A 57,671-nucleotide genomic window follows, 5' to 3' on the forward strand; every position below is an offset into this window, starting at 1 on the left:
TATTTAATAACAGTTCTAAAATCTGGATCAATTTTTCGAATAAATTTCCATCCACCGTTTTTGTTGCTGCAATCACCATATTATAGATAAAAAATAATGCAACGCTTATCAGGAAATTAATTATCCAAAACTTAAATACAATTTTTTTCATTTTTTGTGAAGGTAGTTTTTAGTCCATTTTTTCGTCAAGATAAACAAAATCTCCTGTTTTCATTTTACCAAAAACTTCGGCTTTTAATAAAGGGTTGATGATGAACAAATAACCAACATAGTGTGGTTCTTTCTCTCCCGATGCAATCGTTTTATTCTCTTTATGAATTACTATTTTCATAGTTGTGCTTTCATCATCAAAAGCAGACACAAACCTTATAATTTTGTTTTTAGTGGTCCACTCATATATTGTAAAAGTTTCATTCCAATTATTCTTCAATTTTTTAGGCTTGCCATATTTTTTGACTAATTTGGTAATTAATCCATCACATTGTTTTGACGTAATTTCATCAGCAACAGCATTTATTACTTTTATTGTACCATTTATTGTTGTGGCTACATTAACCTTCTGGAACCGCTGATTTTCAAATACTGCCATTGTATCAATTGAGGTTGAACTTTTTTGACGATACTCTAAACCAATTGCTTTTTTATTTTCTGAATATTCATTTATATAAGTAGTGTCTTTTGCGACCAATTGAGAATGTACCGTTCCTTTTATTTCATAATAACCGTTATATTCTTTACTCTTGTTTTTCTCAGGATATAAGTCTAATATCTTGGTATCAAAATCAAAGCTTTCTAAGTTTAAAGGTTCTTCTCCAATGGGTTTGGTCTGTCCATAACAACTTGTAAACATTGCAGTGCTTAATAAAAGAAGTATTGTAATAATATTTTTCATTTCTGGTTTATGTTTATTTTATTACGGTCGTTCATAAAATTATTGTTAATTTATATGTATGCAAAACAAAGTCTCCCGTTTACACAAAGATTGATTTTTTCCTGTTATAAAAAAGCCACAAAAAGTTTTTCTTGTGGCTTTTTTTTACTGATGACAAATTGAATTATTTATACTTTAAAAACATCGATTCTTTCCATCCAGTCAATTCCTGATTCTAAAAACTGAAGTTTTGTTTTTACTATTTTGTCACTTTTGTCTCTTGGATTTTTGGTTATGAATCTTGCCATTGATTTATTAAAATCCAGCGTATATTTTTCATCAAAATCTTCATTTTTGTTAGAAGAAAAAGTAATCATATTATCTTTTGCACTCCATTTTCCCTTTCCGTATTTATTGACTTCCGGTGGAGTTCCGCCCTGCATTTTCGAATACGAATGAAATTCGAATGTTCCGTCCTGATTTAAGGTCAGTTTATATTCTATGATATGTTTTCCTTCTTCGTCTAGTGAACGCGTATAATTGCCAGCGAAATTGTTCGATTGTGCGAATATTGTTAGATTGAAAATTAAAAATAAGGTTGTTAGTAATAGTCTCATTAGTTTGGTTTTTTGTTGGTTAAAAAAAAGAATCAAAAGGTTTTATCAAAAGTAATTGGTTTGAATTTAAGTTCATTACGTGAAGCCGTAAAAAAATGTCTATTAATTACCCTAGTTTTGAAATTAGCAAAAATGCGAACTAATTAACCTCAAAACCTATGACAAAACATTACACAATTGAATTTTTTAAATTTGAAAAATTAAGCAAGATCCTGTTCTTATTTCTATCACTATTTGCTTTAACTACTTCATGCAGTAAAGATGACGCTCCAGATGTAATAAAACCATCTCCTGGTACAGTAAAAGGAAATATAACTACAGTAGAAAATGGTGATTATCTTGTAGGCGTAACTGTAATTTTAAAACAAACAGGTCAGGAAGATAAAAGTGCTACTGTTGGAGCTGATGGTAATTTTACATTTAGCAACATACCAGCAGGAACCATTAGTTTGGTAAGTTCCTTTCCTTTGTATATTAGTCAAACTACTCCAGCTGTTGTACTAGCCGGACAGACAATAAATGTATCGGTAATTATGGGAGGTGATCCTTCCCTAAAGACCCTAATACCAGATGCTAAATTTGAAGAAGTATTAATTAAATATGGGTATGATGTTGCCCCTGTTGACGGAAGTATACCAACTTATAAAATTAGTAAGGTTAAAGAGTTGAATATAAATGATTCAGGCATTGCAGATCTCACAGGGATTCAGGATTTTAAAGCTTTAGAAAGTTTCTTTTATTCAAACTTATACACTACTTCTAATATAAGATTAACATCATTAGACCTTTCTAAAAATCTTGCCTTAAAAGAAATAAATGTTTCATACAACAAAATAACGACAATAAATATTTCTAAAAATACCGCTTTAGAAATATTAAAAATTAGTGATAATTTAATCGCCAATTTAGATCTTTCAAATCTTACTGCTTTGACTACATTACAATGTAGCAAAAATCCGCTAACTACTTTAGATCTCTCTAAGAATACTTTATTAAAAGAATTAAGTTTCAGTGGTAATATTACTACTATAGATTTATCTAAAAATACAGCACTATTAAAGCTATTTAGCGAAGGTGGTAAATTGAATGCGTTAGATGTTTCTAAAAATACTGCTTTAGAAGTCTTATGGACAGAGAACAACAATCTAACTACGCTAGACCTTTCTAAAAATGCAGCTCTAAAAAATCTATCTTGTGATGGCAATAATCTAACAACCTTAGATTTGAGTGCGAACCCACTTTTATTTATGATTACATGTAGTGGAAACAAAATAACGACATTAAATGTTAGTAAAAATGTCAACCTTGTAACATTATATTGTCCAAACAATCTTATTTCTGGTTTGGATTTGAGCAACAATCCAAAACTAACCAATTTTCATTGTCCTTATAATAAATTGATTTCTTTAGATCTTTCTAAAAATCCGCTTGTTGCGGCGGTAGAGGGAAATTATTTTGCTTGTAATAACAATCTATTAACTATATTAAATTTAAAAAATGGTAATAACAAAAAAATTAATGGAATTAATTTATTAGATAACGCGCCTACTCTTAAAATAATAGTAGATGATGTAGAGTATTCAAATGCTAATTGGAAACCAAATAAAGATACAAGTGCTACTTATATAAGTTCTCTTTAATACAACGATTATATCTTATCGAAGAACGCAAAGTTGTAAAAGCGTGTTCAAAGATTTCATTATTTTATAAAAGCTACCGGAATTATTTTCTGGTAGCTTTTTTTATTTTGCCTAAAGTTTATTGCAATAATATGATTTTATTTCTTTGTGGTTTATTGAAGTGGGCATGAAGTCGGGAGACTTCGCCACGGCGATCGCAGAGCGGGGAGTTTTTTACCCAAGAATGACTATTGCACTGATTTAAAAGATTTAATAAAATTGTAGCTTAGAATATAACCTAAATCTTCGCTTTGATAGTTGATACCAGCCGTATACAAATGGTTGTTTATATAAGAACTGTAAAATTCCTGAGTTAAAATTAGTACGTCAGTTTTAGGATGATACAGATGAACTAAAATTTTATTAAAGTCATATTTACCTAGTTTTAAATCACTTTTTGCAATGTCATATTTTATTCCTTTACCAGAATAGGTTTCATCCAGTAATTTAAGCATAAAAGCTTTGTATTCATCAAACGTCATCTTTTTTTTACCGATTAAAGACTCGTAGTTGGCGCTGAAAATATTGAATTTGTCTTTTTCAAAACCGATTAAAGTTGTACTAGTTCGGGTAATATTTTTTCCTTCTGTGGCATGTTCCTTCATAGCTTCGTAACCTTTGTCTTCTAATTCTTTTGCTCTTTCTTTTGATGTTATTATAAAGCCTTCGGGAATTTCAATTTGCCAATCGAATAAGTTGCATTTGTACTTGCCGTCTTCAATTTTTCCGTCTTCGTGATCTATTATCTCTTCCTTAATCGAAGAAGAATTAACTAGGTTTTGTTGGCAAAAGGAATGCAACGGAAAAAGCGTTAGTAATAAAAGGTTAAAGTATAGTTTTTTCATGATGTTTTTAGTTCGTTTATTTTGGAATTTTGGTGATGTTAATTACAAATCCTGATTTTCTATTGATTTTTGTATTCCAAATATTCCTGCCAGAATCATTATTAGTCCGAAAAAGCCAAATATAACAAAGTTCCAATATTTACGATCTGATTGAATAGTATTTACATCCGATAATTTTAAGTAATCTTTTTTTGATGATTTTAAACTAACAATGTTAATGTTTTCATTAAAAAAATATTTGTCAGCAAATGATAAGGAGTCTACTTTAATTAATTTTCGTTTATATTCGGATTTATTAATTCCAATAAATATAGAATCTCCTACTTTTATCTTATCCATTAAATCGTTTCTAGAAGTAGCATTTATCTCGTTGCCATTTATTATGAAGTTTAAATTAGGGTAGTTTTCTACATTAATCTTGATATAGCTATTTTTATTTTTAATGTATTGAATATGTTCTGAAGTTTTATCACCAAAAACAATAATATCTTGGACGTTGATATCTTTAACTTGTGATGAATTGTAAGCACCGAAAAGGAATAAAAACCCTATTAGTAATAAGAACAAAGCTACTTTTAAACCGAATTTTTGTTCCGTTAATTCTTCGATCTTGAAATTTCGAACTTTGTTTCTTGTAAGTTCATTTTTTAGTTCGAAATAATTATCATAAATACTGCTTGAAATTTTTATTTTTTCACCAGTTTTAATATACAATGTTAAGGTTTCCCATTTTTCATATCTTCCTTTATGTTGTTTTTGGGTGCAACTTTCGACATCATTCAGATTATAATTTTTTATTACTTTTCCATATAACGTAACAGTTAAATTGTTGTTTGCAATACAAAAGGATTTTATTGAAATTAGATTATAACTACAAATTAAAGAGATAATTATAAATATGATGGATAAAATAAGGCAGATGTTTCTTGAATGATTTTCGGGCGTATATTTAGTAAAACAGAATATGGCTAGAGATAAAAAGGCTAAAATCCCTAAAACATAATATGTCCAATTATTCTTTTTCTTTATTGATGTCAAATATGTTTCTGCCAATGTATTTTTTTTTAGGTTGTCATAAGGCTTGCGCCAATTAGGAATGTCAGCTTTTTAGACTCTACAGGTGTGATTATGATTTTTAAGAAGAAACACTTCGTAGAGCAGGAGGTAATAGTTGCAGTAATAGTATGGTTTTGCCAATAATTTAGTTTTGTGTTTTTAACGATAAAATCAATTGCCAATTTTACTTTTTCAGGTTTAGTCAAAGTCAAAATCTTTTTTTTATTAGTTTTATTTTCGTCAGCCGTAAATATATTAAAACAACGTATCGAATAGTTTAAATCCGGCTCCCAATTACGTAATGCTTTTATGTTGTAAGTATACGCATAATTAGTTGAAAGCTTTCCTTGGGTCACAAAAAGTTGTTGAAAATCTGAGATCTCGATAAGGGTTTTTCGAAGCTTGAATCCAAATAAAAAAACTACATTATAAAGTTTATGGTTTTCTATAAATAAACCTTTCTTGGTAAATAAGATCGAAATGAAGATTATAGTCAAAAAAAATAAAACGATCTCAAAACTATAATAAGATTTAAAATCAACCGAGTTAACCATTCCCAAAAACATCATTCCCGTGATAAAAGTCAAAGCAATTAAATTTTGAAATTGTTTGAAATCTAAATTTCTTTCCAGAATAATTTTCATTTTATAAATCCTGATTTACATATATTACTTTCATGTTTTTGTAGTTTGGATATTTTTGTTTGTTGATTTCTAAACAAGCAAAAGTTGCAGCCGCTTCGCCTACAGCACCAGTAGTAAAATCTACTTTGTATTTTATAAGTAAGGTATCATTTTTAATTTTCGGTGTGCAATCACCTATATCTACGTAGATTCCGCCGCCGCCAACTATAAATAAAAACTGTGCAGTTTCTTTGTATAAACTATCCAGATTTCTTTTGTCGAGTGCTGAACCAAAATTAAGTTTTGTCTTCAGGGCATCTTCTTTGTTATCAATCCATTTGCTGTAGTTGAGGGAGTCGTTATATTGAAACTGATCAAATTCGCAGAAATACAATTTAAAATCCTGATTTTCGCTTTTGCAGCTAGTCATAATACCTATTAAAAAGACTATTATTCCCAATGTAAAATTGTTTTTCATAAACTGTTTCTAAATGCTGTTCGAACTTTAAATTTAAGACTTTTTGTATTTTGTGAAGTTATTCAAATTTAAAATAGCGACAATAGGAATCTAGCTTTTTCGAATTTACAGATATGATTACGATTTTAAGCAGCAATACTTCGTAATCGGGTGGAAACAGACTGCGGCTGGATTTCCTTAAAATTTTCATTAGTCAACGAGTCTATAAAATGAGTTTTCATTTTTTAAATATTATGCCTAACTGCGACAACAATCTCCAGATGATTGTCATAGTCTGGGTTAATAAATAATTGTGTACCATTTTCAAGAAGAACTGTACTTTCAAAATAACCTATAGTAATTTGTCCTAACTCACTATAAAATCCTTGAATGCGTTCTGTTTGAATACTTACAATTGACGAAAAAGGAATAAATTCTACCTTACCTGAAACTAAAGTTGTTTTTTGTAAACCATCTTCTACAACAATAATTTCATTAACCGTGCGAAGTTTAAGAATGTGGAGGAATATACTTAATGCTAAAAATAGAATTGATCCTAAAACTACTTTGTAATCTTCATTTCTAAAACCACTGAAAAGGATATAAAACCCCTAGCCCTGATAGAAGTGAAAATCCTTTTGTGCCGGGGTTCGGAACAAAAGATTGTAACGGATAGCAGGAAACAGGCTCCTAAAAACAATCACAATCCCACTAAATTTCCCCCTCAAAAAACACAATAAATCAATAATAGAATTTTAAACAAAAATTTCGTAAATTTGCACTCCAATAAAAGGAATTAGAAAATGTTAGATAGACTTCAAATAGTAAAACAACGTTTCGACGAGATTTCAGACTTAATTATCCAGCCGGATGTTATTTCTGATCAGAAACGTTATGTGCAATTGAATCAAGAGTACAAAAACCTGAAAGCATTGGCTGAAAAGCGTGATGAATATGTGCTTTTGATGGCTAATATAGATGAGGCAAACGAAATTATTGCGGATGGAAGTGATGCAGATATGACCGAAATGGCCAAAATGCAACTAGATGAAGCAAAACAAAGATTGCCAGAACTTGAGGAAGAAATCAAGTTTATGTTGATCCCTAAAGATCCAGAAGATGCTAAAAACGTGATGGTCGAGATTCGTGCCGGAACGGGTGGGGATGAAGCGAGTATCTTTGCAGGAGATTTATTTAGAATGTATACAAAGTATTGCGAGAACCAAGGATGGAGAACATCTGTGGTTGATATGAACGAAGGAACTTCTGGAGGTTTCAAAGAGGTTATTTTTGAGGTATCCGGAGAGGATGTTTACGGAACTTTGAAGTTTGAAGCCGGAGTACACCGTGTACAACGTGTTCCTCAGACAGAAACTCAGGGTCGTGTGCATACATCTGCAGCAACGGTAATGGTTTTGCCGGAAGCGGAAGAGTTTGATGTACAAATTGATATGAACGATGTTCGTGTTGATTTCTTCTGTTCATCAGGACCTGGCGGACAATCTGTAAATACTACGAAATCTGCGGTACGTTTAACGCACATTCCTACGGGATTAGTGGCGCAGTGTCAGGATCAGAAATCACAGCATAAAAACAAAGATAAAGCCTTAACGGTTTTACGTTCTCGTTTATACGAACAAGAATTGGCGAAGAAAGAGGCCGAAGATGCTACAAAACGTACATCTCAGGTAAGTTCTGGAGACAGATCTGCTAAGATTCGTACTTACAACTACGCACAAGGTCGTGTGACAGATCACAGAGTTGGTTTGACATTATACGATTTAGGAAATATTATGAATGGTGACATTCAGAAAATTGTTGCCGAGTTACAATTGGTAAACAATATGGAGAAATTGAAAGAAGCTTCGGAAGTTTTCTAAAGAAGGTTCAAAGGTTCAAAGGTTTTAGGGAGGCAAAGCAAATGTGTCTTTTAGGAGTTCTTTAAATTATAAAAACAGCCTGTTTCACTTGTGTGAAACAGGCTGTTTTTTTGTTCGAATGATTTGATTTTTGTTATCTTTTTTACTTAGATATTCATCAACGAAAAAACCATAGAGAAAAAGAAGTGAAGTCTTATTATACGATTACAAAGAAACCTTTGTCGCTTTGAACCTTAGTTCCTTTGCACTTCTAAAGAAAAAGAGACTATCTCAGATATGAAATAGTCTCTTTTTTGGTTCAGTAATAAGTCTTATTTTAGACTTGCAAAGAAACCTTTGCGCCTTTGTAACTTAGTACCTTTGAACCTTAATAAAAAAATATATAGTGAAGGATATTAACTGTTTAACCGTTTGTTTATAAAACGTATAAAGCAAGTTAGATACCTAGAAATACTCTCGTATATTCAAAACATTTATATAGATTTGAGTACATGTACACACCATTTTTTAATACTATTTCGCTAAGCTTTTCCATAATATATAATTTTTAGTTAGACAATTACTCTTTTGATTATTCTTTTTGTGATGATTCCTCGTTTGGGGATTCATGATGTGGTTTAGAAACTAAATTAGTAACGACAAGTTGCAATAGCGATCCAAAAATGCCTTTGAACATCGAAGTGCTTTTACCTACAACAAATCTTTTTGCGAGGTAACCTATCCCGATGCTTATGGCAGATTGTGCCAGATTGCTTTTGAAACCTACTGTTTCGTTGATTTCTTCAACGGTATTCCTGATGAGGTTAAGAGGTTTTAAGTTGTGCTTAATTTCATCGATTTCATCCTTAATGGCGCACCACTCGGCGTCCTGTCGATCTTCTAATAAACGTATCTTCTGATCTAATGAATCAAGTGTATAAATAGTTTCCATAACAGTCTTTTTTAGTTTTTCGATTAATTTGAATCAGATTTAATGTCTTTTTTAGTTTCTTTAAGAATACTGGAAACAATCATGTTTCCAATAGGAGTTTTAATAAGCTTATGCTGCGCCTTGTGCATGACAATGGCAACAATGAGGTAAAATAATGCCACGGCAAAAAAACCGTAATAATACTCTCCAAGTACTTTTCCAAGCCATAAACTAATCCCAATGTTCAGGAACAAGGTAAAAAATGCAACAACAGCGCCAACTGCTATTCTTGATGTTAATGTTGATAAGACATCTGCTGTGGCTGATACCGTTTTGAGTTTAATTAACTCTAAACTCGTTTTGGTATAGTTTTCTGCTTTTTCATAAAGATTTAAGTTCTCGTTTGTTGTTGCATCTGATTCCATGATAGAGGGTATTTATGATTTAAAAATTTCACTTCTTAGTAGTTCGTTTTTACATTTTTTGCTTCATCTTTGACAGCATTAAAATCTTCTTTTGCCTGGTTGAATTTTGCTTTTCCTTCTTCGATGATTTCTTTACCATTTGAAGAAAGAGTACTAACGATACCGTCAAGTTTTGATTTTAAATCATCTCCGTAATCTTTCGATTTATCTTTGATTTTTTTTCTAGTGTTTGATCCTTTGTCCGGTGCGAATAATACACCTAAAAACGCTCCTGCAGCTGCAGCTCCTAAAATTCCTAAAATTGTGTTACTTGCTTTCATAATATTTGATTTAGTGATTAATATAATTATTATTTATAATGTTGATTTTTTTTAAACTTCACGACCTTTGATAAGTCTGAATAGTATTGCGATAATGGCAATGACTAATAATATATGAATGATACTTCCTAAGCTATAAACAAAGAACCCAAGAGCCCAAAGAATAACCAGAATTACTGCGATTGTATATAATAAATTAGACATGGTTTTTATATTAAGGGGTTAATAATTGTTTTCTAGTTTAACTTGTATGATAAGTATACAGTCAGGTTGCTGTTTTTTGCATCCGGAAATGTATAAGTTGTTCCTGTTATTGCATCAGTTCTTTCTTTACCAACATTTGTTAATCCGTAGTTGTAACGTACACCAATACTGATTGGGTCAAAATCTACTCCAACACCTGCTGCAATACCAGCATCAAACTTGTTGAGGTCATCTCTGTCAATGTCTTGTTCAAAACTAACATCTCCGCTACCAGTTACTTTAGAACTTACTAAATATGAAGCATAACCACCGGCATGAATATTAAAGTTTTTAGTAATATTTACTCTTACTAATAAAGGAACTTCGATATAATTAAGTTTGAATTTTGCGTCTCCAGAAAGTAAAGCACTGTCATATTCTAATTTTGCACCCTTTGTAGTGAACAAAATCTCTGGTTGAATGGCGATATAATCAGAAATAGGTAATGTTGCATAAACCCCGGCGTTAAATCCGTATAATACATTATTGTCATCAGCATTGCTTTGATATAGGTTCGACATATTGAATCCTCCCTTTATACCAAATTCTGTGTTTACATTATTGTCCTGAGCGTGTAGCATTCCAAATGAAGCTGTTAAAAAAAGTGTTAAGGCGCATAAAAAATTTGATTGCATTTTCATAGTTAAAATAATTTAGTTAATAATAGATATATAGGCATTTAAATAATCTCGTTGTTGATCCTTTGCATTTCGCGTAAGATCTGATATTGTTCAGGTAAATAGTGCAATACAATTTTTAGTATTTCCTTGTCGTTCGTCTCTTTCGAAATTGATTCAAACAGATTAATTTGTTCTTTTAAAGATTCAGCCATAGAAGTCAAATAAATTTTGTTAAAACTTGTAATGTTAGAATCGATCAAATCGTATAAATCTCTTTTGTGTGTTGCATTTATTTCAGTAATAATAATGAGCTTTTTATTGGCTAATTTTGAAACTTCCTGTAACAATTCTGTTTGTTCGATCTCTGTTTTTCGACTTAAATCCTGTATCGCAAAATCTGAACTTTTTTGTTGTGCAATTTGGCTTTTTGAAATAATTGATTTAGTCACATTTGCTGTTGCAATAAAAAAGAAAGCTTCGATTTCTTCTTTTTCCGTTTTTACAAAAGCTTCACTTTTTAATGAATTTTCTATTGGATTGGTTTTCTTGCATGATGAAATACAAACTAAAATTATCAATAAAAAAAATCTAAAAAATATCGCTTTCAATTGGGGCGCTGCTTTCATTATTACTTCATAAAGTATTACATTACAAAGATGCTAACGAATCAAACGTTTTGCTTTACAGCATAAAAACGAATGTTTATATAATTCCCATAATGAGATTATTTGCGCTTTCAGTTCTTTGTTTTACAGGTAATTATTGAAGAAAAATTTGTCCATAAAAAAAGGAAACCATCAGTTCGACTGATGGCTTCCTTTTATATTTTTTTATAATAAAGTAAAATTCTTTTTCTTACAGATTTTTTTTTGGGGAGTTTTCAGTCTCAGTAATCAGCCTCAGTGATCAGTATTTAGTCTCAGTAATCAGTGTCAGTAATCAGTGTCAGTAATCAGTTTAAAATTGTGACTGTAAGCTGTGACTGCAATTTTTTTTTAAACTGTAAACTGCGACAGTAAACTGTAAACTAAAAAAAACTACTCCGGAAGAAACACTGTAAAAACCGAACCTTTATTAGGTGTACTATCGGCTATAATATGACCTTTGTGATTGTCTACGATTTTTTTGCAAATCGCCAGGCCAATTCCGGTTCCGGGATAATCTGTTTTAGAGTGCAAACGCTGAAACAAAACAAATATGGTTTCCTTGAACTGAGGATCAAACCCCATTCCGTTATCAGTAAAGGTAATTTTATGAAATTTCTTTACATTGGGCTCTAATAAATCCGGATAATCTGCCGAGTTTACTTTTTCACTTTCAATCTTAATTTCAGGTACCGTATCCGGTTGACTGTATTTTAAGGAATTTCCAATCAGGTTTATAAAAAGCTGTTCGATTTGGTACGGAATAACCGCCAGCTTAGGCAATTTAGAAACTGTAATAACAGCTTTCTTTTCTTCGATGATTTCAGCCAGTTCAGATTCGGCATTTTCAAGAAGTTCATTTAAGCTTAGTTTTATAAACTCTTTTTTGGTTGTATTCGTTCTCGAGAATAAAAGTAAGTCGTCTATTAAAACACGCATCCTTTTTGCCGAAACTTCTATTTTAGAAATATAAGCTTTGGCACTTTCAGATAAAACCGCTTTATCGGCTTCAGAAATTCGGGATACAAAAGTTTGTATTTTTCTAAGAGGTTCCTGCAAATCATGACTTGCAACATGATTAAATGACGCCAGTTCTTTATTGCTTTTTTCTAATTCTCTGTTACGTTCCTGAAGTTCGATGTTCAGTAAATGTTCATCGGTAATATCAAAATTAATTCCAAGTAAAATTTTGCTTCCTTGTTGATCCGTCAAAAGTTTTCCGGTAGATTTAAAATATCTTATTTCATAATCCGGACGTGTAATTTTATAGTAAACAAATGGTAGTTGTTTTTTCTCGACAATGTTTTCCATAGATTTCGCTACCTTTTCTTTGTCATCAGGATGTACAAACTCAAGAAAAGTTTCTTTTACAGGCACAAACGCATTTGGCTCATAACCCAGTAAACGATATTGATTGTCTGAATAATCGATTTTGTCAGAATCTAAATCCCATTGCCAGGTGCTGAATTTACCAATGCTTTCAGATTCAGCCATTAGTCCGCTCGAAATCAAAAGTTTTTTATTGTAGATTTTCAAACGTTCAAAATCACGGCTAATTTGTCTGTAAGCCAACAGAATAAAAAGTAACGCAACCAAAAACAGGGAAATAGAAAATAGGGGACTCAAGGAAATTTCTGCAGCATAAATCTTAAGTCTTTTTGCCAGATAATTTTTCTCGATATCGTTCATTTCGTCCACCTGAAAACGAATGTTTTCCATCAGGATTCGACCACCAAACATATGATTGTCGAGTTTTCGCTTATCATATGTTTTAGGATCGCTGTATTTTAGACAATTTTCAAAAGAAACAAAACGCTGAATAATTAGCTTAAATAATTTTTCAAGATTTTTTTGCTGTTTCGGATTGTCCGTAGTAAGTTTTTTTAAGGTAATAAATGAAGTGTTTACTTTATCACGCGAATAAATATAAGGCGTCAAAAATCGTGCATTTCGTGTAATTATATAACCACGCTGCCCTGTTTCAGCATCCTTAATCGCCGACATTAATCGCTCTAATTGAATGTTTATTTCGTACGTATGCATTACAACTTTGCTGGATTCGTCTAAATCCTTATTGTGTTTGTAAGCAATAGATGAAAGAAATAACAGAATGAAAACCGCGATTACAAAAATAACTCTCAATGAGTTTGAAGAATTAAAATTTGGTATCCATTTCATTGGTATGCTATTATTTTAATCGAAGCAGGAAATTATCACGGTTTAACCCAGAGGTATGGTAGTGCCAGTTTACTGTAACGACTTCATTAATTATTTTTTTAAGCGTGTTAAAATCGCTTGGTTTTTTGATATAAATATTGGCACCCTGAATAAAAGTATCCTCAATATCCTCTTCTGATGATGAAGTAGAATAAATGGCAATAATAATATTTTTAAGGTGTTCCGTTTTTTTAATTTCGATCAAACATTCTTTACCTGTTTTTTTAGGCATATTCAAATCCAGAAACAATATATCGGGTAATTTCGCATTTGGATCCATCAAATGCTCCATTAATTGCATTCCGTCATGAACAAAGTCTACTTTTGTCTGAATTTTTATTTCTTCAAAAGCATCCTTAAAAAAAAGACGATCATCTTCATCATCATCAGCCAATAAAATGTATAATGCGTTTTTTTGCATTTTAGTGTGGTATTTGGGTTTTATTTTAAATTTTCTCTACGTTTCTTAATTATCCTCTGAAAAGCCGATGGCGTAATTCCGGTTGTATTCTTAAACTGAGTACTCAAATGCGCAACACTCGAGTAGTTAAGTAAAAAAGCAATTTCGGTCAAACTCATTTCATTAATAATAATTAATTGTTTGGCTCTTTCAATTTTCTGTAAAATGATAAAATTTTCGATAGACGAGTAAGTCACTTCCGAAAAAACATTTGATAAATAGCCGTAACTGTGGTTTAATTTCTCTGCTAGAAACACAGAACTTTTATAATTATTGCTGTCTTCCATGAAAACAAGCTCGATTATAGCGTCTTTTATTTTTTGAACCAGAACACTTTTCTGATTTTCAACAACTTCAAAACCACAAGGCAATAAATTATTTTTTAAAGTCTCGAGTGCATCAGCATCTATATTGTCAGCAATTTCTATCTCGCCAAATCCCAGAGTTGTAAAATTAACATTTTGTTGTTCCAGGTTTTGTTTCAAAAAAAGTGAGCAAATAGTGTTGATGTCGAACTTTATAAATAGTTTCATTTTATAGAAATTTTGTTAAAGATAATTAATTTATTTTTGGTTACAGAGTTTAATGCTTGCAAGCAATGAAGCATATGAATGAATTTAAATAAAAGTCTCAAAAAAATACCGCCTAATATTGTTGTACTAGACGGTATTTGTAGTTGATTTATAAGGTCTTACAAATCTGCAATGATTTTGCGAACCTCATCTTTAGTTTTTCCGAGTTTTTGTTGAAGTTTTCCGTACATTTCGTCTTCTTTTCCTTCATCGTACAACAAATCATCATCAGTAAGATCTGCATATTGTTGTTTCAATTTTCCTTTTAACTCATTCCAGTTACCTTTTATTTCTGTAGTATTCATGATATAGTTTTTTGTATTTATAATATTGTAAAATTCCGAAATCTTCTTTGTTTGCTTGTTATATGAATTTTGAAAAGCGTTTCATAATTCACATTTGATGTTTTTTTTAGACCTGATAACGGCGCAAAACCCAAGCCATTTTTTCGTGTTGTTGAAGCAAACCAGTCACAAAATCAGCAGAACCAATATCATTGTTATTGTCACTCTCAAAAGCCGGAACATATTCTCTAAATTCGGTTACCAATTGTTCATGGTTTTCTAAAAGCTCTCCAAGCATGTGTTTTTGCGAAGCATATTCTTTTGGAGATTCTTTTAGAGTAGAATTTTCGATAAACTCATTCATTGTTCCAATCGTTTTTTCGCCAAGCTGGCTAATGCGTTCAGCAACTTCATCAATATTAGCTTCTAAAATTCGATACTGTTCTTCAAACAATTTATGCAACTCCATAAAACTATTTCCGGAAATATTCCAATGAAATTTTCTCGTTTTTACGTAAAGCGTCATTTCATTAGATAAAATCGTGGCTAATATAGAGGTACTCTTCTTTAAGTTTTCTGGCGTTATTCCGATATGTGGAGTCATAATTGTTTGATTTTATGTTCGTTATCAAAAATAGAATACAACCATTAAATTTTTCTTACATAATTAATACCAGATGTTACATGAATTCAATGTTACGGTAACCTTTGTGTAGATCTAAAAGTGTAGTTTTGCCCCCGAATTTATATAAAAACCAAAATTTTAATGAAAAAAAAATTACTTAGTTTAATACTTATTGCAATTTCATTTTCGGCCACAGCCCAGTCTTATATTGGGTATACGCATGATAATTATGCAGGTGTACAAAGTGTGCTTTTTAATCCGGCTTCTATTGCCGATTCTCGTTTTAAAACTGATGTTAATTTGTTTTCTATAAGCGGCTCAGTAGGAAATGACTTATATGGAGTAAACATTTTTGATACTTATAAGAAAGGATATGATTTTGACAGCCAGTCTAAAATAACGCCAAAAAGTGCCAATAATGGTATTGCTAATTTTGATATTATGGGACCTTCTTTCATGTTCAATATTGCTCCCAAGCATACTATTGCGTTATTTACGCGCGCAAGATCTGTGACTAATCTAAGAAATATAAACGGTAGCCTTGTAGATCAGGTAAAAGACGGTCTGGATAAAGCAAGCGATTTTAATTTTAATGCCGGTAATCCAAACGGAGCTTCAAACACCTGGGCAGAAGTTGGACTTTCGTATGCAACAGTTTTATACCAAAAAGACCAGCATTTTTTAAAAGGAGGTTTAACAGCCAAATATTTGCAGGGTGGTGTAAACGGATATGTAAAAGGCAAGGATGTTAGTGTTGTCTATAATGAAAATACAGTAAATCCTGAACAGGGAACTCTTGTCTCTAACGGACAAATTACTGTGGGAACAAGTCAGGATTTCGAAGCAAAAGAGGATTATGATTTTGACCCAAAGTCAATGGGATTTGGTTTTGATTTTGGATTGGTGTACGAATGGAGACCGGATTATGATCAATATGATTTGAGCAAGGCAAAATCGGCCGACAATAATTTTAGGGATTTAAACAAATACAAATTACGTTTTGGATTATCTGTTACCGATATCGGATCAATTAATTATAAAAATTCAAGAGAGGATGTTTACAATGTAAATGGTACCATCACTCAGGAAATGATTAATGATGCGGGCAATTTCTATGATTTCCTGAATGAGCATTATACTAAAATAGCTTCTATAAAAGGTACAAAAACTAACTTGCCTACAGCACTTCACGCTGATGTAGACTGGAATATGTACAAGAAATTCTACCTGAATCTTAACGGAGATATCAATATGGTTTCTGCCAATAAAATAAATGGTTACGGAATCGCTGATCGTATCACCCTGACACCTCGCTACGAAAGCAGATGGTTCAGTTTTTATGTGCCAATAACGTATATGGAGTATAGCGGAATGCAGGTTGGTTCAGGATTACGCGCTGGAGCTTTCTTTATTGGTTCTGGTTCTATTCTTACCAATTTAGCCTCGAAAGATTCAAAAGCAGCTGATTTTTATCTAGGGATGAAAATTCCGGTTTATGAAAAGAAATTCAAAGATACAGACGGAGACGGAATCATAGATAAAGAAGATGCTTGTAGAAAAGTAGCGGGTCCTGTAGAAAACAACGGATGCCCTTGGCCGGATACAGATAAAGATGGTGTTTTTGATAAAGACGATGCCTGTCCGGATGTTGCTGGTCCTGCAGAGAATAAAGGTTGTCCCTGGAAAGATTCTGACGGAGATACGCTGCTCGATAATGTAGATGCTTGCCCAACAATTGCCGGTCCGATAGAAAACAAAGGCTGTCCTTGGCCGGATACAGATGGAGATGGCGTTTTAGACAAAGATGATGCTTGCCCAACTATTGCAGGTCCTGCAGAAAATAAAGGTTGCCCGATTTTAGATGCAGATAAAGACGGAGTTCCGGATAATATCGACGAATGTCCGCTAATTGCTGGCCCTGCAGAAAATAAAGGTTGTCCTAAGGTTACAAAAGCTACTCTGGAGAAATTAAAAGTAGAAGCTAAATCGATCTTTTTCGTTACAGGAAAAGCAACGTTAAGCGATGCTAAAAAAGGTGTAACCTCAGGAAGGTTAGACGCGATCAAAGAGATTTTGAAAAATTATCCAAATGCTAAATTTGCGATCAACGGACATACTGATAATGTTGGAAATCCTAAAGCAAACCAGAAATTATCTGAAGCGCGAGCAAAAGTAGTTATGGATGCCTTGATTGCCAAAGGAGTAAATCCGGATAATCTGACTTCGCAAGGTTTTGGAGCAACAAAACCAGTTGCATCTAATAAAACTGCTGCCGGAAGAGCAGAGAACAGAAGAACAGAAATTGTTTATTTAGGTAATTTGTAAGCCTGAATTGAATATAAAACTAAAAAGCCATTCGTAATTGAACGGCTTTTTTTATTTTTGCGTACTTCTAAAATAGAATCCTTTCTAAAGTAGTAGAAGAACTAAAAAAACAAGAATGACAACACAACAACTACACGAACAAATCCTTTTAAAAAAATCATTTTTATGCGTTGGATTAGATCCCGATCTAAGTAAAATTCCATCTCATTTATTAGAAACCGAAGATCCTATTTTCGAATTCAATAAAGCCATAATCGATGCTACACATGATTTGGCTGTGGGATACAAACCCAACACTGCATTTTTTGAAGCTTATGGTATAAAAGGATGGATGTCTTTGCAAAAAACAATCAACTATATCAATGAGAATTTTCCTGAAATTTTCACGATTGCAGATGCAAAACGTGGCGATATAGGAAATACGTCCAGCATGTATGCGAAAGCTTTTTTTGAAGACCTGAATTTTGATAGTGTAACTGTTGCTCCTTATATGGGAAAAGATTCGGTAGAGCCATTTTTGGCTTTCGAAAACAAACATACTATCATGTTAGCACTAACTTCTAACGAAGGTGCTTTTGATTTTCAGACGTTGACAACAAACGGAAAAGAATTATACAAACAGGTTTTAGAAACTTCTAAAACATGGAAAAATAGCCACAATTTAATGTATGTGGTTGGTGCTACAAAAGCCGAATATTTTGCTGATATCAGAAAAATTGTTCCGGATAGCTTCTTATTAGTTCCCGGAATTGGCGCTCAGGGCGGAAGTTTATCTGAAGTTTGCAAATACGGAATGAACGATCAAGTTGGTTTATTAGTAAATTCAGCAAGAGCGATTATCTACGCCTCAAAAGGAACTGACTTTGCCGAAAAAGCAAGAGAAGAAGCATTGAAAGTACAAAAGGAAATGGAAGAAATTATTCGTTTAAACTTTCAGGTTTAAGGTTTTACTTTGAACACAATTTACCACAGAGTTACACAAAGTTTTTCGCAAAGCTTCACAAAGTTTTTTGCTTTATTTTTCTTCGAGTTTCTCTGTGAAAAACTTTGTGTAACTCTGTGGTAGAAAAACACAATCATAAAACTTGAAACAAAGAAAACCTGAAACAAAATTCAAATGAAACAATTATCTGATCAGCTTGGTACTTTACATTCTTTTGAGAAAACCCCTAAACGTATTATTTCTTTAGTGCCTTCTCAAACAGAATTACTGTATGATTTAGGTTTAGAAGAAAAAATCATAGGAATCACCAAGTTTTGTGTACATCCGTATCATTTAAAATCGACTAAGAAAATGGTGGGTGGAACCAAGAAAATCCATTTTGAGAAGATTAAATTGCTTCAGCCTGATATTATTATTTGCAATAAAGAAGAAAACACACAGGAAATCGTCGATCAATTAAGTGCGATTTGTCCGGTTTGGGTAACGAATATTATTACGATAGAAGATAATTTTCAAATGATTTCAGATTTTGGACAACTCTTTAATTGCAGGACAGAATCTCAAAAATGGAATGACAAACTGGCTTTCGCTTTAAGCGATTTCAAAAAATATGTTCAGGATATTCCGGTACAGAAAGCAGCTTATTTTATCTGGAAAAATCCGTTTATGGTAGCAGGAAAAGATACTTATATTAATGAATTATTAAAGTTAAATCACTTCTCGAATATCTACGAAGACAAAGGGCGTTATCCTGAAGTCGAAATAAAAAAAATGCGCATTGAAGGTGATCCTGATTTGGTTTTACTTTCATCAGAACCCTATCCTTTTAAAGAAGAAGACGCTTTTGAGATTGGAAGATTTACACATCACGCCAAAACTATTTTTGTAGATGGCGAAATGTTCTCCTGGCACGGGAGTAGATTACTCAAGGCTTTTCCGTATTTTAAAATTCTGCACGAAAGACTGAAAAATTAGTTTCAGGTTTATCTTGTTTCAAGTTTCAGGTTTGCATGACTTAGAACATAATTTTACTGCAAAGTCCGTAAAGTTTTTTACTATTAAGTTTTTATAAAAAAGAGAAGTTCGCAAAGTTTTGTGTTGATTTAGCTTTTCGAACTTTACCTACTTATATATTATCAAATAAACCTTTGCGAACTTTGCGTAAGTCTTTGCGAATCTTTGCGAATAAAATAGGTTTTTTAATTTAAAAATTAATTAAACGAACTTCTGAATTCTAAAGGCGAGACATTGGTTTTGCTTTTAAATAATTTATTGAAAGATTGCGGATATTCAAAACCCAGTTGATACGCCATTTCACTTACGCTTAAAGATGTGGTACTGAGCAATTCTTTTGCTTTTTCGATAATTTTATTATGAATGTGATGTTGTGTACTTTGACCAGTTTGAGAACGTAACATATCACTAAGGTAATTAGGGGAAACATTTAATTCATCAGAGATATAAGCGACAGTTGGCAATCCGAATTGCTGTACTTTATCACTTTCAAAATAGTCACAAAGCAAGGTTTCTAATTTAGTCAAAAGTGTGTTGTTGGCACTTTTTCGGGTGATGAATTGGCGGTTGTAAAAACGATTGCAATAATTAAGAAGCAATTCGATATGCGAAACCATGACGTCCTGACTAAAAGCATCAATAGAGGACGTGTATTCTTGTTCGATGTTTTGCATAATGTTTCTAACCATCGTTTCCTCCTTGTCAGAAAGATGCAAAGCTTCATTTACTGCATACGAGAAGTAGCCGTAATCTTTAATGTTTTTGGCCAAAGGATAGTTTTGGATAAAGTCAGGATGAATCACCAACATGGCTCCATACACAGAAGTGTCAACAGAAACTTCAGTAGAAATAACCTGTCCGGGTGACATAAAAGTCATTACGCCTTCATCAAAATCATAATAATTTTGTCCGTATCGCATTTTTCCGGTAAAACCTTTTTTAATGCAAACCGTATAGAAATCATAAACAACACTTTTTAGATTGTCATCAAAATGGCAGCTTATTTTACTTAAATCGACAAAACTTACTAAAGGATGTTCCGGCTTTGGAATCTTTAGCAGGGAATGCATTTCTGAAATCGAGTGAATAGTATACGGAATATGGGCTTCTTTTTTCATGATAAGAGAGATAGGATATTCAAATAAAATATACAAAGGAAAAGCTATCGTAAAGATAACTTTTCCTAAGAAATTAATGATTTGGTTTTATGATTACTTTCAAACTTTCGGCTTTGCCTGAAATACGCAAACAATAAAATTTACGATAAAAAAATCTTTATAAATCTGCGTTTTCGCTTTAGCGAATCAGTACCATCTGCGCGCCATCTCAAAGTATTATTGGTCAACAGAAGCCATATTAGCGGCATCATAACGCATTCCGGTTTCGGTTCCCAGTGGTATGATTTTTTCTAAACGATCCATTTCTTGCTTAGTTAGCGTTGTTTGGGCTGCGGCAATATTCTCTTCGACATATTTTACTCGTTTTGTTCCCGGAATAGGCAGGATATTTTTCGAAACAATCCATGAAATTGCCAATTGAGAAGCTGTTATTTCTTTTTCTTCAGCCATTTTTTTGATTTCATTTACCAATTGAATGTTTTTCTCGAATTGTTGTCCCTGAAAACGAGGTAACGCTTTTCTAAAATCATCATCCGGGAAATCATTAGGGCTTTTAATATCTCCCGAAATAAAACCTCTTCCAAGCGGAGAATAAGCAACAAAACCAATTCCTAATTCTTTAAGGGTTTCTAATATTCCATCATCTTCGGCACTTCTTTCAAATAAAGAATATTCGGTTTGAATAGCAGTTAGAGGATGAACTGCATGGGCTTTGCGAATGGTTTGGGATGAAACTTCAGATAAGCCAATATAACCTACTTTTCCTTCTTTAACCAATTCTGCCATAGCAGCAACAGTTTCTTCGATTGGTGTATTTGGATCAAGTCTGTGCAAATAATACAAATCGATATAATCTGTTCCTAAGTTTTTTAGAGAACGTTCTACCGCTTTCTTTACATAATCTTTTTTACCGTTAAATTTCCAGGTAAGCTGTTCGTTATCGTCAATTTCAAAACCAAATTTAGTAGCAATACTATAAGCGTTTCTATTGCCTTTTATGGCTTTTGCAATTAATCTTTCGTTGTGTAGAGGTCCATACAAATCTGCGGTGTCTAAAAAGTTTCCGCCCAATTCAAGCGAACGGTGAATAGTAGCAATCGCTTCTTTTTCATCGGCCTTACCATAAATGTCAGCACCGGCAATCTGAGTCATTCCCATACAGCCTAAACCAATATTGGGAACAACAAGCCCTTGATTTCCTAATTTTATTTTGTGGATAGTACTCATAATTTCTGTTTTAAGTTTTTAGTTTGAAAATTATAAGACAAAGATCCGTGAGTATTACTTTTATAAAGTATCTAAATCTCTTGTAGTTGTATCCAAAATGAGGAAAGGAAGTTTCAGGTTGTATTCAGACTCGGGTCAGGTTTCAAGTTGTTGGATAGTTTTTTTACCACATTTTTTTACGACAGAGTAACACGAAGATTTCACAGAGTTTCACAAAGCTTTATGTATACTATATTGTATAATAGAAAATACTTTGTGAAACTCTGTGGTAAAACTAAGTTCAAAGTCAAGCAACCTGACCCGAGGCTGAAAGCCGAACAGGCGAAGCAAACAAAGAAAACCTGAAACAAAGAAAACTTGGAGCAAAAAACAAAACTTGCTATAAAAAAAGAATGCCGGCATCTCGAAGACGCCGGCATCATTTAACTAACCAAAACCAAAATAATAAATAACCAGTTTATTACACTACAAAGATCAGATATATATGAACGTTTAGCTGTTAAGGTTTTGTTATTACTTTGTTGAACATAAGTTAAGATTTTAGAATACTTGTTTCTGAGCTTTCTGTAATGTTAAATAGTTTTTAATTATTAAAATATAATAACAATCAATTTTGGTTATGAATATCGTATATATAAGTTTGTATATTTGATAAAACATTAAATATCAGCAATATGGATTTAAACAAAAAATTAACAACTGCAACAGGAACTCCCGTTCCGGACAATCAAAATATTCAAACAGCAGGACCTCGTGGACCTGTTTTATTGCAAGATTTTTGGTTTTTAGAAAAAATGGCGCATTTTGACCGCGAAGTAATTCCGGAACGAAGAATGCATGCGAAAGGGTCCGGGGCTTATGGGACTTTTACTGTAACTCATGATATCTCAAAATACACAAGAGCTGATATATTTTCGGAAATTGGAAAGAAAACAGAGATGTTTGCCCGTTTTTCAACAGTTGCAGGTGAAAGAGGTGCCGCTGACGCCGAAAGAGACATTCGTGGTTTTGCTTTGAAATTTTATACAAACGAAGGAAATTGGGATTTGGTAGGTAATAATACACCCGTTTTCTTTTTTCGTGATCCAATGAAGTTTCCAGATTTAAATCACGCTGTAAAACGTGATCCAAGAACTAATTTAAGAAGTGCTGATAACAATTGGGATTTTTGGACTTTATTACCTGAATCTTTACATCAGGTTACAATTGTAATGAGTGATAGGGGAATTCCGAGATCGTACAGACAAATGCACGGATTTGGGAGTCATACTTTTAGTTTCCTGAATGCTCAAAACGAAAGAAATTATGTAAAATTTCACTTTGTATCGCAACAAGGAATTGATAATTTATCTGATGAAGAAGCTGCTGTGTTAGTAGGTGGCGACAGAGAAAGTCATCAAAGAGATTTGTTTGATGCGATAGAAGAAGGTAATTTTCCAAAATGGAAAATGTTCGTTCAAATCATGAGCGAAGAACAAGCATCTACATATCGTTTCCATCCTTTTGATTTGACTAAAGTTTGGTTAAAAGGAGATTTTCCTTTAATTCCTGTTGGAGAGTTCGAATTAAATAAAAATCCTGAAAACTATTTTGCTGAGGTAGAACAAGCTGCTTTTAATCCGGCGCACGTACCTCCCGGAATTAGTTTTTCGCCGGATAAAATGCTGCAGGCGCGTTTGTTTTCTTATGGAGATGCGCATCGTTACCGTTTAGGAGTTAACAATTATCAAATTCCCGTAAACTCATCCAGATGTCCGTATAATACATTTCACAGAGATGGTGCAATGCGTGTAGACGGAAATAATGGAGGACGTAAACATTACGAACCAAATAGTTTTGGAGAATGGCAGGAACAACCTGAATTCAAAGAACCACCATTGGCACTTCATGGCGATGCATATGCGCATAATTTCAGGGATGATGATAACGATTATTTTACTCAGCCAGGTTTATTATTCCGTTTACTAACCGATGAGAAAAAACAATTGTTGTTCAAAAATACCGCCGGACAAGTAGGAGGGGCGCAGAAATTCATTCAGGTACGTCACATCAGAAATTGCTATAAAGCTGATCCGGCATACGGAACTGGAGTTGCAAATGCGCTGGGAATGAACATGGAGGAAGTAAATAATTTTTCTGATCCAAGATTACTAATCGAAGTAAGATAGTTTTTTTTTGAAGGTTCAAAGTAAAAAACGTTCAAAGCTAATCTTTGATTTTATATAGTAGACCCGACAGGTTTTAAAAACCTGTCGGGTTTTGTTATTTGATATAAATACAAATATTTTGAATATCTAAAATTTTATATTCTTTTATGTAAACTGGACTAAAGTCCAGCCCTACAATATAATTTGTTCCTTCGGAACTATAAAAGCCTTTGACTTTATCTATATTGTAGGGGCGGATTCAGTTTGGTTTAATAGTTAGATTTACAGAAAAGAAACCAGTGAAAACCAGTCTAAATCTGCCTAATCCGTGGCCAATAATTTGAGACAAAGCTTTAGGATCTTCGTAAAATCATCAACATTAAACATAATAAACTTCGCGGCATTTGCGTAACTTTTTACGTATTTTGCGGTTAAAAAAAACTTAGAAACTTAGTTACTACGAAAAAACAACTGTCTTATTACTATAAACCATTGTCTTACGTTCTGCATGCAGCTTTATAGCGCGAGCCAGAACAATACGTTCCAAATCACGACCTTTCATGATAAAATCATCAACGGAATGTATGTGTGAAACTCTCGCAATATCCTGTTCGATAATCGGACCTTCATCTAATTCTGCCGTAACATAATGACTGGTTGCCCCAATAATTTTCACACCACGTTTAAAAGCGGAATGATAGGGTTTTGCGCCTGGAAAAGCAGGTAAAAACGAATGATGAATATTGATGATTTTATTTTCGTAAAGTGCAATCAGTTTAGGTGTAATAATCTGCATATAGCGGGCCAAAACGATAAAGTTAATTTGATATCGCTGCAATAATTCAATTTGTTTGGCTTCGCCTTCTTCCTTAGTTTCTTTTGTAAAAGGTACACAGTGAAACGGAATGTCAAAACGTTCTGCAATCGATCTTAAATCATTATGATTGCTTATAATTACCGGAATTTCAACATTTAGTTCCCCGGCACTGTAACGTCCTAAAATATCGAATAAACAGTGGTCGTATTTAGATACAAACAATGCCATTTTTGGTTTTTGTTCCTGATTGTACAAATCCCATGACATATTAAAATCAGACGCAATAGTTTTATCAAAATCAGCTTTCAGACCTTCAATTGTTATATTATGATTGGTCAGTTCACATTCTAATCGCATAAAAAATACATTTTGTTCTACATCAACATGTTGGTCGATATAGATTATGTTTCCTTCTACTTTAGCGATAAAAGTCGTCACTGCGGCGATAATTCCTTTTTGGTCTTTGCAGTGAATCAGAATGGTTATTTTTTGCATTTCAAGTTAATGGTTAATCGGTTAATTGTTAATTTGTTTAATCGCTTAAATGCACGACCGGTAATTACGGATGAAACGGTTTAAACGACAGAAAAATTATTTTTTGTCCTGCATTGCAAATACTTTTTGTAGTAAAGGCGTTGTTCTTGCATTAATATTGGTACGAATATCTTTTTCTTCGACGGCAATCATTTTAAAAACACCCGCCAATGCTTGATTCGTTGTATAATCAGTCAAATCAGGATTTACTTTTTTTACCAGAGGAATAGTATTGTATTTATTAATGATATTTTTCCAGACTACATCAGCTTCCACTTTTTCGAAGGAGCTTTTAATTACCGGATTAAATTTTCCGTACAAAGCAGTTGTAGTACCTTTTTGCAGATAACTGGTTGCAGCACTTTCATTTCCTAATAAGATGTTTTTAGCATCTGTAAACGACATGTTTTTTACAGCCGAAACAAAAATTGGCGTAGCTTCTTTTACAGCATCTTCCGCAGCACGATTTAATACTTTAATCCCTTCATCAGCAAGAGATGATAATCCGATTCTGCGCAATGTAGCATCGACTTTTTGCAATTCTTCAGGCATTAATATTTTTACAGCTTCATTTTTATAAAAACCATCCTCGGCAGTCAATTTACTCACTTGTTGTGTAATTCCTTTATTTAAAGCCTCTTTTAATCCAGAAGCAATATCAACTCCGCCAACTCCTGAAAGTTGAGTAGATAATTTTGATAGTTTTTGTGCTAAAGTTTCCTTTACCTGAGCATGGGAAATTAGAGAAAACAGAAGAGATAATATTAAAATCTTTTTCATTAGTAGTTTTTATTAAGTTTCAAAAATACTATTTATTCAAAAACAAAGCCACAATTTTCTTTAGGCAGAACAAACAATTTGTTTTAAAATTAACATTAGTGTTGGCGTCCGTTTTAAACGATGTTCACTGAACACCAATAAAATAAATATTAAGTGAAGTGCTCTTATACTTTTTAAAGGAAAAAGCAAAAGGATTTTCAGTTTTATTGGGCTGGATTAGAAGATTTATGTTTCTCATTATATTACGGTTTTTGTATTTTTAAAGTTCTTGTCGAATCATTAAAAAAGCAAATATCCCTACAAGTAGGAGTTGGATAACATAACCCGACCAAATGTTTCTTTTTTCGAATTGTAATATAAATTGGTCCTTTAATTTTCCTTTGAAACCTTTTATGATCCAAAAGAAAAAACCACCAATCCAAAGAGAAGTTAGTTGGGCAGCGATTAGCTCTTTTGCCATAATTTTGATCTAATTAATTTTGCAAGGTTTTGTGATCTTTTATCTCCGGGATGAGATAAATTACGTTTGAAACTTAGAATCTTAGCCACTCAGAACCTCAAAATTACGGCCAATACATCCTGACATTATAATTCCAATACATTTTGCTTGAGATATAAGTGGGTTGAAATTCTCGTATAGGCAAATTATTATGATCGAATAATTCTACTCTTATGATTTTTTCGCTGGTATCATCCTTTAAATCAATGTTTCCTTCTTCAGCATCAATGAGTTTCTTTTTCTTTAAGTATAAAGCTGGCTTTTCAATAATAAACGTTATTCCTGCTTCATTTTTTGATTCTCTTTCACCGGCAAGATTTCCGGCTTCATCAAATGTTTCAATTCGCTGTAAATAATCATTTTTATAATAAAAAAGCTGATAAGCAACACCGCCATGTTGTATTTGTAATTTTTGATTCATTACCCTAAAACGTAGTATTTGTTTTTTAGCATTTGTAAATTCAATCGGGCCATTACCTTCTTTATTAATATAATTAGATAAAATCCGGACAGGTTTTGAGAATTGTTTTATACTGTTTGTGTAGGCGTGATATTGAGCGTCAGATTGTGCAGTTGCGCAAATACATTGCAAAAAACTAAGATATAAAAAAAATAATTTCATTTGTTTTTGGTCAGTAAATACAGTTTTAGTTATACTCGCCATTAATGTTTTTACGGTTTATTTGTTTAATTCCGGTTTTTGTAAAAGAATAAGTAGATTCTTCTTGCCATCTCCATGTTTTTTGCTTTTCGAAATCTTCACCAATTGCACTGTAAAGAATTTTGATGGTATCCTTAGTAGTAATCATTTTAATTTCGGAAAAACGATCCTGAATTTTTGATGAGGATTCTGTTTTTTGACAATATTGCAGTCTTGCCAAAACTTTTTGATCTTCGCTAAACCATTTTTTCAAAAATGATACATGTTTCTCAGAGCATTGATAACCTAAATTTAGCGCCGAGAGAAATTTACATTTTAAATTACTTTCATCTGTTTTTTTTTCTCCATCCCAATAACATTCATTACTAACATCAGTTGCAATGTAGCCTAAGGCTGCGCGTTGCGGCTCTGTTAATGTTTTAATATAATTCGTATTAAGCTGGAGACTACCGTTTTGGTCTAACCACAATATTTTTATATAAATATCCTGATTGTCATTCTCTGCAGAGGATTGGTTTACTGCTTTATGAATTATGGTATTTGTTTGAGAAAATACTGAGGGATAAAAATTTAAAAAAAATAATAAAGCTATTAGGCGGATATTCATGATTGGAAATTTGTTGCCTATAAAGATACTATATCTGGTTTTATTTTATCAATAAAAAAGGCAGATACCTAATTTAAGAAATCTGCCTGAATTTTTATGTAATTATTTTTTGAGTAAATCAATTTCCTCTTTTGTATTTTGAATAACAACTGTCATTTCGCTATACTTCCAGGTACCTTTTTTTTCAGCAACAACAAATAAAGTCGCTTTTCCTTTAGGTCCTTTTATCGGAATTTGTAAATCACAATTTCCGCTGTTGCCGTTTGCTGTATTAATATTGCCCGAAGTCATTCCGTCATCTTCAATGGGACTTCCCAGTTTTTCAATTATCACTTTGTTCTTTTGTGCTTCGGTCATTGCTTCTTTATAAGCATCAGAATTTGTCATCATTGAGGTAACTCCAAAGAAAATACTGACTATAAACAGTACAAAAATCAACAATAGGCTTACGCATCCTGTTGGTACAAACCATTTCCAGTTTCTTTCCCACCAACTTTTTCTTACTTCAACATAATCGTCTTCCATAAATAGATTTTATTTTAGATTCAGGTTTAAAGATAGAAAGATACTGTTAATTAAGATTTAAATACAAATGATTTTTTAGATTGAAAAACAGGATAATTCTATTTGAACGAATTTTAATTACTTCACGGCGGCATAACTATTAGTAAACAAACGGCCTTACCCAATTTCTATCAAAGTGGTATGTGGATCGCCATAATCATCAGACATAATCGATGCCATTTGTACATCTTTGATTCCTTTAATCTGATTGTTTTGTATGTCAAGCTCTCCGGATAAAATAATCAGATTTTGGTATTTTGCGATATATGAGCCTCTGTCTAGTTCGCCATTGCTATGCAGCAGGATCGAGAATTTATTGCCTTCACCAGATATAAAAGAACCTTTTCCTTCCCATATTTCATTTGTAGAGTCATTACTGTAAATAGTAAGATTTTTGAAATCAACACTTAATTTGGCTGTATTTGGTTGGATAATGTAAGTGTTGATGTGCCAAGAGTGACACCTCACAATGCATCAGTAAAATTAGACATGGTACAGCGAAAGGGATCAATTTTATAAATACCTTCTACGTTAGGAGGAGTCGAACCTTTGTGAATGGTTATACCAAGTTGGTTGATTGATTTTTGCATTGCTGCATCAACATAATAATCGTACGAATTTTGTTTAGGAATAGTGGTTTCGTCATTGTCAGAATCATTAGAAGAACAAGCTGTTAAGCCTAAAATAATAAAGAATAAAAATGATTTAATGGTTGTGATTTTCATGGTTTAAAAGGTTTTGTTATTAATATTTTTGAGACAGAACTCGATGTTAAAGTGATTATTTTGAAAAGGAATCGCAATTTATATGCTGTTTCTTTTATTATGATAATATTTATAATAAATCGGAATGTTTGTTTCTTTTGTTCCCAATATGATAAATGGTATTTCCTGTAATGGCGTCAATCTCGAATTTTTCTTCAATTACTCCATGTGGAGTAAATTCGCATGGCATACTAATAGAATGCTCCATTGTTTGAGAGTTTCTGGATAAAAATGTCACCTGAGTATTGTTTTTAATTTGTTCTTTTTCATCCATCAAGTCTATTTGCTATTCGTTTTTCATTTTGTTTACTAAGTCTTGCCAGCTAAATTTATAAGGCTCATCATTATTGATTTCTTTTATAAGTTCCTGTCCATCATCGTATTCTCTTTGAAAAACCAATAATACAATCATAAAAGCTTTCTATTTCTTTTATTAGAGTCAACGTTTTTTTATGATACATAAATCTCTGTTTTATAGGTGTATTTAAGTAAATAATCGTTTGTTGATAAGAGTCTTTATGTTCTGTAAGGAAAATTTCAATACTATCGCCATTAGTATTTTTAGTAATATATCGGCAGTAGGTATTGTTGTCTTTTTTATGTTTTTCAAATGCTTCTAAATCGAATTTTCTCATTTTGGGTGTTTTTTTAACAATTGCAATTTTTCCTTTTTTTAATAATATTCCGGGTGCATGACTTGTTCTTTATTCGAAAAAAAATAAAAGTCTATTCAGCAAAATAATCGGCTCATCAGAACTATGTTATAAATCGCTACTAAAAAGAAAGCGATATTGAATACTAATGAAAGCCAATCCAATACTTGTTTTTTGTTTAGAAATAGTGCTATTAAGGTTAATAAAGATGAAACGGTAAGCGGAACGATAGAATTGATCAATATTGCTATTTTGCTAAAATATTCAAATCCGGTTGGTGCGATCAATACCAACAATACCAAAACAGCAATTATACTTATTGAAATTGTACTTATAATTTTTGCTTTTTTATGTTTGTCCTGCATTTTTGAATTATTGTTTTTAGTGTATAAAGTTTAGCGAGTTCCAGCTCCCAGCGGAAGATCTCCTAAGCCCGCGAATACATAAATTGACATTATAAATGGTATTAGAACTAATATTAATATTATCCATCCCAGAATTTGTTTTTGGTTTAGGCTAACCGCTATTATGGATAATAGCAATGCTGATAAAAGAAGAAGAGGATATATACAAGCTGCACTAATAGGATTTATATCTACATTATCAGATTCTATTACTATATAGCCAAATATCATCGTGCTAATTAATAATACTAGAGAGATTAGACTTAAGGTTATGGCAGTTTTTTTGTTGTTTTTCATATAAAAATTAGTTTGTTCCGGCTCCAAATGGTAATCCTAAAAAGACCGATAAAGAAATAATCGATATCGCAAGCAGTACAATCGTTATTATTAAAATAACCCACCAGGTTTTTTGTTTTTTATTGCGGTATATCGCTATAATCGAAAAAAGTAATATTGCTAAAAATATATAAGGAGCGATAAGAAGTATGCTCATTATGTTTAAGCACTGAGCGCTGGAAGGAACTACCATTGAAGATATGATCCATACCGAGAGGATAATAAGCAGTAAAGAAATTATAACTTTTATAATCTTTGATGTCTTCATTAAAAATCCATTTAATTAAAATTGACTGGTAATCGTAAGATATTTTTGTCTTGAAAAAACAATCTTAGTTTCATTAATCAATTTAAAGCGCAAAGGTCTTTTTAATTACCAAGTATTATTATCAATAAAAGTTTTTAAAATAATAATTTAGGGTATTTTTTATTTTTACAGATGACCCTCAGGGAAGTAAGTTTTTTTAATAGATATAATTTTAAGACTAAATTCGATTCTGATTTTATCTTAGAAAATACAAAGCTGAAATATAAATGACATAAAAAAAGTGACTTGCTTCAATAAAGAAACAAGCCACTTAATATTTTAAATTATGTTGTTAGTTAGCCACCACTTCTGACTGAAGAGTTTTACTTAAATCACTATCTCTTTCATAAACATCCTGATAGAAACCAATTTCTCCATTTTCATTTACCAATGAAGTAAAGTAAGTGATGTAAATAGGCACTTTTTTAGCTAATTTAAAACTGTTTTCTGTTTTACCTGCCATAGCTTTATCAATTTTTTCGGTAGTCCATTCCGGATAATCTTTAAGCATTGCAATCGCTAGTTCTTTTGCCATTTTTACATTGATACAACCATGGCTGAAAGTTCTTTTCTCGAAATCGAACAATGTTTTAGACGGTGTATCATGCATATAAATATCATCTGGATTTGGAAACATAAATTTTACCAATCCCAGAGAATTATCAGGTCCCGGTTTTTGTCTTACCTGACCATTTACTATTTCCATATTTTTATCTGCAAGATAATTTTTATCTGCAGCAATTTTTCCTTTCAATTCATTGTTTACAATACTTTGCGGAACAGTCCAGTAAGGGCTAAAAACGATTCTGTCAATTTCACCGTTAAAAATGGTTGTTTTAGTCAATGGTGCGCCAACAAATACACTGGAGGTCAATTGTACCTTTCCGTTTTTAACATAAATTAATTCATACGACGGAACATTTACCAAAACATACTCATCGCTGGCAGCAATCTGAGCCGAAATAGCGCGACATCTCTCCATATTAAGTTTTAGCGTCTCCATTTTATCAGAAAGCGGTACGTTCATTTCCTTGATATGTTCCTCTGCTAAAATATAGTTAGGTTTAAAACCATTACGAACTTTATATTTCATTACGGCATCCATCAATTCACGATCATAAACATCGCTTTTAGAATTAGTTTTCAAATCTCCTAATAAGTACAAACGGGTTCTAACCTGTGCAATTGTTTTCGAAACGGCATCCGGACGTAAATCTTTATAAGGTGTTTCTTCCGGAACAATAGGTTTCCATCTATTAGAACGCTCCATTTTTTTATATTTTTTTAGAACTTCCTGCAATTTATAATACTGATCATATTCTACTTTAGTATCTGCAGTTGTTGTTGAGGCAGTTGCTTCTTCGATCGTGCTGTAATTTAAAAAATCTTTCAACATAGCATCATAGGACACTTTTTTCTTAGAGTCTGAATTTGTTTTTTTTGCATAAGCAACATATAAAGAACTCAAAAGCATATCTGCATCCGTTTTTGATAGTTTTGATTCTGATGAAGAAAAAAGCGCGTCAATTTCATTTTGATAAGGAATAGCTAAATCATTCGTTTTTTTTGCTTTCTCATATAATACAGATCCAAATTCGTTAATGTCATCTTCATCGAACCATATAGTTCCCAAAGTTCTGTTTTTGTATAATGACATTACATCAGATTTATATTTTTTTAAATCCGAATATCTTTTAAAGAAATCATTCGAAAGTGCGTCTACATCAGAATCTGAGTTGTAAACGGTTGCAATAGTTGAAGTTTTTTTGTGTAAAAGGATTTCGTTTTCAGATGTCTTAAAAGAAGATACAAAAAAACTCAAGCTTAAAATTAGGGCGATTGGATATAATGTTTTCATTTTTTTAAATTTTTACGTTTACTATTTAATGTAAAAGTTTTAGGTAAAAATTTGGGGCTTTTCTACCCTGCTAAATTACTTTATGATGCTGGAAAACAAGTTGTTGTATTCTGCTTAAATTTTTCAAGATTACCATGTTATCAAAAAATCTATAATACTTGTATAGGATATATACGATAACGATTGAAATTGTTACACGTACAGATTAAAAAAACATTTATTTTTTTGTTAACATAAAGCTATAACAATAACCAAATATTAAAATATTTTGTAAATTGCTCCCTTAAAATTATCATATTCATAAAATGGAGCAACAAATACCATATATTCCTAAAAATAAAGTAAGAATTGTTACAGCAGCATCTCTTTTTGACGGACATGATGCAGCGATCAATATCATGCGTCGTATTATTCAGTCAACCGGAGTCGAAGTGATACATCTGGGTCACGATCGAAGTGTCGAAGAAGTGGTAAATACTGCCATTCAGGAAGATGCAAATGCCATTGCAATGACTTCATACCAAGGAGGTCACAATGAATACTTTAAATATATGTATGACTTGCTTCAGGAAAAAGGAGCGGGACATATTAAGATTTTTGGCGGTGGAGGCGGTGTAATCCTGCCAAGCGAAATTGCTGAATTACAGGATTATGGTATTACCAGAATTTATTCTCCTGATGATGGTCGTTCTTTAGGTTTACAAGGAATGATCAACGATTTGGTCGAACGTTCAGATGTCAGCCCCCCAACCCCCGAAGGGGGAGCTTCGAAAACCAGCCAGAATTTGCAGGATAAAGAAGTTAATACGATTGCAAGATTAATTTCATTAGCAGAAAACAATCCTGATGAATTTCATAAAGTATTTCCACAGTCATTATCAGCTCCCCCATTGGGGGCGGGGGGGGCACCTGTTCTTGGAATTACCGGAACTGGTGGAGCAGGAAAATCATCTTTGGTAGATGAATTGGTTCGTCGATTTTTGATTGATTTCCCGGAGAAAACTATCGGATTGATTTCTGTCGATCCTTCGAAACGTAAAACGGGCGGAGCACTTTTAGGAGACAGAATTAGAATGAATGCCATAAATAATCCTCGCGTTTATATGCGTTCTTTGGCAACACGCCAATCAAACCTGGCTTTGTCTAAATATGTAGCCGAAGCGATTCAGGTTCTAAAAGCAGCAAAATACGATTTGATTATTCTGGAAACTTCAGGGATCGGACAATCAGATACGGAGATTATGGATCATTCTGATGTATCCTTATATGTAATGACGCCAGAATTTGGAGCAGCAACACAATTGGAGAAAATCGACATGCTTGATTTTGCTGATTTAGTAGCTTTGAATAAGTTTGACAAAAGAGGCGCACTTGACGCAATTCGCGACGTTAAAAAACAATACCAAAGAAACCATAATTTATGGGATAAAAATCCGGATGAAATGCCAGTATTCGGTACTATAGCATCGCAGTTTAACGATCCGGGAATGAATACGCTTTATAAAGCGATCATGGATAAGATTGTCGCAAAAACCGATTCAGAATTGCATTCGACATTTGAAATCACACGCGAAATGAGCGAGAAAATCTTCGTGATTCCGCCTCACAGAACCCGTTATTTATCTGAAATTGCAGAGAGTAACAGATCGTATGACGAAAGTGCACTTTCGCAACAAAAAGTAGCGCAGAAACTATACGGAATCTTTAAAACCATAGAATCGGTTTCAGGAAAAGTTCCGCAAATCAATAAAGCAGGAATTGATGACGATAGTGTCATCCTGAACGGAGTCGAAGGACTTGACGAAAATAGAATCTTTCTTAACCTTTTACTGAATCAATTTGATAAAGTAAAAATGGACTTAGATCCCTACAATTGGGAAATTATCCTGAGTTGGGACGAGAAAGTAAACAAATACAAAAATCCGGTTTATACATTTAAAGTTCGTGATAAAGAAATAAAAATTGCGACACATACCGAGAGTTTATCACATTTGCAGATTCCTAAAATAGCTTTGCCTAAATACGAAGCATGGGGCGATATCCTGCGTTGGAATTTGCAGGAAAATGTTCCGGGAGAATTTCCTTTTGCTTCAGGACTATATCCATTTAAACGTGAAGGCGAAGATCCGTCAAGAATGTTTGCAGGCGAGGGTGGACCGGAAAGAACCAACAAACGTTTTCATTATGTGAGCGCAGGATTGCCGGCAAAACGACTTTCGACAGCTTTTGATAGTGTGACTTTGTACGGAAATGATCCGGATATTCGTCCTGATATTTACGGGAAAATCGGGAATGCAGGAGTTTCGATCTGTTGTCTTGATGATGCTAAAAAGTTGTATTCAGGTTTCGATTTGGTTCATGCTTTGACATCTGTAAGTATGACCATAAACGGGCCAGCGCCAATGTTGTTAGGATTCTTTATGAATGCGGCGATCGATCAGCAATGCGAGTATTATATCAAAGCGAATGATTTAGAAAAAGAAGTTGAAGTTGAAATCAACAAAATATACAAAGAAAGTGGATTAGAACGCCCTAAATACCAAGGCGATTTACCGGAAGGAAACAATGGTTTAGGTTTAATGCTTTTGGGTGTTACCGGAGATCAGGTTTTGCCTCAGGAAGTGTATAATGATATTAAAGCCAAAACATTATCGCAAGTTCGTGGAACGGTTCAGGCCGATATTCTAAAAGAAGATCAGGCGCAAAACACCTGTATTTTCTCTACAGAATTTGCATTGAGATTAATGGGCGATGTTCAGGAATATTTTATTACCAAAAACGTTCGTAATTTCTATTCGGTTTCGATTTCAGGATATCATATTGCCGAGGCTGGAGCGAACCCAATTACGCAATTGGCATTCACGCTTTCTAATGGTTTCACTTACGTGGAATATTATTTGAGCCGCGGAATGAGTATCAACGATTTTGGACCTAATTTATCGTTCTTCTTCTCGAACGGAGTTGATCCTGAATATTCGGTTATTGGTCGTGTGGCACGTAAAATCTGGGCAAAAGCCATGAAAAACAAATACGGGGCAAACGAAAGAGCACAAATGCTAAAATATCACATTCAAACTTCGGGACGTTCGTTGCACGCTCAGGAAATTGATTTTAATGATATCAGAACCACTTTGCAGGCTTTGTATGCGATTTATGATAACTGTAATTCATTGCATACCAATGCTTACGACGAAGCGATTACAACACCAACCGAAGAGTCTGTGCGTAGAGCCATGGCGATTCAGTTGATTATCAATAAAGAATTAGGTCTGGCGAAAAACGAAAACCCAATTCAGGGATCGTTTATCATCGAAGAATTAACAGATTTGGTAGAAGCGGCAGTTCTCCAGGAATTCGACCGAATCACAGAACGTGGCGGTGTTCTTGGTGCAATGGAAACGATGTACCAGCGCTCAAAAATTCAGGAAGAAAGTTTGTATTACGAAACGCTGAAACACAACGGAGATTTCCCAATTGTGGGGGTAAATACTTTCCTGAGTTCAAAAGGTTCACCTACGGTAATTCCGGCAGAAGTAATTCGCGCCACCGAAGAAGAAAAACAATATCAGATCACGATGCTCGATAACTTGCATCAGTTTCACGAAGCAAAAGTAAATGAGCATCTTAATAAACTACAAGAAGCAGCCATTAAAAACGAAAACTTATTCGACCATTTAATGGAAGCTACAAAGGTTTGTTCGTTGGGTCAGATTACTTCGGCATTGTTTGAAGTAGGCGGGCAGTATAGAAGGAATATGTGATTTTTACTGTTTTTAAAATTTATGGAAACCTCTCAGATAATGGGAGGTTTTTTTGTGCTTAATTTTAAGGAATTTCAAGATTTTTTTTAATCTATATCATAGTTTACATATCGAACTAGTTTTGGGAAACTGCGTAGAAACAAAAAAAGCATCAGCCACAGCCGATGCTTTTCAATTTTTAAGTAAAAAACAATTAACGACGGAAACCAGGACTTTCGTTTACTGATTCGTCAAGCTTAATAGTTTTTGATTTTTTAGTAGAAACATTAATTTCATGTTTCGCCACTTTACCGCTTTCTTTTACTTCTAATGTATAAGTTCCGGCAGGAAATGCCTCTAAACTTAAGGTTTTCGAAATCTCTAATTTGTCTGTAGCAGATTCTCCTGTGTACACTAAATTGTGGTTTTCGTCGAAGATAGAAAAAACTGATTTCTCAAGGTTATTCAAAGTAATGCTAACTACTTTTCCGTTTCCGGTTTTTATATTCAAAATATAATCCCCTTTTCCATCCATTGCATTAGTAAAGATCGTTGTTAAAAATACGGCAACAACTAAGCCCATTTTGGTAAAATTTGTCATGTTTTTTTTAATTGTTTATTACTGTTTGTGGAACGCTCAAAACTACAAATTGAAATTTAATTTTATGCAAAAAGAGCACTTTTTTATAGGTGTAAATTGCTGAATCAAAGATGTTTCGGTGTTTTGACTGAACTATGTACGTAATTACTGGGCTCTTGGATTTTTTTTCTGTGATTTTTTTAATGGTTTAGAAATCAGATTTTTATATTTATTAAGAATAGTTTTCTAAAAATGAAGTCGAAATAAATTTCAGGAAAAAAAAGGGCACAAAAAAACAGCTCAATAACCACAAAGAGCTGTTTAAAAAAAACGATTTCCCGTTTTAAAACTTTACTAACTATCTAACCTCATTTTATACTGTATGCAGTATAACTTTTTAGCGTACTGCTACGCCTGTATTTTTAGCAGAAAATCCTGCTTTATAAACAGATGAAACTGCTTTTCTTGATAATGAAGTTGCATCATCAGTAATTGTAATTTCATGTTTCACTTTTTTTACATTATCCTCAATTTCTAAGAAGTAAGTTCCGGCAGGAAATTCTTCTAAACTAAAAGTTCTCAAGATTCCATCTTTACCAGAAGCACTTTCAGAATAGATCAAAGTACCATCTTTATCATAAATAGCAAGGTTGGCTTTTTGCACTTTATTAAGGGCAAACGTAATTAGCTTTCCATTGGTTTTTAATACATGAAGATTAAAATCTTCATTCCCGTCAATTGCATAAGTACTCATTCCTGAAAAAAGCACTGCACATACTAAACTTAATTTTAAAATCTTTTTCATGACATTTGTTTTTTAGATTAATAGTTCTAATTCTCTGATGCTAAATTACTTCGGATATGTATTTTTTTACACAACTCTATTTTCCAATTTCGATGCTGTATTCTCATTTACGAAAGCGTTATAGGTTAAAGTTTGAATTATTTTTATCGTTTTTGTTAATATGGATACTATTTTTCAATGTTTTGCTTAAATTAAGATAATGTAAATTTATCTGTATTTCTTACAAATGATTTGTTTCGAAGGTTTAACCGCAAAGTGCGCAAAAGTTTTTTATATGCTGGGTTTTTAGTAAACGCAAAAGTTCGCAAAGCTATGTGTCGAATAAACTTTGCGAACTGTTTTAACCGCAAAGTGCGCAAAAGTTTTTTATATGCTGGGTTTTTAGTAAACGCAAAAGTTCGCAAAGCTTTATGTCGAATAAACTTTGCGAATTGTTTTAACCGGCAAAGAGCGCAAAGATTTTTTATATGCTGGAGCTTTTAGTAAACACAAAGTTCGCAAAGCTTTGAATGATTCAGCTTTGCGAACTTTGTGTTTTCTGAGCGTATATATAGGTAGAAAATCTTTGCGCTCTTTGCGGTAAAAAAATAGCAAAAAATAAAACATTGCGTCTTAGTGCCTTTGCGGGAAACCCAAAAAAGTATGGCACAAAAAAAACAGCTCAATAACCACAAAGAGCTGTTTCAAAACAATCACGTTTTTAACTTTACTAACTATCTAACCTCATTTTTATACTTTATGAGAGCATAAACTTGTTTAGCGTACTGCTACGCTTGAATTTTGAGCAGAGAAACCTGCTTTGTATGCTGACGAAACTGCTTTAGATGACAATATAGATTTATCATCAGTAATTGTAATTTCGTGTCTTACTTTTTTTGCACTGTCTTCAACTTCTAAGAAGTAAGTTCCTGCAGGAAGTTCTTCTAAACTAAAAGTTCTTAAGATTCCTTCTTTACCTGAAGCATTCTCAGAATAGATCAAACTATTGTTTTTATCATAAATACTAATGCTTGCTTTCTTTACCTGATTTAGAGCAAACGTAATCAGCTTTCCATTCGCTTTTAATACGTGTAGGTTAAAATCTGCATTTCCATTATCATTTCCATCAATTGCATAAGTGCTCATTCCTGTAAAAAGTACTGCACATACTAAACTTAATTTTAATATCTTTTTCATAACGCTTCGTTTTAAATTATTAGTTCTAATTTTCTGATGCTAAATTACTCCGGGATGTGTGATTTTTTCACAACTGTATTTTCCAATTTATATGCTATATTCTCATTTACGAAACCGTTATAGGTTAATTTTTGAATTATGTTAGGTGTTTTTGTTAATTAGGTTATTATTTTTTAATTATTTGTAAAAATTAACATTTGTGTAAAATAAAGTAAATTCTTACTTATGTAGGATTTGTTTATAAAAGGACTTGATTAAATACGATATATTAAAAAAATTAGGAGTAAAAATAAGGGTACTTAAAAATATAACTCAATTACCGTAATTTAGAGATTTGGTTTTTAAGGAATTTGATGCGAAATGTGTATTTACGAAACCGTTATAGGTTAATTTTTAAATTATATTAAGTGATTTTGTTAAATTTGCTATTATTTTTTAAAGATTTTATCATGAAGACAATTGCCCCAGCTCTTGAAGTGATATCAAATTCATACGGAAGTTCTTTTACCTACGCAAAGCACGCCGAAAAGACCAATAGTAAAGCTCATCTATGGCATTATCATCCTGAGATTGAGTTGGTTTATATAAATGGTGGGGCAGGGAAAAGACAAATAGGAAGCCATGTTTCTTATTATACCAATGGAAGTTTGATACTGATAGGTGCTAATTTGCCACATTGCGGTTTTACGAACGAACAAACGGGAAACACAACAGAAACCGTTATTCATATTAAACCGGAGTTTTTAGGGAATGATTTTTTTGTTGCTCCCGAAATGAGAAAGGTTCAAAATATTATTAGTCAGGCTAAAGGTGGAATCGCTTTTGGCGGAGAGACTAAAAAACAAATAGGTAAGAAAATCGAAATGATGGAAAACCAACTTCCGTTTGAACGTTTACTTACGCTTCTAAGTATTTTAGATGAACTGGATTCTTCAAAGGATTATACGGTTCTTAATGCTGACGGTTTTTCATTAGAATTGCAAACCCAGGATAATGACCGTATCAATGTAATTTTTAATTATGTCAAAGATCATTTTCAGGAATCAATCGCTATCGATGAAGTTTCGAGTCTGGTTAGTATGACTACGCCTTCTTTTTGCCGATATTTCAAGAAGATTTCAAATAAAACCTTTACAGAGTTTGTAAACGAATATCGTTTGGTACATGCATCAAAATTATTGGCCGAAAAACCAATCAGTATAAATGAAGTGTGTTACGAAAGCGGATTTAATAATTTCAGTCACTTTAGTAAGTCCTTCAAACAATACACTGGAAAAAGCGCTTCGCAATACCGTCACGAACACAAGATAATTATTAGCTAAAAAGACCTTTTGTATAGCTCAGAATCCTGAAACTTCAGAAGAAGCTTCAGGATTTTTTTTTTTTTGCCACGAATTTTCACGAATTAATATTTTTCATTTATAGAGAAAAATTTGTTCTAATGCGTGGCAAACTTTTTATATTATTAAATCGTTTATTATGTTGTTCCTTAATATAGATAAAGCTATACTTTTTGGAATTTTAAATTTTAAATTTGGATTTTTTTGCTCTTTGTTATTGTTATAAAAATTATATTTACAGACTCGTTATTTTTAAAATATAACAAGAGTCTGATTTAATTTCCTTAACAAATTTTATAACTGAATGAATTTATTTAGAAAACCTCTCACATTTCTCCTTATCGGAATGACATTTTTGAGCTGCAATAAAAAGGATGTAGCATTTTCAGATCCATTAATTACCAATCGCGACACAACGATAAATCCTGGAGACGATTTTTTTAATTATGCTAATAATGGCTGGTTCAAAAAAAATCCTATTTTGCCTACCGACAGCAATAACGGAATAATGAGAATTGTTATGGATACTATTAATGGACAAATTAAAAGTATCTGCGAAAATGCTGCTAAAGACGAATCAGCTGCAAAAGGAAGTAACAAACAAAAAATTGGTGATTTTTATGCTTCAGGAATGGATACGATTGCCATCGAAAAAGCAGGTTTGTCTCCACTAAATAATGAAATCAAAAAAATCAACGAAATTAAGGATGTTTCAGGATTGATCAGTACAATTGCGCATTTGCAAACTGTAGGGGCAGATCCGGCATTTACGTTTTATGTTTCGCAGGATGATAAAATCAGTACTAAATATGCTGTGTTTCTGGGACAAGGCGGTTTAGGAATGAAACAAAGAGATTATTATCTGGATTCTGACAAACGAAATGTAGAGATTCGTACAGCCTATTTATCACATCTTAAAACGATGATGAAATTTATGGGTGAAGAAGAAGCTGTTGCTTCAAAAAATGCCGAAAAAGTACTGGGACTTGAAACTGAACTGGCAAAATCATCTAGAAAATTAGAAGCTCTTCGTGATCCTGTAAAAAATTACAATAAGCTTACTATTGATCAGTTTAATGCTATTACTCCGGATATTGACTGGAAAAAAGTATTGCCCGTTTTAGGTATTGCAAAAGCAGATTCGATTATTGTAGGACAGCCCGAATTTTTTAAAGCATTAAATACAACGATCAAAAAATATACAATCGAAGATTGGAAAACCTATCTTAAGTGGAATCTTGTAAGTGCTTATGCGCCTTATTTGAATGCTGCTATTGAAAAAGAAAATTTTAAATTCTATTCTACAATAATGAATGGCGTGACGACTCAAAAGCCACGTTGGAAGAGAGTAGTAACGCAAACAAACCAATCTGTGGGAGAATTAATCGGGCAGGTTTATGTGGCTGATTATATGCCAAAAGGTGTAAAGGAGAAATTATTGGAAATAGGAAACAATATTCGTGATGTATTTGCTTCGCATATCAAAAAGCTGGATTGGATGAGTGAGCCTACCAAACAAAAAGCATTATACAAGCTAAGTAAAATGGTTATGAAATTGGGATATCCGGATAAATGGAAGGATATGAGCCAACTTTCTATCGATAGAAAATCATATTGCGTGAATGTTATGAAAGCCTATATTTGGGATTATAATTATATGATCAATAAATACGGAAAACCGGTAGACAGAAATGAATGGAGTATGCAGCCTCAGACGTATAATGCTTACTACAATCCAAGTAACAACGAAATCGTGATTCCGGCTTGTAATATTATTGTTCCGGGTTATGAAGGACGTATGCCGGATGACGCTATTTTGTACGGAATATTAGGTGGTTCTTTCTTCGGGCATGAAATCACACATGGTTTTGATGATCAGGGAAGCCAATATGACGAAAAAGGAAACCTGAACAATTGGTGGACGGCAGAAGATTTGAAAAGATTCAAGGCCAAAACGCAATTGATCGTAGATCAGTACAACAGATATTCTATTTTAGGGAAACAGGTAAATGGCGAAGCGACTCAAGGCGAAAACATTGCTGATTTAGGTGGCGTTATCATGGGTTACGAAGCATTCGAAAAAACGGAACAGTTTAAGAACAAGGAAAAAATTAGCGGATTAACTCCGGAACAGCGTTATTTCCTTGCCTATGCTTATTCCTGGATGGTCAATAGAAGAGATGAATCAAAAATTAACCAGATCATGACAGATGTTCACGCACCGGAACAATTTAGAGTCAACGGACCATTGAGCAATATTCCGGAATTTCATAAGGCATTCAATGTCAAAAAAGGAGATAAAATGTATCAGCCGGATAGTTTACGAGTAGTAATCTGGTAAGAAATAAAATTCTCATTTATATAAAACCATTCGTTGCGGCGAATGGTTTTTTTGTTTACGATATACTTGCCCACGGATTGAACGGGTTAAACTGGTTTGTCGCGGATTTTTTTGTTATATTTTTGCCACGGATTGTACAGATTAAAATGATTTTTTAATCTGTGTCTATTTTTTTGCCACGAATTCCACGAATTCCACGAATTTTTACGAATTAAATAGATGCTGATATTTTTTTGCCACAGATTAAAATGATTTTTTAATCTGTATCTATTTTTTTACAACAAATTATCCATAAGCCGATTCATTGGAATTTGTGCAATTGCTTGGTCTTTTACCTTCGGTCGGGTTGTGGGAGCCTTTGCGTGGCTAAAAAAAATCTTTATAATCATTTTAATCTGTGGCTTTTTTTTTCGCAACAAATTACCCATAATCCAATTCGTGAAAATTCGTGCAATTCGCGGTAACCTTTTACCATCAAAAAACCGGTTGTATTTTTCATTATAGTATAATGAAGAAAAAAGTATATTTACAATCCCTAATCAAAAAAATAAATAAATATGAAAAACTTTAAATTCTTAGTGTTTGCTATTCTTTTGTGCGTTTCATCAATGAGTTACGCGGCAAAAGTAGATACTTTGCAAGTTGTGAGTGCAGCCATGAGCAAAACCTACAAAGCTGCTGTTATATTGCCCAATTCGTATGCAAAAAGTAAATCGGCGTTTCCGGTAATGTATTTATTGCACGGAGCGTATGGTCATTTTGGTGACTGGCTAAAAAATACGCCCAACAAAAAATTAGTCCAGAACTTATCTGATCAATATAATATTATCATCGTAATGCCTGAAGGTGAAACTTTTAGTTTCTATCTGGACAGTCCTGTAAATAAAGGAAGTCAGTTTGAGACTTTTATTACACAAGAAGTCATTCAGAAAGTCGATAAAACCTATAGAACGATCAGCAACAGAAACGGAAGAGTAATTACAGGACTTTCTATGGGAGGTCATGGCGCATTATACTTATCTGCCAAACATCCTGAATTATTTTGTGCTGCCGGAAGCATGAGTGGAGCAGTAGATATGAGTACAATGCTCAATCGTGAATCATCTGCTCAGGTAGTAAAATTGATGCAGCCTGTTTTTGGGGACAAAAGCGACAACTCAGAAATGTATGCCCAATATGCCGTAATGGGAATGTTAGATAAAATAAAAGCCAATAAACTACCCTTAATTATAGATTGCGGAGTAGATGATTTTTTGATAGAACCCAACAGAGAATTACACCGAAGATTGGTTTATAACAAAGTAGACCACGATTATACTGAACGTCCGGGAGCACATACGTGGGATTATTGGGAAAATTCACTGCCGTATCATATGTTATTTTTTAATAAAATATTGCTTAAAAATCAGCAGGTTGCAAAAAAATAAAAGAAAATTCTAACAAGAAATTAGTAAAATTCTTTTTTTGGTTTGATTTTTGGAATATCTTTATATATATAATTTATTCTAAAAACAATAAATACCACAAATACCATGAAAAAAATACTTACACTTTTTGCAGTCGTTGGACTGTTTGCATTTTCGGGATGTTCAAATAATGATGATAATGATACGATTCCTCAAGCATTTGAAATAAAAAACAAAAACTTTAGTTTTAACGCTGAGGATGGCTATAATATTTATGGAACTTTTCAAAGTTGGGTGGGGGGAGATTTATTTGCTGATGAAACTATTTTAATATATAGATTAAAAGGTACTTTGGATGCACAAACTCCAATATGGCAATTAATTCCAGCAACTCTTTATTTGAATAATACTGATGAGGTTACTTATGATTATGATTTCAGTAAAGAAGATTTTAAAATTTATGTTGGCGCTAATTATAATATGGCTTCTACGTCTGAATTTGTTAATAATCAAACTTTTAGAATTGTCATAGTTCCTTCTGTTTTGGCTTCTACACTAAATAAAAATAATTATTTAGATGTAATGAAAACTTTAAAATTGAATGAAAGTGAAATTAAGAAAGTTAATTTCTAAGCCTAGAATAAAGTATAATATAAAAAGGAAATCATTACGATTTCCTTTTTTTTATGAATATATCTTTCGAAAAGTTTACTCCTCTAATTTTGGAGCTTCTTCTCCGTTTTTCCCATATTTCAAAGAAACCAAAATCCCCACTAGAAGCGAAAGAGCAATAAAACCTAATGAAACCCATTCCGGTACCTGGATAAAATCGTGGAGAATCATTTTTAATCCCACAAAAGCTAAAATAGCAACTAGACTGTATTCTAAGAAACTGAATCTTGCCAGCATATTGGCTAAGAAAAAGTACATAGAACGTAACCCCAGAATTGCAAAGATATTAGAACTGAATACCAAAAAAGGATCAGATGTAATTGCTAAAATTGCAGGAACACTATCTACGGCAAAAAGAACGTCCATAACCTCGATAACAATCAAGGCAACAAATAAAGGTGTTGCGGTTCTTCTCGCAGTTTTTGTACTAATAAAAAACTTTTCACCATCCATTTCAGCAGTGATCGGAATAATTTTTCCAAGTGTTTTGTATACAAAAGAATCTTTGGGCTGAAAGTCATCATCATCGCCGGAGAATAACATTTTTAAGGCAGTAAAAATCAAAAATGCACCAAACAAATAAGTCGTCCAGGCAAATTTATGGATCAGCATTACACCAAAGAAAATCATTAATCCACGAAAGACAACTGCGCCTAAAATTCCCCAGAATAAAACACGGTGCTGGTATTTTTGAGGTATTTTGAAAGACGCAAAAATAATCGCAATTACAAAAATATTATCGACACTTAAGGACAGTTCAATCAAATAACCTGTAATGAACTTCATCGAAGCTACGGCTGGTTTTAGATTATCCGGATTCTCAATATAATCTGTAGTATAAAGCCAATAAATGACTCCGGAAAACAGGAAGGATAATGTTACCCAAATAAGAGTCCACTTACTTGCTTCTTTAGTACTGATAATATGTGGGTTTTTATTAAAAACACCCAAGTCTAAAGCAAGAATCAAAACAACACCCAATAAAAACAAAGTCCAGACTATCATAATGCTTATTTTAAATGATTTACAAAGATAGTTTTTGAAGTTTAACGTTAAAAATTAATTATCGAAAAGTTGACTTTTTAATTGATATAGTTTGTTACATTGAGCGAAGTCGAAATGCTTGCGATGACTGATTTTGTTCAGGCACTATAAAGGTTCTCGACTCCGCTCGAACTGACAATCGGGATTTGATTGTTTTTTTTGCTTCCGAGAACGTTCTGTCCCATTGAGCGAAGTCGAAATGCTTGCAATGACTGGTTTTGTTCAGACACTATAAAGGTTCTCGACTCCGCTCGAACTGACAATCGGGATTTGATTGTTTTTTTTGCTTCCGAGAACGTTTGTCCCATTGAGCGAAGTAGAAATGCTCGCTACGATCGACTTTATTGAAAACAATAAAAGTTCTGGATCCCGCCCGAACTGAAAATTGGCTTTCTAGGTTTGTTTTGTAAACCAGACAGGTTTTTAAAACCTGTCTGGTTTGAACCTGATACCTGATTAAACAAAAAAAAAGTGCCATCAATTAAGAGGACACTTTTAAGATATAATATAAGCTTTAAATTATAGCGCTGATTTTACAGTTTTGATAATTCTTGCAGCAATTTTGTATGGATCACCGTTTGAAGCTGGTCTTCTGTCTTCAAGGTATCCTTTCCATCCTTTTTGAACTGTGTATAAAGGAATTCTGATTGAAGCTCCTCTATCAGATACTCCATAAGAGAAATCGTGAATAGAAGCAGTTTCATGTTTACCAGTTAAACGTTGGTCGTTGTAAGCTCCGTAAACTTCAATGTGTTCTTTAACAACAGGACGGAAAGCTTCACATATTTTTTCGTAAGTTTCTTTAGAACCACATGTTCTTAATATCTCATTAGAGAAGTTAGCGTGCATTCCAGAACCATTCCAGTCAGTATCTCCAAGTGGTTTTGGGTGGTATTCGATATAGTAACCATATTTTTCAGTCAAACGATCTAATAAGTAACGGGCAACCCAAATTTCGTCTCCGGCTTTTTTAGCACCTTTAGCGAATAATTGAAATTCCCATTGTCCGCAGGCAACCTCTTGGTTAATTCCTTCAAAGTTAAGACCAGCAGCAATACATAGGTCAGCATGTTCTTCTACTAATTTTCTTCCGTGAGTGTTTTTTCCACCTACAGAGCAGTAGTACATACCTTGTGGAGCGGGATATCCTCCAACAGGGAAACCTAATGGCAATAAAGTTTTAGTATCCATGATGAAATACTCTTGTTCGAAACCAAACCAAAAATCATCATTATCATCATCAATTGTAGCTCTACCGTTAGAAGGGTGTGGTCTTCCGTCAGCAAACATAACTTCTGACATTACCAAGTATCCGTTTATGCGAGTTGGATCAGGATAAATAGCAACAGGAACTAATAGACAGTCTGAAGATCCTCCTTCAGCTTGTTTTGTAGATGAACCATCAAATGACCAATTTCCAAGTTCTTCTAATGTTCCTTTGAAATTTTCATGCTCTTCAACTTTAGTTTTACTTCTAAGATTTTGAGTTGGTTCATATCCATCTAACCAAATGTACTCTAACTTAATTTTAGCCATAATAATATAAATTAATTTTTTTGTTTTTTTCGTTGGGTCAAATATAGATTTATTTTTTTAGCCGTAAAAATTAGGGGGCTGTTTTGTTTAGTGGACTATTATTTTTTAGATAAGCGCAATTTTGAGAGGGGTATATTTTTAAAAAAGCAATTTTTAACACCTTTAAAAAATAAATTCGTAAAAATTACTCTTCTTTGCCGGGATTTAGGGTTAAGGAATTATGAAAAAATGTTTATTTAATGAAGAATACTAAGCTATTTTGTTATATTTCTTAAAATCAAATTCATTATTCTTTGTGAAAAGCTTCTAACGTTGAAAAATCATCGAAGAAAATTCTGAAATTTATCTTTTAAACAGGGTTTTTATTTGTTTATATTTGTTCTTCTTTTTTACTAAAAACTATTATAAATTTTAAACTTAAATACATGTCAACATTACGTTTCCAAGCTTTACAAGAAGCTTCTACAAGAAAGCCAGTACATTTTGAAGAAATAGACAGAAAATCTAACATTTTTGGTTCAAATGTATTTAATGAAAAAGCGATGAAGCAGTTTTTGACTTCTGATGCTTTAAAAGGAGTTAGAGATGCAATTCAGCATGGAACTAAAATAGACAGAAAACTGGCAGATTATATTGCCATGGGAATGAAAGAATGGGCATTATCTAAGGGTGTTACACATTATACACACTGGTTTCAGCCTCTTACAGGAACAACCGCAGAAAAACACGATGCTTTTTTCGAAGTTTCATATGACGGGAGTGATCCTGTAGAAAAATTTGGCGGAGCACAACTCGTACAACAAGAACCGGATGCTTCAAGTTTCCCGAATGGCGGAATCAGAAATACATTCGAGGCCAGGGGTTATACAGCATGGGACCCAACTTCTCCTGCATTTATTTACGGAACAACTTTATGTATTCCAACCGTTTTTATTGCTTACACGGGTGAGGCTTTAGACAATAAGATTCCGTTATTAAGAGCGCTTTCTGCAATAGATGAAGCTGCTACAGAAGTATGTAAGTATTTCGATAAAAATGTAAAAAAAGTAACGGCAACTTTAGGTTGGGAACAAGAATATTTCCTGATTGATAAAGCACTGGCAAATTCTCGTCCTGACCTGATGATGACCGGAAGGACTTTATTAGGACATACCTCTGCAAAAGGACAACAATTAGACGACCATTATTTTGGATCAATCCCAACTCGTGCCTTAACGTATATGAGAGATCTCGAACAGGAATGTATGTTGTTAGGAATTCCGGTAAAAACGCGTCATAATGAGGTGGCACCCAATCAATTTGAGCTGGCACCAATTTTTGAAGAAACGAATCTTGCCGTAGATCACAACTCTTTATTGATGGATGTGATGCAGAAAGTGGCAGAACGTCATGATTTTAAAGTATTATTTCATGAGAAACCTTTTAAAGGAGTAAACGGTTCAGGAAAACACAATAACTGGTCGTTGGCAACAGATACAGGAGTTAATTTATTGAGTCCGAGTAAAACGCCAATGAGTAATTTGCAATTTCTTACTTTCTTTATTAATACCATAAAAGCAGTTAATGATTACGAAACTTTATTAAGAGCTTCTATTGCAACAGCAAGTAATGATCACAGGTTAGGAGCAAATGAGGCACCGCCGGCAATTATTTCTGTTTTTATTGGAGCACAACTAACCAAAGTTTTATCTGAGTTAGAAAGCGTTACAACTGGAAAATTATCTCCAGAAGAAAAAACAGATTTAAAACTGAATGTTGTTGGGAAAATTCCGGACGTATTATTAGACAATACAGACAGAAACAGAACATCGCCTTTTGCCTTTACAGGAAATAAATGGGAGTTTAGAGCTGTGGGTTCAAACGCCAACTGTTCAAACGCGATGACAACTCTTAATGCAATTGTAGCAAAACAATTAAAAGACTTTAAAATGGAAGTAGATTCTTTAATCGACTCGAAAGACATGAAAAAAGATGATGCTATCTTTAATGTATTAAGAGAGTATATCAAACAATCTAAAAAAATACTTTTTGAAGGTGACGGATATAGCGAAGCTTGGGAGAAAGAAGCAGCAAAAAGAGGTTTAAGTAATTTTAAAACGACTCCGGAAGCTATAAAAGCCAAAGTTTCTAAACAGGCATTGGATTTGTTCTCTGAATTAGGAATTCTAAACCATGTTGAAGCCGAAGCGCGTTACGAAATAGAATTAGAAGAGTATACTAAGAAAATTCAGATCGAAGGAAGAGTTTTGGGAGATATCGCAAGAAACCATGTTATCCCAACAGCAATTCGTTACCAAAATACATTAATCGAAAACGTAAAAGGATTAAAAGAGATTTTTGGTAAAGAGTTTGAAACGATTGCAAAAGAGCAAATTGTTTTAATAAAAGAAATTTCTGGTCATATTGAAGGAATCAATTCTAAAGTATTGGCCATGACAGATGAGAGAAGAACGGCAAACCATTTAACCGATGCACAAAAAATGGCAGAGGCTTATTGCAATAAAGTGAAGCCTTATTTTGAAGATATTCGCAACCATTGTGACAAATTAGAGCTATTAGTTGACGACGAAAGTTGGACATTAACTAAGTACAGAGAGCTATTGTTTACAAAATAAATAATAATTTAACAGTTCTACCAAGCCCATCGAATTAAGGTGGGCTTTTTTTTGCTTTAATGTTAAAATAAAGCACGATCAATATGTTTTTTAACAGATCTAATGGGGTAATTGTAAATAAATTGCAATAATAAAGTAATTTCCTACTTATGTTTTTGCAGATGTTAGTAGTTCGTCGAGATAGTTTTACAGTTCATCGAAAAGTGGTTATGATATTGTAAAATAGGTATTTATACTTGATTTGATTTTGGATAAGTTTTCTAATTTTGGTCATGAAGAAAGAAAATAAAGGGTTGTAATTTTATTTTCGAATGAAAATTTTTGATGCGATGATTTCCCCAAATCACACTGACCTACATAATAAGTTGTATTAATAACCAATTAAATATATCTATTATGAAAAAAGTAATTTTAAGCGTCTCAGCGATGCTATTTGTAGGGGCAGCGGCTTTTGCACAGGGAAACACATCATCAGTAAATCAAGTGGGTAACACTGACACTGGTATTGTAAATCAACACGGAACAACAAATGGTTCTACTGTTGATCAATTAGGAGATAATAACAAATCAGAAGTTTATCAGGGAATTCAGCCAGGGCTTTATACAGCTGTAAGCAATTTAGCTGATGTAAAACAAAAAGGAGATCACAATGGTGCATTTATTTCTCAGAGTAATCATGATAACAAAGCGTATCAAACTCAAACAGGAGATTGGAACAAAGCTACAGTTTGGCAAGATCAAATAGCTGAAGCTTCTCATCCTTCTGCACTTGGAGGGCATGATACTGCAACTCAAACTCAAACAGGAAATAATAACACTGCTACCGTTGACCAGGGTACAACAGGAAATGAGAAACCAACAGGGCTTCCTTTCAATGCTACTCAGTTAGGGCATGTTGCAGGAGTGCTTGTTCCGTTTGGACCTCATAGCGAGAACTCAGCAACTCAAATTCAAAACGGAGATAACAATGTAGCTTATGCAAGTCAGGGAGGGGTTAAAAATGTTTCTTTACAAACTCAAACTTCTCCAAGCGGTACAACTGCAGCTGATAAAAACACTTCGAACCATTATCAATATGGAGATGAAAATAATGCAACATCAACTCAAAACGGTACTAAGTTAACTGAAGATATATTACAAATAGGTAATAAAAATATTGCAACTATTTTACAAACAGGAGCTTCTCACAGCAGTATTGCATTTTCAAAAGGAAATACAAATACAATAACTGTTACTCAAAGTAACTAATACTGTAAAAAAACAAATGAGATAGTTGCAGAACGTAACTATCTCATTTTTTAATTTTAAATAAATAAAGATGAAGGCTTTCATTTTAAATAGTATAATTCTGTTACTTTTTTTGCCAGTGCTCAATGCGCAGGAAAAAGAGGATGATTCAGATTTTAAAAACTATAGTTCGGCTGTTTTTAATTCAAAACAAGTCGCATTTAGTGTCGTTTCCTCAATGGATAAAAAAGCTCAAAATGATTTAAATCAAAAAATCCAATCCGGTATTAACATACAGCAAATAGGAGATTTAAATACAGTGACAGCATTTTTAAAATCAAAAGAAACCAAAGTTGCTGTCAATCAAATTGGAGATAGTAATCAATTACTTTTAGATAAAAATGCTAAAACAATCACGCAAAATGTAGTGCAAAGAGGAGATAATAACAAAATTTCAGATTTTACATTGTATACCAATTATAATGTAAATATGGAAATGATCCAAAAAGGAGACAATCAAAACATTCAAAATATCGGAACCAATTCAATGTCTAAGAATATGAAAATTACCCAGACAGGAAATGGAGCTTCGATAATTCTTATCAATAAATAAATTTAAACATGCGTTTTCTATACCGACATATTATTTTCTTATTTCTGTTTTTTACTGCCATACTATATGGTCAGGTTCCCCAGGACAAAATAAAAGCAAAACTGGAAATAGAGAAAATCGAAGGCAATGTAAAAATTACAGGTACTGCTGAAAATCTTACAGATGTAATCAGAAGTGCTGCCTATAAAATGTCTGTTATAAAAAACAATAGTAAAAGTAATAATCAGTCTAATAATGACCAAGTTGGTGTTTTTACCTTACAGCCCAATGAACGACAAAAGCTATCAACCTCACAAATCAATCTTTCAGAAGATGATGAGGTAATCGTTTTATTATTGTTTTATGATGAAGACAAGCAAATAATAGCAAAAGATCGTGTAGTTCTGGGTGAGGAAAAAAAAAAGCCGATGTAATAGTTCTTCCTGTTGACGGATTTGTGTTAAGAGGAATTGTTACGGATGACACCAAAACAAAAATTGGTAAAGATTTTTATGATCGGTATTATTACAGGTACAATGATATTGGAATAAATGCTGAAAAGATAGTAACAATAGGTGAAGAATATAGTTTTGCAAGAAATACAGCCATAACAATAACCATCGATAATGAGGTTATTTATGAGTTTTTAGCCAGACCGGATGACGAATTTTTAGACGCCGTTGCAGAGGAATCTGTAAATGCCACCTTTACTTATTTTAAAGAAAAAGAAAAACAGCGAAAATATTTCACTCAGTATTAATTTATTATTAGCGTCATGAAATTTATTATAACCCTCGTAGTATCGCTACTACTTTCTCCGTTTATAAACGCGCAGGCTTTAGTTTATAAACCGGTAAATCCGGCTTTTGGAGGCGATACATTCAATTATCAATGGCTCTTGAGCAGCGCAGAAGCTCAAAATAAGCAGAAAGATAAAACTGCCGTAACCACACCACAAACTGATTTAGAACGATTTAAAGCAAATTTAAATGCCCAGTTATTAAGTCAGATTTCCAGTTCTCTCTACAAACAACAATTTGGTACTGATGGTATTAAGGAAGGTTCCTATACTTTTGGAAGCTATTCTGTAGATGTTTACCCATCTGCAGACGGACTCACACTAAATATTTTAGATACCAATACAGGAGAACAAACCCAAGTCATCATCCCAAATAAATAATATGAGATTACATCACTACTTACTTATTCTATTCGGATTTCTTTTTTCGGGTTGCGGTGCCTATTTTAATCAGCCAACCGGAGTCGAAAAAGCAATTTTAGGAGAAGGAACTCCTGCTACTTCATTGCTAAAAGATTTGCCAAAACCAAAAGAACCCGTTGTCGTTGGTGTCTATAAATTCAGAGACCAGACAGGACAATATAAACCTCAGGAAAACGGAAGCAGTTTTAGTACTGCCGTAACTCAGGGCGCAACATCAATATTAATAAAAGCGCTTGAAGATTCGAAATGGTTTGTGCCTATTGAGCGCGAAAATATTGGTAATCTATTACAGGAACGAAATCTGATTCGGGCAACACGTCAGGAATATGTAAAAAACGCCAATCCTAACGAACCCCAGTTAACACCTTTATTATATGCCGGAGTTTTATTAGAGGGTGGAATCGTTTCGTATGATTCTAATATTATCACCGGAGGTTTTGGGGCCAGATATTTTGGAGCCGGGGCTTCTGTAAAATACCGTCAGGATCGTGTTACGGTTTATTTAAGAATGATCTCAACATCGAACGGAAAAATTTTAAAATCAGTCTATATCTCCAAAACCATTTTGTCTCAGGCAATTGATGAAAGTTTATTCAGATATGTAAATTTTAAAAGATTGCTAGAAGTTGAAACAGGATATACTACAAACGAACCTGTGCATATGGCAGTAACAGAAGCAATCGAAAAAGCTGTTGAATCTCTTGTTTTAGAAGGAATAAAAGATAATATCTGGCAGGCAGATGCACCAAAATGGGAAGTTGATAATTTGCTGAAAGCTTATGCTGAAGAAACTAAAACTGCCGATGTTACATCACTTTACGGACGAGAATTAGAAAACAGAAGAAGTAAATTTGCTATCGAAATTTCAGGTGGGGCAACATTGATGGACGGAGATTATCAGGATCCGCTTTTAAGACCTTTTGGGCGGGGAGCTTTAAAATTCTTTATAACGCCCGGTTTTAATATCAGTGCATCTACAAATGTGGTCAATCTCGCCAATAAAAATTTACTCGACGTTGGTTATATCACCTATGATCTTAATCTCGAATGGCTTTTACTCCCTAAAGATCGTTTTACACCTTATTTGTATGGCGGAGGAGGATATGCCACAAATAGAAAATTTGAAAATGGATATAGTAAAATTCAATACGGTTTAGGTCTTGAATATCTGGCCTCAGATAAAATAGGAGTAAAGTTATTTGCAGAGCAAAATATTAATTTTAGTGATAACGTCGATTATATAAAGGCAGGAACACGAGATGATTACTATTATAAATTTGGGATAGGACTTACTTATTATTTCGCAAAAAAGAAAAAATAAAAGTCTCAAGACTAAATTTTAAGATATAACTAAAGATTTTAAATTTAAAAACAAATTAATAATGAAGTATTTATACAAAATAGCAAGCGTACTTTTTTTATTGTTTTTGGTTTCATGTAGCGAAGAGAAAATAGGAGAACTGGGATATGGTACCGTTAGCGGAAGAGTCGTTAATGCAGATACCTTTGAACCTATGGAAAATGTAAAAATACTCTCGAGCCCAACTACAAGTACAGTTTTTACAGATGCTGAAGGGAAATTTACGGTTTCCAACGTAAAAGTGGGAGAATACTCCTTTCAGGCTCAAAAAGATGGTTTTGTGGCAAAATTTGAAGCCACAACCGTTACAGCAAACAATACTTCAGAAATTGTTTTTGAACTTAAAAAAGCTACAGCTAACAACAAACCACCAACAGTTCCCGTATTGGTAAGTCCAATTGATAATAGTACAGCCCAGGCAGTATCATTAGATCTAACATGGACAGCTACAGATCCGGATAAAGATGAATTAACTTTTAAAGTTACTCTTAGAAATGATAGTAACAGCGATATAAAAGTTTATGATGCCATAAAAGGACCAAAATTAACCCTGACAGATTTAATTTATGGTACAAAATACTATTGGCAGATTGAAGTTACTGATGGAGTAAATACTCCTGTTTTAAGCGTTGTAAGTTCGTTTACTACCCTTGCTTTTCCGGCAACCAGATATTTGTTTGTCAAAAATATAAACGATAACAATGTCATTTTTACTGCTGATGATGCCGGTAAACAATATCAATTAACAAGTGCTGCTAAAAACTATTGGCGCCCACGAAGAAACAATCAGGCAAAGAAAATTGCCTTTATAGGAACAAATGGTTCTCAAAATGATATCTATACAATGAATTTTGACGGAACCGAAGTTAAGAAAATAACAAATTCTGTTCCTGTTGCGGGTTTTAATTCAGATTATATAGGCTATTCCTGGAATGCTTCAGGAAGTGAAATTATCTATCCTAACTTCGACAAATTGTACAAAATTAATAATGACGGAAGTGGTTTGACTAAAGTATTCCAAACACCTAATGGTAAATTTATATCCGAATGTGATTGGAGTGCCGATGGATCAAAAATTGCTTTAAAAGTAAATGATGCCAATGGTTATAATGCTGAAATTTATATCATAAATCCATCAGGAGTTGTAACAGCTACAATTTTGTCAGGACAAACAGGAGCGGTTGGCGGATTAAATTTTTCAGTTACCGGACAAAAGTTAGTTTATACCAGAGATGTAGCAGGCTTCGAAAACTTAAACTATCGTCAGCTGGATTCTAAAATTTTCGAATATAGTTTTGGATCCGGAGTTTTAACTCAAATCCTGACAGAAAAAACTTTAGGAACAAATGATCTGGATGTTCGCTATTCTCCAAACGAATCAGAATTAATTTTTACTAATACATCAAATGATGGTCTTTCGACAAAAAGCATCGTAAAAACGACGATAGGAGTTGTCAATTCCAGAACAGTCTTGTTCTCTGGAGCGGCAATGCCAGATTGGGAATAATTTATAGTAACCAAAATTTTAAACCGGTTTTACTTAAGAAATTCGGCAGCGTTATCTAACCTGCCGAATTTTTTTATGAATCAAAATATTCAATTTTAAATAGTATAGTCCAAAGAATTAAAAAAAGGGATTATCTTTGCACCACATCAACACAAACTAAGTTTCATGAGTTCAGATTCTAGCAAAAGGTACGCACAAAGAGGTGTTTCGGCATCAAAAGAAGACGTACACAACGCCATAAAAAATATCGATAAAGGTTTATTTCCTCAAGCATTTTGCAAAATCGTTCCGGATTACCTTACCCAGGACGAGGAATATTGCTTAATCATGCACGCTGACGGAGCGGGTACAAAATCGTCTCTGGCGTATATGTACTGGAAAGAAACAGGCGATATTTCGGTTTGGAAAGGAATTGCTCAGGATGCTTTAATCATGAACATCGACGATTTATTATGTGTTGGCGCAACAGATAATATCTTACTTTCATCAACAATAGGAAGAAACAAAAACTTAATTCCTGCCGAAGTTATCTCGGCAATCATCAACGGAACAGAAGAATTAATCAACGAATTAAAATCTTTTGGAGTAACCATTCATTCAACTGGCGGAGAAACTGCTGATGTTGGGGATGTTGTTCGTACCATTATCGTAGATTCTACCGTAACGGCCCGTATGAAACGCAGCGATGTTGTAGACAATGCAAATATCAAAGCTGGCGATGTAATTGTTGGTTTGACATCTTTTGGTCAGGCAACTTACGAAAAAGGCTATAATGGCGGAATGGGAAGTAACGGATTAACATCTGCCCGTCACGACGTTTTTGGAAAATATTTAGCAAAAAAATACCCTGAAAGTTTCGATGCCCTTGTTCCGGAAGAATTAATATATTCAGGTCAGGTAAACTTAACTGATGAGGTAGAAAATAGCCCAATAAACGCAGGTCAGTTGGTACTTTCTCCAACAAGAACCTACGCGCCAATTATCAAGAAAATTTTAGACACTTATACGCCAAACGAAATTCACGGAATGGTGCATTGCAGTGGAGGAGCACAAACTAAAATTTTGCATTTCGTACAAAATTTACATATTATAAAAGACAATTTATTTCCGGTTCCGCCATTGTTCAAATTAATCCAGGAACAATCAAAAACAGATTGGAAAGAAATGTATCAGGTTTTCAATTGCGGTCACCGTATGGAAATCTATGTTCCTGAAAACATTGCACAAGACATTATTGCGATTTCAAAATCGTTCAATGTCGATGCACAAATCGTAGGTAGAGTAGAAGCAGCAGATGCTAAAAAACTTACTATTACCAGCGAATACGGAACATTCGTATATTAATATTTTAAAGGTTCTAAGGTTCTGAGTTGCTAAGATTCTAAGTTATAAAGATTCTGATCTCTATTAAAACAAAAATTAGAATTTAATCATCATCTAAGGTGTAGAGGCGCACAGCAGTGCGTCTCCCTCAAAGTTGATAGAAAACTATGCGAATTCAAATGCCGAATGTCAGGCTGAGCGAAGTCGAAGCCCTCGAAATCCATTTTCAGTCTTCAATTTAGTTAAGATTAAGAATGATTACGTTATAAAAATAATAAC

Annotated in this window: 59 protein-coding genes (1 of these 59 only partly in view); 21 read left to right on the forward strand and 38 right to left on the reverse strand. The window is 33.2% G+C overall.

Going from position 1 to position 57,671, the window contains the following annotated elements; translation table 11 throughout:
* The 3 genes from QLQ94_RS11840 to QLQ94_RS11850 form a co-directional block, all read right to left on the reverse strand.
* On the reverse strand, window positions 1-151 hold the start of the coding sequence (locus QLQ94_RS11840) for a hypothetical protein (protein WP_271335835.1). 287 nt of this gene lie to the left of the window's left edge; only the first 151 of its 438 coding nucleotides appear in the window; it begins with the start codon at window positions 149-151; the stop codon falls past the left edge of the window.
* A gap of 18 nt (window positions 152-169) precedes the next feature.
* Window positions 170-892, reverse strand: coding sequence for a hypothetical protein (locus tag QLQ94_RS11845; RefSeq protein WP_482499851.1), 723 nt, complete (start codon window positions 890-892; stop codon window positions 170-172).
* Window positions 893-1,059: 167 nt separating this feature from the next.
* Window positions 1,060-1,488, reverse strand: a complete 429-nt coding sequence (locus QLQ94_RS11850) for a copper resistance protein NlpE N-terminal domain-containing protein (RefSeq protein WP_271335837.1) — start codon at window positions 1,486-1,488, stop codon at window positions 1,060-1,062.
* 158 nt (window positions 1,489-1,646) lie between these two features.
* Between QLQ94_RS11850 and QLQ94_RS11855 the strand changes: the two genes are divergently transcribed.
* Complete coding sequence (locus tag QLQ94_RS11855; protein ID WP_482499853.1) at window positions 1,647-3,128, forward strand: carboxypeptidase regulatory-like domain-containing protein; 1,482 nt, start codon at window positions 1,647-1,649, stop codon at window positions 3,126-3,128.
* A 227-nt stretch (window positions 3,129-3,355) separates the two neighbouring features.
* On the opposite strand, the gene QLQ94_RS11860 is transcribed toward QLQ94_RS11855, so the two are convergent.
* Genes QLQ94_RS11860 through QLQ94_RS11875 form a run of 4 tightly spaced genes read right to left on the reverse strand, consistent with a single transcriptional unit; the run spans window position 3,356 to window position 6,169 of the window.
* A complete protein-coding gene (locus QLQ94_RS11860; RefSeq protein ID WP_482499854.1) occupies window positions 3,356-4,012 on the reverse strand; it encodes a hypothetical protein in 657 nt (218 codons plus the stop codon).
* Window positions 4,013-4,054: 42 nt separating this feature from the next.
* On the reverse strand, window positions 4,055-5,065 hold the full coding sequence (locus tag QLQ94_RS11865; RefSeq protein ID WP_482499856.1) for a hypothetical protein: 1,011 nt from the start codon (window positions 5,063-5,065) through the stop codon (window positions 4,055-4,057).
* Between the two features lie 11 nt (window positions 5,066-5,076).
* Window positions 5,077-5,712, reverse strand: a complete 636-nt coding sequence (locus QLQ94_RS11870) for a hypothetical protein (RefSeq protein ID WP_482499858.1) — start codon at window positions 5,710-5,712, stop codon at window positions 5,077-5,079.
* Between the two features lies 1 nt (window position 5,713).
* Window positions 5,714-6,169, reverse strand: coding sequence for a hypothetical protein (locus QLQ94_RS11875; RefSeq protein ID WP_482499860.1), 456 nt, complete (start codon window positions 6,167-6,169; stop codon window positions 5,714-5,716).
* A gap of 782 nt (window positions 6,170-6,951) precedes the next feature.
* Between QLQ94_RS11875 and prfA the strand changes: the two genes are divergently transcribed.
* On the forward strand, window positions 6,952-8,028 hold the full coding sequence (gene prfA, locus QLQ94_RS11880) for a peptide chain release factor 1 (RefSeq protein WP_271335843.1): 1,077 nt from the start codon (window positions 6,952-6,954) through the stop codon (window positions 8,026-8,028).
* A gap of 571 nt (window positions 8,029-8,599) precedes the next feature.
* On the opposite strand, the gene QLQ94_RS11885 is transcribed toward prfA, so the two are convergent.
* The 11 genes from QLQ94_RS11885 to QLQ94_RS11935 all read right to left on the reverse strand — a co-directional run bounded on the left by QLQ94_RS11885 (window position 8,600) and on the right by QLQ94_RS11935 (window position 15,327).
* Window positions 8,600-8,959, reverse strand: a complete 360-nt coding sequence (locus tag QLQ94_RS11885; RefSeq protein WP_271335844.1) for a hypothetical protein — start codon at window positions 8,957-8,959, stop codon at window positions 8,600-8,602.
* Between the two features lie 23 nt (window positions 8,960-8,982).
* A complete protein-coding gene (locus tag QLQ94_RS11890) occupies window positions 8,983-9,363 on the reverse strand; it encodes a hypothetical protein (protein WP_271335845.1) in 381 nt (126 codons plus the stop codon).
* Window positions 9,364-9,398: 35 nt separating this feature from the next.
* Complete coding sequence (locus tag QLQ94_RS11895; protein ID WP_271335846.1) at window positions 9,399-9,683, reverse strand: YtxH domain-containing protein; 285 nt, start codon at window positions 9,681-9,683, stop codon at window positions 9,399-9,401.
* Window positions 9,684-9,734: 51 nt separating this feature from the next.
* On the reverse strand, window positions 9,735-9,887 hold the full coding sequence (locus tag QLQ94_RS11900; RefSeq protein ID WP_109746162.1) for a lmo0937 family membrane protein: 153 nt from the start codon (window positions 9,885-9,887) through the stop codon (window positions 9,735-9,737).
* A gap of 32 nt (window positions 9,888-9,919) precedes the next feature.
* Window positions 9,920-10,567 carry a porin family protein gene (locus QLQ94_RS11905; RefSeq protein WP_271335847.1) on the reverse strand — a complete coding sequence of 216 codons (648 nt, stop codon included), beginning with the start codon at window positions 10,565-10,567 and terminating at the stop codon, window positions 9,920-9,922.
* Between the two features lie 38 nt (window positions 10,568-10,605).
* A complete protein-coding gene (locus tag QLQ94_RS11910; RefSeq protein WP_271335848.1) occupies window positions 10,606-11,172 on the reverse strand; it encodes a DUF4142 domain-containing protein in 567 nt (188 codons plus the stop codon).
* 411 nt (window positions 11,173-11,583) lie between these two features.
* Window positions 11,584-13,368: a sensor histidine kinase gene (locus tag QLQ94_RS11915; protein ID WP_271335849.1), complete on the reverse strand. Its 1,785-nt coding sequence runs from the start codon at window positions 13,366-13,368 to the stop codon at window positions 11,584-11,586.
* A gap of 10 nt (window positions 13,369-13,378) precedes the next feature.
* On the reverse strand, window positions 13,379-13,828 hold the full coding sequence (locus QLQ94_RS11920; protein ID WP_271335850.1) for a response regulator: 450 nt from the start codon (window positions 13,826-13,828) through the stop codon (window positions 13,379-13,381).
* A 20-nt stretch (window positions 13,829-13,848) separates the two neighbouring features.
* Entirely contained in the window at window positions 13,849-14,400 is a 552-nt protein-coding gene (locus tag QLQ94_RS11925) for a helix-turn-helix domain-containing protein (RefSeq protein WP_271335851.1), read from the reverse strand.
* Between the two features lie 158 nt (window positions 14,401-14,558).
* On the reverse strand, window positions 14,559-14,744 hold the full coding sequence (locus QLQ94_RS11930) for a CsbD family protein (RefSeq protein WP_055098382.1): 186 nt from the start codon (window positions 14,742-14,744) through the stop codon (window positions 14,559-14,561).
* A gap of 106 nt (window positions 14,745-14,850) precedes the next feature.
* The gene (locus QLQ94_RS11935) at window positions 14,851-15,327 is read right to left on the reverse strand and encodes a Dps family protein (RefSeq protein ID WP_271335852.1); all 477 of its coding nucleotides are present in this window, start codon (window positions 15,325-15,327) and stop codon (window positions 14,851-14,853) included.
* 162 nt (window positions 15,328-15,489) lie between these two features.
* Here QLQ94_RS11935 and QLQ94_RS11940 point away from each other — a divergent pair, with 162 nt between their 5' ends.
* The 3 genes from QLQ94_RS11940 (at window position 15,490) to QLQ94_RS11950 (ending at window position 19,591) form a co-directional block, all read left to right on the forward strand.
* Window positions 15,490-17,673: a DUF5723 family protein gene (locus QLQ94_RS11940; protein WP_271335853.1), complete on the forward strand. Its 2,184-nt coding sequence runs from the start codon at window positions 15,490-15,492 to the stop codon at window positions 17,671-17,673.
* Window positions 17,674-17,788: 115 nt separating this feature from the next.
* Window positions 17,789-18,616: an orotidine-5'-phosphate decarboxylase gene (gene pyrF / locus QLQ94_RS11945; protein WP_271335854.1), complete on the forward strand. Its 828-nt coding sequence runs from the start codon at window positions 17,789-17,791 to the stop codon at window positions 18,614-18,616.
* Window positions 18,617-18,790: 174 nt separating this feature from the next.
* The gene (locus QLQ94_RS11950; RefSeq protein WP_271335855.1) at window positions 18,791-19,591 is read left to right on the forward strand and encodes an ABC transporter substrate-binding protein; all 801 of its coding nucleotides are present in this window, start codon (window positions 18,791-18,793) and stop codon (window positions 19,589-19,591) included.
* 236 nt (window positions 19,592-19,827) lie between these two features.
* On the opposite strand, the gene QLQ94_RS11955 is transcribed toward QLQ94_RS11950, so the two are convergent.
* Both QLQ94_RS11955 and QLQ94_RS11960 read right to left on the reverse strand, forming a co-directional pair.
* Window positions 19,828-20,748, reverse strand: coding sequence for a helix-turn-helix domain-containing protein (locus tag QLQ94_RS11955; protein ID WP_271335856.1), 921 nt, complete (start codon window positions 20,746-20,748; stop codon window positions 19,828-19,830).
* Between the two features lie 216 nt (window positions 20,749-20,964).
* Window positions 20,965-21,975: an aldo/keto reductase gene (locus QLQ94_RS11960; RefSeq protein WP_271335857.1), complete on the reverse strand. Its 1,011-nt coding sequence runs from the start codon at window positions 21,973-21,975 to the stop codon at window positions 20,965-20,967.
* 674 nt (window positions 21,976-22,649) lie between these two features.
* Between QLQ94_RS11960 and QLQ94_RS11965 the strand changes: the two genes are divergently transcribed.
* Complete coding sequence (locus QLQ94_RS11965) at window positions 22,650-24,143, forward strand: catalase (RefSeq protein WP_482499862.1); 1,494 nt, start codon at window positions 22,650-22,652, stop codon at window positions 24,141-24,143.
* A 436-nt stretch (window positions 24,144-24,579) separates the two neighbouring features.
* Here QLQ94_RS11965 and purU read toward each other — a convergent pair whose 3' ends face one another.
* The 10 genes from purU to QLQ94_RS12015 form a co-directional block, all read right to left on the reverse strand.
* Entirely contained in the window at window positions 24,580-25,434 is an 855-nt protein-coding gene (purU, locus tag QLQ94_RS11970) for a formyltetrahydrofolate deformylase (RefSeq protein ID WP_271335859.1), read from the reverse strand.
* A gap of 96 nt (window positions 25,435-25,530) precedes the next feature.
* A complete protein-coding gene (locus QLQ94_RS11975) occupies window positions 25,531-26,253 on the reverse strand; it encodes a DUF4197 domain-containing protein (protein ID WP_482499864.1) in 723 nt (240 codons plus the stop codon).
* A gap of 259 nt (window positions 26,254-26,512) precedes the next feature.
* Window positions 26,513-26,713 carry a hypothetical protein gene (locus tag QLQ94_RS11980; RefSeq protein ID WP_482499866.1) on the reverse strand — a complete coding sequence of 67 codons (201 nt, stop codon included), beginning with the start codon at window positions 26,711-26,713 and terminating at the stop codon, window positions 26,513-26,515.
* A gap of 103 nt (window positions 26,714-26,816) precedes the next feature.
* Window positions 26,817-27,374 carry a hypothetical protein gene (locus QLQ94_RS11985; RefSeq protein ID WP_482499867.1) on the reverse strand — a complete coding sequence of 186 codons (558 nt, stop codon included), beginning with the start codon at window positions 27,372-27,374 and terminating at the stop codon, window positions 26,817-26,819.
* Between the two features lie 25 nt (window positions 27,375-27,399).
* Window positions 27,400-28,020 carry a hypothetical protein gene (locus tag QLQ94_RS11990; protein ID WP_482499869.1) on the reverse strand — a complete coding sequence of 207 codons (621 nt, stop codon included), beginning with the start codon at window positions 28,018-28,020 and terminating at the stop codon, window positions 27,400-27,402.
* Window positions 28,021-28,122: 102 nt separating this feature from the next.
* Entirely contained in the window at window positions 28,123-28,545 is a 423-nt protein-coding gene (locus QLQ94_RS11995) for a cytochrome c oxidase assembly factor Coa1 family protein (protein WP_482499870.1), read from the reverse strand.
* Between the two features lie 156 nt (window positions 28,546-28,701).
* On the reverse strand, window positions 28,702-29,052 hold the full coding sequence (locus QLQ94_RS12000) for a hypothetical protein (RefSeq protein WP_482499872.1): 351 nt from the start codon (window positions 29,050-29,052) through the stop codon (window positions 28,702-28,704).
* Complete coding sequence (locus QLQ94_RS12005) at window positions 29,049-29,309, reverse strand: hypothetical protein (protein WP_482499873.1); 261 nt, start codon at window positions 29,307-29,309, stop codon at window positions 29,049-29,051. The genes QLQ94_RS12000 and QLQ94_RS12005 overlap by 4 nt, the downstream gene beginning before the upstream one ends.
* A 109-nt stretch (window positions 29,310-29,418) precedes the next feature.
* Window positions 29,419-29,622: a hypothetical protein gene (locus QLQ94_RS12010; RefSeq protein ID WP_482499875.1), complete on the reverse strand. Its 204-nt coding sequence runs from the start codon at window positions 29,620-29,622 to the stop codon at window positions 29,419-29,421.
* Between the two features lie 12 nt (window positions 29,623-29,634).
* On the reverse strand, window positions 29,635-29,760 hold the full coding sequence (locus QLQ94_RS12015) for a hypothetical protein (protein ID WP_482499876.1): 126 nt from the start codon (window positions 29,758-29,760) through the stop codon (window positions 29,635-29,637).
* Window positions 29,761-30,139: 379 nt separating this feature from the next.
* Here QLQ94_RS12015 and QLQ94_RS12020 point away from each other — a divergent pair, with 379 nt between their 5' ends.
* Window positions 30,140-30,400, forward strand: coding sequence for a hypothetical protein (locus QLQ94_RS12020; protein ID WP_482499877.1), 261 nt, complete (start codon window positions 30,140-30,142; stop codon window positions 30,398-30,400).
* On the opposite strand, the gene QLQ94_RS12025 is transcribed toward QLQ94_RS12020, so the two are convergent.
* From QLQ94_RS12025 to QLQ94_RS12035, 3 genes are all read right to left on the reverse strand, one after another.
* Entirely contained in the window at window positions 30,397-30,702 is a 306-nt protein-coding gene (locus QLQ94_RS12025) for a hypothetical protein (RefSeq protein ID WP_482499879.1), read from the reverse strand. The two genes, QLQ94_RS12020 and QLQ94_RS12025, sit on opposite strands and share 4 nt — an antisense overlap.
* Before the next feature lie 7 nt (window positions 30,703-30,709).
* Entirely contained in the window at window positions 30,710-30,898 is a 189-nt protein-coding gene (locus QLQ94_RS12030; RefSeq protein WP_482499881.1) for a hypothetical protein, read from the reverse strand.
* Between the two features lie 442 nt (window positions 30,899-31,340).
* On the reverse strand, window positions 31,341-32,906 hold the full coding sequence (locus tag QLQ94_RS12035; protein WP_482499883.1) for a L,D-transpeptidase family protein: 1,566 nt from the start codon (window positions 32,904-32,906) through the stop codon (window positions 31,341-31,343).
* Window positions 32,907-33,211: 305 nt separating this feature from the next.
* On the opposite strand from QLQ94_RS12035, the gene QLQ94_RS12040 reads away from it, so the two are divergent.
* A complete protein-coding gene (locus QLQ94_RS12040; protein ID WP_482499884.1) occupies window positions 33,212-36,667 on the forward strand; it encodes a methylmalonyl-CoA mutase family protein in 3,456 nt (1,151 codons plus the stop codon).
* 193 nt (window positions 36,668-36,860) lie between these two features.
* On the opposite strand, the gene QLQ94_RS12045 is transcribed toward QLQ94_RS12040, so the two are convergent.
* From QLQ94_RS12045 to QLQ94_RS12055, 3 genes are all read right to left on the reverse strand, one after another.
* Window positions 36,861-37,247, reverse strand: a complete 387-nt coding sequence (locus QLQ94_RS12045) for a secretion protein (RefSeq protein ID WP_482499886.1) — start codon at window positions 37,245-37,247, stop codon at window positions 36,861-36,863.
* 376 nt (window positions 37,248-37,623) lie between these two features.
* On the reverse strand, window positions 37,624-38,031 hold the full coding sequence (locus tag QLQ94_RS12050; protein WP_271335876.1) for a T9SS type A sorting domain-containing protein: 408 nt from the start codon (window positions 38,029-38,031) through the stop codon (window positions 37,624-37,626).
* A 756-nt stretch (window positions 38,032-38,787) separates the two neighbouring features.
* Window positions 38,788-39,207, reverse strand: coding sequence for a secretion protein (locus QLQ94_RS12055; RefSeq protein ID WP_271335877.1), 420 nt, complete (start codon window positions 39,205-39,207; stop codon window positions 38,788-38,790).
* 449 nt (window positions 39,208-39,656) lie between these two features.
* On the opposite strand from QLQ94_RS12055, the gene QLQ94_RS12060 reads away from it, so the two are divergent.
* The 4 genes from QLQ94_RS12060 (at window position 39,657) to QLQ94_RS12075 (ending at window position 44,927) form a co-directional block, all read left to right on the forward strand.
* A complete protein-coding gene (locus tag QLQ94_RS12060) occupies window positions 39,657-40,529 on the forward strand; it encodes an AraC family transcriptional regulator (protein ID WP_271335878.1) in 873 nt (290 codons plus the stop codon).
* Window positions 40,530-40,851: 322 nt separating this feature from the next.
* Window positions 40,852-42,888 carry a M13 family metallopeptidase gene (locus QLQ94_RS12065; protein WP_482499889.1) on the forward strand — a complete coding sequence of 679 codons (2,037 nt, stop codon included), beginning with the start codon at window positions 40,852-40,854 and terminating at the stop codon, window positions 42,886-42,888.
* Window positions 42,889-43,445: 557 nt separating this feature from the next.
* Complete coding sequence (locus tag QLQ94_RS12070) at window positions 43,446-44,315, forward strand: alpha/beta hydrolase (RefSeq protein WP_482499891.1); 870 nt, start codon at window positions 43,446-43,448, stop codon at window positions 44,313-44,315.
* A gap of 105 nt (window positions 44,316-44,420) precedes the next feature.
* Window positions 44,421-44,927, forward strand: a complete 507-nt coding sequence (locus QLQ94_RS12075; RefSeq protein ID WP_482499893.1) for a hypothetical protein — start codon at window positions 44,421-44,423, stop codon at window positions 44,925-44,927.
* A gap of 75 nt (window positions 44,928-45,002) precedes the next feature.
* Here QLQ94_RS12075 and QLQ94_RS12080 read toward each other — a convergent pair whose 3' ends face one another.
* Window positions 45,003-45,971: a TerC family protein gene (locus QLQ94_RS12080; protein ID WP_482499895.1), complete on the reverse strand. Its 969-nt coding sequence runs from the start codon at window positions 45,969-45,971 to the stop codon at window positions 45,003-45,005.
* Between the two features lie 558 nt (window positions 45,972-46,529).
* Window positions 46,530-47,546 (reverse strand): glutamine synthetase beta-grasp domain-containing protein, encoded by a 1,017-nt coding sequence (locus QLQ94_RS12085; RefSeq protein WP_271337061.1) that lies wholly within the window; start codon window positions 47,544-47,546, stop codon window positions 46,530-46,532.
* A gap of 425 nt (window positions 47,547-47,971) precedes the next feature.
* Here QLQ94_RS12085 and QLQ94_RS12090 point away from each other — a divergent pair, with 425 nt between their 5' ends.
* The 9 genes from QLQ94_RS12090 (at window position 47,972) to QLQ94_RS12130 (ending at window position 57,413) form a co-directional block, all read left to right on the forward strand.
* Window positions 47,972-50,161: a glutamine synthetase III family protein gene (locus tag QLQ94_RS12090; protein ID WP_271337062.1), complete on the forward strand. Its 2,190-nt coding sequence runs from the start codon at window positions 47,972-47,974 to the stop codon at window positions 50,159-50,161.
* A gap of 396 nt (window positions 50,162-50,557) precedes the next feature.
* Window positions 50,558-51,409 (forward strand): hypothetical protein, encoded by an 852-nt coding sequence (locus tag QLQ94_RS12095; RefSeq protein WP_482499896.1) that lies wholly within the window; start codon window positions 50,558-50,560, stop codon window positions 51,407-51,409.
* 70 nt (window positions 51,410-51,479) lie between these two features.
* A complete protein-coding gene (locus QLQ94_RS12100) occupies window positions 51,480-52,001 on the forward strand; it encodes a hypothetical protein (protein WP_271337064.1) in 522 nt (173 codons plus the stop codon).
* A gap of 8 nt (window positions 52,002-52,009) precedes the next feature.
* A complete protein-coding gene (gene csgH, locus QLQ94_RS12105; protein WP_271337065.1) occupies window positions 52,010-52,414 on the forward strand; it encodes a curli-like amyloid fiber formation chaperone CsgH in 405 nt (134 codons plus the stop codon).
* A 23-nt stretch (window positions 52,415-52,437) separates the two neighbouring features.
* A complete protein-coding gene (locus QLQ94_RS12110) occupies window positions 52,438-52,740 on the forward strand; it encodes a CsgE family curli-type amyloid fiber assembly protein (protein WP_271337066.1) in 303 nt (100 codons plus the stop codon).
* 15 nt (window positions 52,741-52,755) lie between these two features.
* Window positions 52,756-53,160, forward strand: a complete 405-nt coding sequence (locus QLQ94_RS12115; protein WP_271337067.1) for a curli production assembly/transport component CsgF — start codon at window positions 52,756-52,758, stop codon at window positions 53,158-53,160.
* A 1-nt stretch (window position 53,161) separates the two neighbouring features.
* Window positions 53,162-54,523: a CsgG/HfaB family protein gene (locus QLQ94_RS12120; protein ID WP_271337068.1), complete on the forward strand. Its 1,362-nt coding sequence runs from the start codon at window positions 53,162-53,164 to the stop codon at window positions 54,521-54,523.
* 61 nt (window positions 54,524-54,584) lie between these two features.
* Complete coding sequence (locus QLQ94_RS12125) at window positions 54,585-56,069, forward strand: carboxypeptidase regulatory-like domain-containing protein (RefSeq protein ID WP_271337069.1); 1,485 nt, start codon at window positions 54,585-54,587, stop codon at window positions 56,067-56,069.
* Between the two features lie 165 nt (window positions 56,070-56,234).
* Window positions 56,235-57,413 carry an AIR synthase related protein gene (locus QLQ94_RS12130; RefSeq protein WP_271337070.1) on the forward strand — a complete coding sequence of 393 codons (1,179 nt, stop codon included), beginning with the start codon at window positions 56,235-56,237 and terminating at the stop codon, window positions 57,411-57,413.
* The last annotated feature ends 258 nt before the right edge of the window (window positions 57,414-57,671 follow it).

Source organism: Flavobacterium sp. B114r, assembly GCF_056824125.1.

Coding starts and splice junctions, on each gene's coding strand:
- QLQ94_RS11845 (WP_482499851.1), bottom strand. CDS start 892: ATGAAAAATATTATTACAATACTTCTTTTATTAAGCACTGCAATGTTT.
- QLQ94_RS11850 (WP_271335837.1), bottom strand. CDS start 1,488: ATGAGACTATTACTAACAACCTTATTTTTAATTTTCAATCTAACAATA.
- QLQ94_RS11855 (WP_482499853.1), top strand. CDS start 1,647: ATGACAAAACATTACACAATTGAATTTTTTAAATTTGAAAAATTAAGC.
- QLQ94_RS11860 (WP_482499854.1), bottom strand. CDS start 4,012: ATGAAAAAACTATACTTTAACCTTTTATTACTAACGCTTTTTCCGTTG.
- QLQ94_RS11870 (WP_482499858.1), bottom strand. CDS start 5,712: ATGAAAATTATTCTGGAAAGAAATTTAGATTTCAAACAATTTCAAAAT.
- QLQ94_RS11875 (WP_482499860.1), bottom strand. CDS start 6,169: ATGAAAAACAATTTTACATTGGGAATAATAGTCTTTTTAATAGGTATT.
- prfA (WP_271335843.1), top strand. CDS start 6,952: ATGTTAGATAGACTTCAAATAGTAAAACAACGTTTCGACGAGATTTCA.
- QLQ94_RS11885 (WP_271335844.1), bottom strand. CDS start 8,959: ATGGAAACTATTTATACACTTGATTCATTAGATCAGAAGATACGTTTA.
- QLQ94_RS11890 (WP_271335845.1), bottom strand. CDS start 9,363: ATGGAATCAGATGCAACAACAAACGAGAACTTAAATCTTTATGAAAAA.
- QLQ94_RS11895 (WP_271335846.1), bottom strand. CDS start 9,683: ATGAAAGCAAGTAACACAATTTTAGGAATTTTAGGAGCTGCAGCTGCA.
- QLQ94_RS11900 (WP_109746162.1), bottom strand. CDS start 9,887: ATGTCTAATTTATTATATACAATCGCAGTAATTCTGGTTATTCTTTGG.
- QLQ94_RS11905 (WP_271335847.1), bottom strand. CDS start 10,567: ATGAAAATGCAATCAAATTTTTTATGCGCCTTAACACTTTTTTTAACA.
- QLQ94_RS11910 (WP_271335848.1), bottom strand. CDS start 11,172: ATGAAAGCAGCGCCCCAATTGAAAGCGATATTTTTTAGATTTTTTTTA.
- QLQ94_RS11915 (WP_271335849.1), bottom strand. CDS start 13,368: ATGAAATGGATACCAAATTTTAATTCTTCAAACTCATTGAGAGTTATT.
- QLQ94_RS11920 (WP_271335850.1), bottom strand. CDS start 13,828: ATGCAAAAAAACGCATTATACATTTTATTGGCTGATGATGATGAAGAT.
- QLQ94_RS11925 (WP_271335851.1), bottom strand. CDS start 14,400: ATGAAACTATTTATAAAGTTCGACATCAACACTATTTGCTCACTTTTT.
- QLQ94_RS11930 (WP_055098382.1), bottom strand. CDS start 14,744: ATGAATACTACAGAAATAAAAGGTAACTGGAATGAGTTAAAAGGAAAA.
- QLQ94_RS11935 (WP_271335852.1), bottom strand. CDS start 15,327: ATGACTCCACATATCGGAATAACGCCAGAAAACTTAAAGAAGAGTACC.
- QLQ94_RS11940 (WP_271335853.1), top strand. CDS start 15,490: ATGAAAAAAAAATTACTTAGTTTAATACTTATTGCAATTTCATTTTCG.
- pyrF (WP_271335854.1), top strand. CDS start 17,789: ATGACAACACAACAACTACACGAACAAATCCTTTTAAAAAAATCATTT.
- QLQ94_RS11950 (WP_271335855.1), top strand. CDS start 18,791: ATGAAACAATTATCTGATCAGCTTGGTACTTTACATTCTTTTGAGAAA.
- QLQ94_RS11955 (WP_271335856.1), bottom strand. CDS start 20,748: ATGAAAAAAGAAGCCCATATTCCGTATACTATTCACTCGATTTCAGAA.
- QLQ94_RS11960 (WP_271335857.1), bottom strand. CDS start 21,975: ATGAGTACTATCCACAAAATAAAATTAGGAAATCAAGGGCTTGTTGTT.
- QLQ94_RS11965 (WP_482499862.1), top strand. CDS start 22,650: ATGGATTTAAACAAAAAATTAACAACTGCAACAGGAACTCCCGTTCCG.
- purU (WP_271335859.1), bottom strand. CDS start 25,434: ATGCAAAAAATAACCATTCTGATTCACTGCAAAGACCAAAAAGGAATT.
- QLQ94_RS11975 (WP_482499864.1), bottom strand. CDS start 26,253: ATGAAAAAGATTTTAATATTATCTCTTCTGTTTTCTCTAATTTCCCAT.
- QLQ94_RS11980 (WP_482499866.1), bottom strand. CDS start 26,713: ATGGCAAAAGAGCTAATCGCTGCCCAACTAACTTCTCTTTGGATTGGT.
- QLQ94_RS11985 (WP_482499867.1), bottom strand. CDS start 27,374: ATGAAATTATTTTTTTTATATCTTAGTTTTTTGCAATGTATTTGCGCA.
- QLQ94_RS11990 (WP_482499869.1), bottom strand. CDS start 28,020: ATGAATATCCGCCTAATAGCTTTATTATTTTTTTTAAATTTTTATCCC.
- QLQ94_RS11995 (WP_482499870.1), bottom strand. CDS start 28,545: ATGGAAGACGATTATGTTGAAGTAAGAAAAAGTTGGTGGGAAAGAAAC.
- QLQ94_RS12005 (WP_482499873.1), bottom strand. CDS start 29,309: ATGAAAATCACAACCATTAAATCATTTTTATTCTTTATTATTTTAGGC.
- QLQ94_RS12010 (WP_482499875.1), bottom strand. CDS start 29,622: ATGGATGAAAAAGAACAAATTAAAAACAATACTCAGGTGACATTTTTA.
- QLQ94_RS12015 (WP_482499876.1), bottom strand. CDS start 29,760: ATGATTGTATTATTGGTTTTTCAAAGAGAATACGATGATGGACAGGAA.
- QLQ94_RS12025 (WP_482499879.1), bottom strand. CDS start 30,702: ATGAAAAACAACAAAAAAACTGCCATAACCTTAAGTCTAATCTCTCTA.
- QLQ94_RS12030 (WP_482499881.1), bottom strand. CDS start 30,898: ATGAGCATACTTCTTATCGCTCCTTATATATTTTTAGCAATATTACTT.
- QLQ94_RS12035 (WP_482499883.1), bottom strand. CDS start 32,906: ATGAAAACATTATATCCAATCGCCCTAATTTTAAGCTTGAGTTTTTTT.
- QLQ94_RS12040 (WP_482499884.1), top strand. CDS start 33,212: ATGGAGCAACAAATACCATATATTCCTAAAAATAAAGTAAGAATTGTT.
- QLQ94_RS12045 (WP_482499886.1), bottom strand. CDS start 37,247: ATGACAAATTTTACCAAAATGGGCTTAGTTGTTGCCGTATTTTTAACA.
- QLQ94_RS12050 (WP_271335876.1), bottom strand. CDS start 38,031: ATGAAAAAGATTTTAAAATTAAGTTTAGTATGTGCAGTGCTTTTTTCA.
- QLQ94_RS12055 (WP_271335877.1), bottom strand. CDS start 39,207: ATGAAAAAGATATTAAAATTAAGTTTAGTATGTGCAGTACTTTTTACA.
- QLQ94_RS12060 (WP_271335878.1), top strand. CDS start 39,657: ATGAAGACAATTGCCCCAGCTCTTGAAGTGATATCAAATTCATACGGA.
- QLQ94_RS12065 (WP_482499889.1), top strand. CDS start 40,852: ATGAATTTATTTAGAAAACCTCTCACATTTCTCCTTATCGGAATGACA.
- QLQ94_RS12070 (WP_482499891.1), top strand. CDS start 43,446: ATGAAAAACTTTAAATTCTTAGTGTTTGCTATTCTTTTGTGCGTTTCA.
- QLQ94_RS12075 (WP_482499893.1), top strand. CDS start 44,421: ATGAAAAAAATACTTACACTTTTTGCAGTCGTTGGACTGTTTGCATTT.
- QLQ94_RS12080 (WP_482499895.1), bottom strand. CDS start 45,971: ATGATAGTCTGGACTTTGTTTTTATTGGGTGTTGTTTTGATTCTTGCT.
- QLQ94_RS12085 (WP_271337061.1), bottom strand. CDS start 47,546: ATGGCTAAAATTAAGTTAGAGTACATTTGGTTAGATGGATATGAACCA.
- QLQ94_RS12090 (WP_271337062.1), top strand. CDS start 47,972: ATGTCAACATTACGTTTCCAAGCTTTACAAGAAGCTTCTACAAGAAAG.
- QLQ94_RS12095 (WP_482499896.1), top strand. CDS start 50,558: ATGAAAAAAGTAATTTTAAGCGTCTCAGCGATGCTATTTGTAGGGGCA.
- QLQ94_RS12100 (WP_271337064.1), top strand. CDS start 51,480: ATGAAGGCTTTCATTTTAAATAGTATAATTCTGTTACTTTTTTTGCCA.
- csgH (WP_271337065.1), top strand. CDS start 52,010: ATGCGTTTTCTATACCGACATATTATTTTCTTATTTCTGTTTTTTACT.
- QLQ94_RS12115 (WP_271337067.1), top strand. CDS start 52,756: ATGAAATTTATTATAACCCTCGTAGTATCGCTACTACTTTCTCCGTTT.
- QLQ94_RS12120 (WP_271337068.1), top strand. CDS start 53,162: ATGAGATTACATCACTACTTACTTATTCTATTCGGATTTCTTTTTTCG.
- QLQ94_RS12125 (WP_271337069.1), top strand. CDS start 54,585: ATGAAGTATTTATACAAAATAGCAAGCGTACTTTTTTTATTGTTTTTG.
- QLQ94_RS12130 (WP_271337070.1), top strand. CDS start 56,235: ATGAGTTCAGATTCTAGCAAAAGGTACGCACAAAGAGGTGTTTCGGCA.